Genomic DNA, 57671 nt, shown 5'->3' on the forward strand with positions numbered 1-57671 from the left:
AGAGGGTGCCATCATCGAGCCATTCTTGCCATTCAGTTTGGTATAAGAAATCAGTAGTGAAGTGTTGTTCACCAAAGAATAGCCATGTGTGACCTTCAAATCCTAGCTCTTCACGTTCTTGCATATACGATCTGAATGGCGCAACACCAGTTCCTGGACCTATCATAATCACTGGGGTCTCTTCGTTTTGAGGGAATTTAAAATTTGGATTACGTTTCAAGTAAATTGGAACCGTATCACCTTCTTGAATTCTCTCCGCAAACTGTACTGAGCATACACCTGTACGATCACGACCATGCGCGTTATATCTTACAGCGCCCACCGTAATATGCACCTCATCAGGCGTTGCTTTATAACTACTTGAAATTGAGTACTCTCTCGGTGGTAACTTTCTGAGTAATTGATACATATTTTCTGGCTGAAGTTCAGTTGTTGCAAAATCATTTAATAAATCAATGAGGTCGCGACCTTCAATATAATTTTGAATCCATTCCTTGTCTTGAACTTTCTCGCTAAGTTCATCATTGTTAAAGAACGTTGCCGCATTCTCAACTAAAGGTTTTGTTAACTTCGTTATTTCAAAATGAGAAGTTAATGCATCTTCAAGATTAAGTGTATCGCCATCTTCATTAATTAACACTTGCGTGTCCGGACTCCATCCTAATGTACTGACGAGCAAGTCGACGAGGGCTGGATCATTTTGAGGTAAGACAACAATACAATCGCCAGGTTCATATTCTTCACCGAAATTATCAAGTAATAATTCAATGTGTCTTGTTTCTTTATTTGAACCTCTACCATTTAAATTAATATTCGTTAAGACTTCGGCTTCATAAGGATTAGACTTTGAATATTTCTTCTCCTTTGCGGATTTAATAGACTCACTTACCACTTGTTCACTGTCAGTGCCTGCTGGTGTTGAATCTATCGCATTGATGACATTCGCCATCCACTTTTCAGCATCTTCATCATAATCAACATCGCAATCGACACGGTCATAAATTCTCTCAGCACCTAATTCTGCAAGGCGGTTATCAAAGTCTTTACCAGTTTGACAGAAGAATTCATAAGTTTGGTCTCCTAATGCTAAAACTGAGAATCTTACACCATCTAATTTAGGCGCTTTACGACCATGGATATATTCATGCAATTCTACAGCATTATCTGGAGGGTCACCTTCCCCATGCGTTGCAGTCACAATAAATAAATCTTCAACTTTCTTAAGATTTTTAGGCTTGAAGTCGTCCATAGATTTAAGTGTGACATCATTTCCAATGTTAGATAAACGTTCTTCAAAGATTTCTGCTAACCCTTGTGCATTACCTGTTTCAGAACCATAAAGAATAGTAATCGAGCGTTGTTCTGGCGTTACTTCAGGCTCTTTTCGATGTAACATGGCTTCAGTTTCTTGACTTACTGAAGACGTTGAAGATGATGCTATATTGTCAGAAGCTCCCTCACTCGTAGCATTCGATGATTGGTTTGCCATGAGGTAGCCACTTAACCAAGTTTGTTGTTCTGGTGTTAAAGTTTGGAGTAATTCATTAATCTGTGCTGCTTGCCCTTCAGTAAAGGGGCTATTAGTGACACTTAAGTTCAATCATATACACCTCTTATCTTAATTATCCCGATATTTGATTATATTTATTTCTGAAAATGTTTCCAATATCGTTTATTCTAGTATGTACTAAATATTCACGACAGTAAATGAAAGAGAGTGATGCACAATACATCTATCCCTATTCATTAACCGCCGAGAATCATTTTATGTTTCAACAATTTTTAAATGAGTTTTACTATAACAAAGTAAGTTTTTGGTTATATCTTATCGGAATACTATGTTTTAAAGTCAAAAAATTTTGATTACCTTATTATGGTTTGTCTGCAACATGTAAGCCACATTCAGTTTTTTCGAAATTAGACCATCTGCCAGCACGGGAATCATTTGAGTCAAATACTGGTGCAGTGCAAGGGATACAACCGATACTAGGATAATGTTGATCATGCAATTCATTGTAAGGTAAATCATTACTCTTGATATAGTCCCAAACCTCGTCTTCAGTCCAATAAATAAGCGGACATACTTTAACTGATTTAAATCGTTCATCTTTATTAATAAAGTCCGTGTTTGCACGTGTTGGTGATTGGGCACGTCTTAATCCTGAAACCCATGCTACCGCGCCAGATAAAACTTCCTCAAGTGGTTTAATCTTGCGAATATAACAACATTGATTAGGATTATTCTTCCATAGAGCGGGATTATATTTATCAGCCTGTTCTTCTAATGTAAGTTCTGGTTTTTTCATTTTAATTCGAAGTCGTGGATATTTCTCTTTCACTCTATCAATTAAATCGTAAGTTTCTTGGAAATGTAAGTCTGTATCTAAAAAGACGATCTGTGCATCTGGTTTAATTTGATAAATTAAATTGATAAGCACCATGCTTTCAGTCCCAAAACTACATGAATAGACGATATCGTCACCATAGATTTGGTAAGCCCATTCTAATATTTGGTAGGCACCTTTGGTTTGGTCGTCAGCATCGATAGTGTCGATAAAAGGATCACCCGTAAAACTATCATACGTAATCTTATCTACTGACATCAATTTATGATCCCCCCTCATTTCATAAATTCATTCAAACACTTAAATTCCTATCTGAATTGTCAGAATAATTATGTTTACTACTTTAACTACTTTTAATTTGAAAGTCAAGATACCAGTGTAAATATTCATCATTAATTTTAAAATTAAATACTAAAAACTCTCTTAAAAGTCACTTCGACTTAAAAGAGAGCTAACACATCATCATTTATTCATTTAATAATTCTTTAATGAATTCCTCCATCTCTTCTGGAGAGTCATAAGGAAGATACTTGCCTACTACTTTACCCTCTCTATCAATAACAAACTTTGTAAAGTTCCACTTAATTTGCGAACCAAATAATCCAGGTTTCTCGCGTTTTAAAAGCGTATATAAAGGATGTTCATTGTCACCATTTACAATTGTTTTCGAGTGGATAGGAAATGTAATACCAAACCGTCGACGGTAAGTATTGTAGATTTCATCCATCGACCCAGGTTCTTGATTGTCAAAGTTATTACAAGGAAAACTTAAAACAACTAATCCATCATTTTTATATTTTTGATATAACGTTTCCAATCCTTCAAATTGATCGTTTAATGCGCAATTAGTTGCTGTATTTACGATAATAAGAACCTTTCCTTTATATTCTTCTAAAAAGTAAGTAGAACCGCCACACCTTTCTACTTTTATATCATAAACACGCTTACTCATTGAGATACACCTCTACATCATTGCGAATTTTAATAAATCAATAACGCCACTAGATGCTCCAGGGAAAGCAAAAATATTTTGAATTAATTTTTGAGCTGTCATTTTGTTATTAATAATAAATTTACTAAACCACTTGCATTATTACTGTGAATTTCTACAATCATTGCTTGTGATTATCTAAGATAATAGATATTTCCGCTTCAGTTTTATTATTATACTCAGAAATCATTTGTTTACCGCGTGATACGGCAAATGATATCGACTTCGACTCCTTTTTAAACATGACAGATACGAATTCTATACATATGATACCCGCTACAATAAAAGTTATACTTTTATGACTTCGTTACCTCGTCTTAGCGAACAGTATTTCGGACTGTTTAACATTTAATTCTTAGTTTCTTTTCATTAAATAGGTCTAATTATTTATTCATGCCATTGTGAGTTTAAGTGTCCTTAACTCATAAAACAAGTCACACGAAATATTACGAATTGGTTAAACCAAACCATTTAAATTCTCTCTTTCATAATTGCGTCAATCATCGACTCACATGATAAGTTTAAAATATAACTAGTTTTCTAGTAACATGTGTTACTTATTCACACATTCACCTCTTTTCAATCGAGTACGATTGGTTGAATTCTATTACATTGTATTTCACAATTCAAAATATTTGCATAATTTTATATAAACAAATAGAGTTGCTTTCGCAACTCTCTATAATTGATCAACATTTTCGATAACAGATATTTTCCCATTTTTAACATTAACTAATACAGAGAAATCATTATCTTTATTGCTATCATAGATTAATTGATTTGGCTTTCTGTCATCAGGTTCGTTATATTTTTGGATAAATTGATCTTCTGAAATATCATTAGGGGCCACCCCTACATGAACAACTTCATCATTCTCATACGCAACTGCTAAGTTCCCATACTTTTCGTAAGTATAATTTGAACTATCAACATTTCCATCGGATTTACCAAATTTTTCTTCAACTTCTTTACGTGTCATACCTGTATATATACCTTGATAACCACTCGTTGACGCAGATTTCATATACCCTTTATCAAATGCTGTACTAAAGACATCAATATGCGGACCTTTAGAAGTTGAATCTTTCTCACTTTTTGAATCATTTGTATTAGATGGACTTGATTGAACAGATTCTGATGTCTTATCATCATCTTTGACATAATGTTCATAAGCATAATATGCTCCGTAAAGCATAGCAGCAATGAATCCTATAAAGATGAGTGATAATAAAATAATTAAACCTGTTGGCTTCTTACTACGAGATGCACGTTGTAAGTTGTAGTTAGAATGGTTTTGGTTATAATGAGGTGGGTGATTTTGATATGATTGCCTAATATGTGCTCCACATTGATTACAAAATGATTGGCCCTCTTTTAATTGATGTCCACAATTTGAACAGTACATAACTAACCCTACTTTCAATTTTTACTCAAATTAAGTTGTTAAACAATATTTTAAAATATTTTTTATAGAAAATCTATGCTCTTAATAGTTGAAAATACTGTTATTCATCTTGCTTCTAATTTTTAATATAAATTATGAAAAGAGTTAGTTATAAACAAAGCCACTCCCAAAATTATGGAGTGGCTTTATATACAATCATTCATATTATACATATAAATTTATGTCATATTCTTATTGAGTTTTATCATGGGTATCTTCGTAACGAATACGTTGTCGATAGCCATACGTACTTTCTTTAATTAACTGATCATTTAATAAACCTGCACCTATAGCACCTGCAACTGTAGAAACAGATGCTGCAAACCAAGGAATACTTAAATAAAGATCTGGACCTGCTGGACCTTTAAGACTTACTTGTTGTCCTAAAAAGTCTGCTGGTAGCAACACTAACTCTGCAATCAAGAACAGAGTATATAAAATAATATAGTAAATGATAATGGCAATAATTAACGTCATAATTGTCGTAGCATTATATAACCAAGTTATCCTTTTATTTTTACTTGATTTAACAGATTCCCAAAGATCGTGAGACATCATAATCCATATTAACATGCCAATAATCGCGATAATGGATATACCAAATAGACGCCACATTGAAAAGTTATTGGCCATTTTCCACATCGTTGTAAAGACAAGCCCGAAAGCGCCTGTCGTAAAGGCAATGGCAACTATATTACTTAAACTTGCCATCATATTTAATGGGTTATTAGCAAATGTCATACCACTGACAAGTCTAAACATACCTCTAGAACGAGAACTTGATAAATATCTTAAATGATATGACTCAGTTTCTTCTAAATACACTTGAGTTTTATCTATTTTAGAGAGAGGAAATTGTTTTTTAACGGATGTCTCTATATTGTTATTATCATCGTAATTACGACTTTCGTGTTCTGCTTCATGGAGTTCTTGAATGATACTAAGAATTGCTTGTTTAAATCTATTTTTTACTGGGCGCCAGCCAAATGCTGGATATGAGAAGATTGCTGCGCCGTTATACATGTTGATATCTAATGCCATCACTTGATGATCAGCAAACATCGGCAAGTCAGTAATTGAAATGACGTAATCCCATTGACGCTTATCATGATAATCTGCAACTTTCTTAAATATTTCATCTACAGATTCTGCGAAGCCAGTTAATGGATCTGTAACCAAATCAAATGTCCATTCTTTTTCGTTGTTGTATTGTTCAGACAACATATCTGGCAACTCTTCCATCAAACTTTCTGCTAGACGTTCTGTAACCCCTGGCGCTACAACTAGTCCAACCGTTCTTTTCTCCAAATCTGCCATTACTCATCCTCCTCTCTGTGACCTTGTTTTTTACCTTCATATTGTTCATCTTGCTGATCATTACTTGAAGCTTGTTGTTCAACTTTCTGATGTGATACGTCTTGAGATTGTTGTTGTTCTTTTTGTTCTTCTTCTGCCTCTTTATAGCGATGATATTGTCTATATGAATACGTAATGCGTCGTATTTTTTCTTCATCTTCAACTGTAGAACCCATAGCGCCTGCTAATAGACCTAATGACGCGACAAACCAAATCAATCTTAAATAATTAGTAAAGGTAAATTGAGCCTTTGCACTTGTCCAACTATTAAATAAATCAACTGGTACAAATAGCGTAATACTGATAATGAGTAAAATGTATAGAATAAAATAATTCATTAAAGTAATCACACTCAATGTAACTAGTGTCGTTGAGTTATAGATATAACGATAAACGCGTTGGGATTTCGCAGTCTTTCTTTCTAATAATTGATGTGCGTATAGTAACCAACCTGCCATACCTAATATCGCAATAATCATAAGCAGTATAAGTCTGAAAGGTGAATAAATGACACTGAGTTCCCAAGGCATAGAGAAAATTGAAATATACGTACCTGTAGCAAATGCAACGGAGATAATCTTTTTAAAATTAAAGATATTCTTCCATGGCTGATTGGCTCGTGTTAAACCACCAATAAGTTGAATCCAACTAATGATAAATAATGTATTAATGTAACGTCTTTTTTCAGATTCATCTTCATTAGGTTCAACTGATTTCATGCGTACAAATGGATGTGGCGCATTTTTACTTTTCGGATCTTCATAGTATAACTGTTCAATCAAAGATGTCACAGTCTTAACTAATTTACTGTTCAAACCCATAAAGCCAAGTGAAGGTAGAGATAACATAGCTACTTGCTTATCATTATTATAGTCACTAATCACGACTTTATTATCAGAAATACTCGGTAAATCAGTTAAACAGATGACATAATCCCAGTGATGGTCGTCCTTTAATTGAGCGGCCTTGTCCACACTTTCATGTACATCTTCAGCTGAACCTATCATTAAATCTACTTTAATATCGAAGTTCCAATGGCTATCACCTTCGATACGTTCAGTAAGCAATTTTTTTACTTTTGGTATGATTCTCTTCGCATGATGATGTGCAACACCTGGTGAAGGTATGATGCCGACTGTATGCATATGCGTTAGAACCTCCTTTCGTTTTTCATTTTCAGGAAAATTAAATTTAATATAGATAAAGTGTACGTTAACACTACCTCTAGCGTGCCAACGTACACTTCTATTCATTCATTTATCAAGTTCCAATTGTAACATTTATTTCGCAAGTACGAGTGGTGAAAAGATGATATAACTTATTACCACTAATGCCAAGATAATTATTCCAGCAACATAGCGATATTTCCATGGTGTCATATCGACCTGTGCTTGACGTGATTTTAAGTCATATTCACTAGAAGGTTTAATCTTATTGAAAATTAATACAATAATTAAATCTACAAAGAATAATACGCTGAATGTATATAGATAGTTAATTTCTGTAAATACGAGACTCACAATCGCATATATTATAATGTGTGTAGCAAGTGCAACTTTAGCACCTAACTTAGATGTCTTCTTAGAATAGAATGCGACAAACACAAGTACGAGTACTGGCATACTATAAACACCATTGAATTGTTGTACAACAGCGTATAAACCACTTGGGAATAATGAAATGACTGGCGCAAGCCCTACTACAATTGCGCCAATAACGATTGTCGCAATGTGACCTACACGTGCAATATGTTTATCAGATTTATTCTTTCCAAAGATGGGTTTATAAAAATCAAGCGTAAGTAATGTCGTTGTACTGTTTAATGAACCTACAAATGAGCTTAAGATTGCTCCGAAAATCACGGCACCAAATAAACCGAAAGCCCAATCAGGTAGTACTGAACTTACAAGCGCTGGATACGCATTGTCTGGAGTTTTAATACTGCCATTAAAGTAGTTGTATGCAACTACTCCTGGAAGCACTGTAAATAAAGGCCCGAACACCTTGAATAAACTTAAGTATATAGCACCTTTTTGTGATTCCTTTAAGTTCTTAGCAGCAAGCGCTTTTTGAACAATCATTTGGTTTGCGCACCAGAAGAATAAATTGTTGAAGAACATACCGAAGAATAACGTAGGCCATGGCACAATATCAGAATCGATTTTACCGAAGCCATTCAATTTCTCTGGCGTTTTTTGAACCATTTTATCGAAACCATGGATAAAATTACCGTCACCTAGATGTCCGAGACCTAGAATTGTAATCGCAAGTCCACCGATAATAAGCGCCATACCATAAATAGAGTCACTGAATGCGCTAAGAGATAAACCACCGACAAATAAATAGATGATTCCTACAACGCCTATGACCAAGGAAATAATGATAACGGCAGTTGTACTGCTTACTCCTAAATATTTATCAATGTTAAACATTTTGTTGAACACGAGTGAACCAGAGTAAAGTACAACGGGTAAGAATGAAACGACGTATGTGAAAATAAATAAGATAGATACAAATCGCTTAGTAAAAGTATCATATCTTAATTCTAAGAATTCAGATATAGTCGTAACACCATATTGTAAATATTTAGGTAAGAAGACCCAAGCTAATAGTACAACCGCTACAGCTGCAGTAACCTCCCATGCCATAACTTCCATACCTTGTGAATAACTTTGTCCATTCTGTCCCACGATTTGCTCCGTAGATAAATTAGTCATAATAATCGTCGAAGCAACTGTGAATCCTGTCAGACTGTTACCTCCCATAAAGTAACCATCTGAACTATCTGTTTTAACTTTTTTCGATTGTAGATAAGCGTATAATGAAATACCACCTACTACCAGAATGAATAAGAGTATCGATATCCAATTCATCCTCAATAATTCCTCCCTCAATCATTTTGAACATTAGCATGCAAAAATATATAGACTTAAATATAATCATTTAAACTTCGTTTTTAAATGTACATTGAATTGTGTGCATCGAAAAATTCTAGACTAATTCATTAACATTTTCAATAGTTGTATGTAAATTTCATTTTCGATAATAAATCTGTTCAAAGTTTTATATTATATAATAGGAAGAAACTCGTTCATCATATATTTATAGATATTGAAAAAACCGACCCACTCATTTTGGTGGATCGGTCTTTGTACTTAATAAACTTATACAGTTATTAATTTAATATTTAAATGGATTGTCTTCTTTTTCGTTTTTACGATGACGCTCTTCTTCTTTAATAAAATCATCACGTTTAGTGTCATTAGAATTAAAATCATGATGATTATCTTTTGAATGATTGTTTAAATCACGAGACTCTCTGTCACTATTGTGTGAATATTGATCTTTAATTTCTTGTTGTTCTTGCTTTTTGTCATCACCAGATAAAATAAATGAGTTATTCTTCTCATTAACTTGTCTGTTACCATTTTCATAGTGCTCATTATTTTGATAATTGTCATGAGAATGTGTATTATCATGAGCATTATGGTGATCATGATTATGATGATTGTCGTCGTGACTATGATTTCTATCATATTCATTATGATTGTTATTGTAATTATTGTTTCTGTCATATTCATTGTGGTTGTTATTTCTATGGTGCTCATTATTTGCATAGGCATTGTGATTATCATTGTATTGATGATTTGGATCATTTTTAGGTTTACGTGCTAATAGCATGATACCTGCAATTATCCATAAAATACCTGCTAAGAAACTTGAAGTAAGTAACGCAATAACACCTACGATTAATAAGATGATACCTGCAATTTTAGATTTTTTACTGATTAATAATGTAGCAATAATTGCAAGAATTAATAATACTATAAAACCAATGATGTACCATGTACCCATACTTGATAACATTCCATATGACTGATTAAGTTGGTCAGATGATACACCTTGATTTGAATCTTGAGTATTATGAATCATTTCATGTTTAAAATCTTTATTACCCATCATTGAAACCATTAAAGCAATAAAACCTAAGTATAAAAGATGGAGTATATTTCCTATCCAAGATAGAACTTTTTCAACAGTACGTTTTATCATGTTTATAATTCCTCCTTTGCAAGATATTTGTTTAATACCCTAAAAATTTAGATTTATTCTTAAAAATTAAAAAAAGAATTTAACATTTTATTTGAAGTTATTAATTTCATGAAAATATAAAGGTCATTTCAATTAAATTTAAAACAATATTAGCACTAGAAATACAAGTTTTATAGTGTATAAAAAAGACTAAGACACGATAAGCATGTCTTAGCCTTTGAAATATTAATGTTTATTATTAATGATCATATAGTAAATACGTGAAGTTACCCAGTACATAAGAGAATATATAGCGATAAATGCTAAAGTAACTCCTATAAAGCTTGTAGCAAATACTCCACTATTTTTAGGTGTTATAAATCCAAGAAGATTAAAAATAATTTTGGAAGCAACTAAGGTATGGATAATTGCTACAATAACAGGTATTGAAAATATCCATATAATTTGTTTATTGATAATTTTCTTAATTAAGTCTTGTTCAAGTCCAATTTTTCTCATTACTTCATATTCACGTCTATCATCATAACCTTCAGAAATTTGTTTGTAATACATCATTAGGAAGATAGCGATGAATAATACGAAGGATACCACAGTCCCGACAAATATCAATCCGCCATTAACGCCAGTCCACTCCTTTTCAAATCTGGGTCTATCCTCTACAAACGCTCCATTATTGCTATTTTTATTTATTTTATTTATTTGAGAAGCACTGAGTTTTTTATCCCCCATAACATTGAATTCTAAAAAAGATCGTGGATAGTAGTCATCATCTTTAGAAAAATTATTTAGGTAATTATATAACTTTTCTTTAATTTTATTATTTTTCGTTACTAAATAAGCACCGTCCATAAAATTTGATAGTGTATTTATATTCATTTTCTTAATATGCTTCAACCTATATTCAGTTCCATTGATTTTTATTTTATCTGTCTTATTTAAAACGGAATTATCTGTATTAATTGCTATCTCATTACTTTTAAGACTTAAGTTAGGGTGATATTTATTATAATCATTAAGTGTCATAAAATATGTCGTAATATAGTGAGGTACTTCTTTAGATAAATAGAATAATCGACCATCAAACTTTTTTGAGTTCGGCCTTAATATAGTGTTATTTTTATTATTTACAAATTCAGCCTTATTGCTTTTTAGACTATACATTTTAAAGGTATCGGTTTTAACGTGCCTTTGAATATCATTTTCTAATGAATCCATTATTTTTTTTACTTTTTTATCTTTATGAACGTCTCCACTCACGCTGATAAAATATTCATTTGGCCATATTTGATCTATTCGTTCATTGAAACCTCTATAAGTGTGAATTGTCATACCTAAAGTAACTATGAGGAATGTAGCTAATAATGATATAGTAGCTAAGCTTACTGCGTTAGATTTTAATCTACTTCTCAAATTAGATACAGTAAAAAAATTATTAGTCTTGTAATAAAAGTTAGGTATTCTTTTTAACCAATCTAATATTAATACGCTTAAAGATATAAAGAGGAAGTATGTTCCTATAAAAACACTAAGCATAGCTACAAATATACTTGCTAATGAACCAATCATAGTATTGTTCTGTAAGGCAATACTATACCCAAACCCAGTTAGAAGAATTCCTAATAACAATGAAATGTAAGTAAAAATTTTAGACGTTTTTCCAGTTTTTTTACTATTTTGGTTAACTAATTTAAGTGGACTTTGAAAGGTTACCTTTATAATATTTATAATATTAAGCACGATTAAAACTACCACTAGCATGATTAAAGTTATCCACATTGCTCTAATATCAAACGGGTAATCAACTAAACTTGCACTCTTCCCTATCCATATTTTACTTATAAGCATAAAAAATAAAGAACCGAACAAGTATCCCCCAATTAAACTTATACAACTAATAATTACGAAATTGATCAAAGATTCAATAACCAAAGAAACTTTTATATGTTTTTTCTCCATCCCTAAAATCATGTATACAGCAAACTCTCGTTGCCTTCTTTTAATTACAAAGTTATTAGCATATACAACAAATATTAACGTCAACATAGACATGAGTACATTACCTAAAACAGCAAATAGCGGAAGCGTGACGCTGTGTCGCTGAGTATACGTATTTTGAGTTATCGATATTAATATATACTCAATACCAAACATGATACTCACAGCAATAATAAACGGAATAATAATATGACGTTGTGTGACATACCCACGTTTTATCATTTTCCATATCATCTTGAATGTCACACTAATCACCTCTTCCATTTAGGATAGCTAAGCTATCTGCAATCCGTTTCTGATATTCATCTCGAGATTCTTCACCACGATAGATTTCATGATAAAGTTTCCCATCTTTAATAAAAATAACTCTTTCGGCATATGACGCATCGATATTAGAATGTGTCACCATTAAGATAGTTTGATTATTTTGGTTAATTTCTCGAAATAATTTCATAAGGTTTTTAGAAGTTTTGGAGTCTAGTGCTCCAGTAGGTTCATCGGCTAGTAATAATTTAGGCTGAGCGATGAGTGCGCGTGCTATAGCAATTCGCTGTTTTTGCCCGCCTGAGATTTCGTATGGATATTTGTCCAACAAATCATTAATACCTAATTGAGTGCTTATTGTTTCAAGTCGTTCATTCATTGTTTTAGGACGTTCATTAGAAAGGACAAGTGGCATTAGAATGTTGTCTTTATTGGTCATAGTGTTTAAGACATTAAAATCTTGAAAGACAAATCCTAAAGTTTCTCTATGAAAACGGGCAACTTCTTTATTTCGCAGTTTGTTGATTGCGGTTCCATTAAGCGAAATAAAACCTTCTGTTACCTTATCGAATGTCGCAATGAGATTGAGTAGCGTAGATTTTCCCGAGCCAGATTCACCCATGATAGCTACAAACTCGCCGTCATCAATTTCTAAATTCATATTATTTAATGCGGTAGTTGAGTTAAGTCCTCTTCCATATACTTTTTTTACATTTTTCACTTCTAATAACATCACGAATGCCCCTTTCTCATTTCACTTAATATCATAAAATAAAAAAGTGCCAACAACATTCATAATTTCTTACAAATATTGTTGGCAAACTTACAATTTTGAAAGTTAGCTAATCTTCGTTGGGAAAATGTATTTTAAATGTCGTACCTTCACCAAGTCCTGAATCTACATCGACCTCATGATTCAAATGATTAGAAATATGCTTAACAATGAACAATCCTATGCCGCTTGATTCTTCATTAAGTCTGCCGTTGTAACCAGAATAGCCTTTATCAAATATTTTAGGAATATCTGCTTTACTAATACCTACACCATTGTCTTTAATGATTAATGTTTGTTTAGCAGAATCAAATTCAATCCAAATGTCTTTTCCACGCGCGTACTTCAAAGCATTATTTAAAATTTGTTCTATCATAATAGACGCCCATTGTGCATCCGTTAAAACAGTTGCTTCACACTTTTCATAGTGTATTTTAGTATGTTGTTCGATAAATTGAATTCGATATTTCATGATTAACGGACGTATTAGTTCATTCACTGTCACTGATGAAATTGTCATATCAGATTCTTCGTTGAGTAATTTTAAATAACTCAATGCTAAGCTTGTATAGTTATCAATTTGAACAATTTCTTGTCTTACGCGATTGACAACATTTTCTTCATTACGTTCGAGTAATAGTTGTGACGCTGTGATAGGTGTCTTAATTTGGTGTACCCATGTTAAAAAGTAACTTTCCACATCATTACGATATTCTACTTGGCGATTTTTTACTTCAGTTAATTCATTTTCCAAATTATCTACCTTCTCTTTAAGATCCTCATTTCTCTTAAATCCAAGGTACTTTACCCACCAATGAATAACAATGATGAGTAATACGATTCCTAACGCAAGACCGAAGGCACTAAATGGTAATGAAAATAAGTAAAATATTAATGCAAATAATAAAAATATACAAAATATAATTGTAATCTCATTTCGAATCGATTTTATAAAAGATAGTAACATAATCATTAAACCCTATATCCGACATTTTTCTTAGTTTCAATAAAATCATCAACGCCTATAGATAATAACTTCTTGCGTAATCTAGTCATATTAACTGCTAAGGTATTGTCATCAATAAAGTTTTCAGATTCCCAACACTTTTCAATTAATGCTGTACGACTCACGTATTTTCCTTCATTTTGGAATAACATTTTCAAAATTTGAAGTTCTGTTAATGACAATTGAACAGCGTCATCATCCTTTACGAGTTTCGCCTCATCAAGAATCAACTTGCAACCTTTCACATCTAATTCATCATTTGATACGGATAAATCGTATGTACGGCGAAGTAACGCTTGTATCTTCGCTACTGTTAGCGATAAATTGAACGGTTTCTCAATAAAGTCATCGCCACCCATTTGAATAGCCATAATTTGATCCATATTATCGGTTCTTGAACTAATAAACATGATAGGAACATTAGATTCTTTGCGCATTTCTTGGCACCAATGAAATCCATTGAGTGTAGGTAAATTGATATCTAACAATACTAGTTGTGGTTCTGTTTCACGAAAATCTTCCATAATTTGATCAAAGTTTTCAACAACATTCACTTCATAATTCCATTTTGAAAGTTCATTAGCCAAGCTCTCAGCAATAACTAAATCATCTTCGACTATGAGAATCTTCATAACTGTTCACCTTTCAACGACATACTTTAACTATTTGTTCTCTTCTGAATCATAAACTTTATTTTTATCTTTTTCAATTTGGTCTTTTTGATCTTGAGCTTTTTTACTTCTTCTTCTTTCTTCAAAAATACCTAAAGCTATAAATCCAATAATCAATATTGGAGATAACATAACAAGTATCATTATTTCACCTTCTTTGAGGTTGTTTCGTCCTCATCGTTTTATAATAAAATTTCTATTTATCACTATTTTACATGTTTGTATCTAAAAAATACATTTTTAAATAAACACGATTCATACAATTTTTTGTCCTAAAATATTGAATGAAAAAAGGTAATCTCTGTATCTTTTAGTATAATAACTCAATTTAATTTTAAGCAATTAGAATTTAAATTCTTTTCAAATTTATATACATTTACAATTCATTTACTTAAAAATTACTTTTAATCAAAGTTCATACCCTATACTTAAAAATGCAATACATAACTTATTTAGGGGGCACATTAATTATGAGTTTCATTAATAAATTTGGTAAAACAACGATAGCAAGTTCTATTGTAGCTGCATCTGTAATAGGTGCTTCAAATGTATCACATGCTTCAGGAAGTGGTGCGGGTCCAGGTGAAAATGCTCAAGGACAGCAAGGACAAGATGATGCAGTAGCATTTGGTAATACTAAGAATCCTAAAAATGTTATTTTCATGGTTGGCGATGGCATGGGCCCATCTTTCAATACAGCATATCGTTATTATAAAAATCAACCTGGCGCTAAAAAAATGAATGCAACTGCATTTGATAAATACCTTAAAGGTACAAATCGTACATATCCTAATGATCCAAAAGAAAACGTAACAGATTCAGCTGCGGGCGGAACTGCTTTCGCGACTGGTCATAAAACATACAATGGCGCAATCAGCGTTGATAATAATAAAAAGGCATTAAAATCTGTTTTAGAACAAGCTAAAGAGCAAGGTAAATCAACTGGTTTAGTTACAACGGCTGAACTTACTGATGCAACTCCTGCTGTTTACGCATCACATGTTGACTCTCGTGATAAAAAAGATGAAATTGCTCAACAATTTTATAATGATAAAATTAACGGTCAACATAAAGTAGACGTTCTCCTAGGTGGCGGTTCTAAATACTTCGGTAAAGAAAATGGCAACCTTGATAAAAAATTCAAAAAAGACGGTTATGATTTAGTAAGTAATAAAACACAACTTCTTAATTCTCAAAGTGACAAAGTATTAGGAACTTTCTCTGAGAAAGATATGCCTCTTCAAATTGATGCACCATCTAAAAATCCTTTACTCGTAGATATGGAACAAAGTGCATTAAGTAAATTAGATAAGAACAATAAAGGCTTCTTCTTAATGGTTGAAGGTGCTTCTATAGATAAAGCTGCACATCCAAATGATGTTACTGGTGTAATGTCAGAAATGGGAGGCTTTGAAAAAGCATTCCAAAACTCTATCGACTATGCGAAAACACATAAAGATACTTTAGTTGTGGCAACAGCTGACCATTCAACTGGTGGTATGACGATTGCTAAAGGTAAAGATTACAAATGGAATCCAGAAGCTATTCATAAAATGAAACATTCTGGTATGTATATGACTAAAGAAATTGCTGCAGGAAAAGACCCTGAAAAAGTCATCAACGAAGGTTACGGCATTGACTTCCCTAGCAAACAAATGGATAAAGTGAAACAAGCTGCCAAAGATTTACGCAAACTTCAAAAAGAAGGTAAAGATGATAAAGATCCTAAAGTAGCAGAAGCTACTACAAAATTACAAAATGCCATCCAAGAACCAATTAATGATGCGTCCCACACTGGATGGACTACAAACGGTCATACTGGTGAAGATGTGAATACTTACGCTTACGGTCCAGGATCTAGCAAGTTTAAAGGCAACATGGAAAACACTAAGAGTGCTCAAAACATCTTCGACTTTTTCAAAAATGATGTAACATCTAATCAAAATCAACAATAATTCAGATATTTAATGATAAAGACGACTTGGTATATGCCAGGTCGTCTTTTTTAATGAAAAACCAGTTAGAACATCTTAGTGTCCTAACTGGTTGATATGCTTATTAATCTAAGTTTGCTTTATATTTTTTCATTACGCTATTTAGATCATTTTCATCTGGATAGAAGTACAATAAGTTGTCATTACCAACTATTTATAATTCTGCGTTTGACATACTTTCTTTTTTCATTTGATTGCGCTTAATTAAAGCAAACGCTCCTGCTCCTCCTGCCACTAATGCAACTGCTACTGAAACACCAATAATAATATTTCTTGTCATATCTTGCTCACCTAATCCTTTCTTTTGTTTTGATAATTTTGCCATTCTATTCTTAAATATGTTCATTACCGTTTTATGGGCTTTCGCTTGTGTTAATTTATAAACGACCCATGGTAATGTTGGTTCATATTCTTGAAGGGCAATAATCCCTTCATTTGTATTTCTCAATCTGCGAAATTCGAAACGTGCATTTCCTCCATTATCCGCATGTGCTAAATCGCCACCGACAATGCGATAAACTGCCATTTCTTCACTTGAGTCATGTTCATCTTTTTTCATTTTCAAAATAAATTTATTAATAAATGGTACATTCATATTGAATTCATGTTCATTAATCGTACCTTTCACTAAGTGCAATGTAATATTATTTATGAAACGAGCATATTCCGTTGTCACATCTTTAATACTATATCCATCAGGAATTTCAAATCGTGTGATGGCGCGCACATCTTTAATTTCTTCTTTCTTAGATTTAGAGTGACTAGAACTTTGTTTCGCCTTCTTCTTTTTCTCTTCTTTCTCTTCGTCTAAAGCACGTTTCACACTATCTTCAAATGTAATATTTCCTAATGACAATTTAGGTACGATGCGTTTATCATGCGGTACCATATCATGAATTAAACTATTCATTAACGGATAAACCATTTCTTTCGGTACACTTGAAATCAATTGAACCCAATAACGACTTACAATTATCGGTATAATGGGCAAGTCAAGCATAGGTAATGGTTTGTCTAATACTTTAGCTGTTCGCTGAATCAACTCTTTATAATTCATTGTCTCAGGCCCACTAATATCGATAGATTCATTTTCAGATGGAGAGCGTTCAACAAGTGCTGCTAACCCATCTATGACATCTTCTATCGCTACTGGTGCTATCATGTTATATGCCCAACTAGGTAATACCATAGCTGGTAAACGTTCAACTAAACGCTTAAGTATCGGATAAGAACTTCCCTTCGCACCAATAATTAATCCAGCGCGTAATGTACTAACCGGAATACCATAATCACCAAGAATCTTTTCACATTCAAGACGACTTCTTAAATGAGCTGATAAATGATTGTCATCTGGAATCAAACCACTCATAAAGACAATATGTTTAACACCCTGCTTTTTCGCTGCACGTGCGAAGTTATCTGCAAGCAGTGCATCCATATCTTCAAAGTTAGCTTGTGTTAACTTTGCTGATGGCATCATTGAATGGACGAGATAAATGGCTGTATCGATCCCTTCCATTACTTCAGTAATTTCATCTAAATCAAATAAATCTGCAGATTTCCAAGTAACATTCTCCTCATTCTGTTTGTTACTCGTATTTCTAGAAATCGCGATGATTTCATGTTGATCTTTTAATTTATCTTTAAGGTGACCACCGATATATCCCGAGGCCCCAGTTAATAAAATTTTAGACATCTTTCCACCCCTCTTAACTATTGTGGATTCTTGATGCTTTTGAAAATGAAAGCCCCCTACTTCAATAAGTTGATATTCATTTCCTATATCAATATATATACCCGAAATTTACAAAAAAAGACAAAATCCAAATGGATTTTGTCTTTTATCTTCAATATAATCACTTACTTTGATAAGTAAATTTTAGTATTCGATATTTGGTGCTTGGTTAACATGGTTTTGGTATTTTTTAAAACCATAATAAGCTGCGCCAGCTAATGCTAAAATAACTGCTAATTTTTTCATCTGTTACACTCCTTTCTAGGATGCTTAATATGAACATGTAAGCTGTTCAAATCTTTAATACTATTATACACTTTTTAAAGTTAATTTTAAAAACTTCAAATTCAGATAATATTAATTTCATGAAAATAAATTGTGTACTTGTAGAAATAGGCACATATAAAATTATTTTATAGTCCATTAGGATGATTTTTAATTTAACATATTGTGAAATCTCCCTGACTAAGTATAATTATTATATCAACTATACAACATTTTTAAGGAGAACTAAAAAATGGCAAAATTATTATACATTACAGCTCATCCACTCGATGAACTCGTTTCAAATTCTATGGCAGCTGGCAAAGCTTTCATCGACGCTTATCAAGATAATCACTCAGGAGATGAAGTTAAACACATCGACTTATTTACTGAAGATATTCCTCATATTGATAAAGATGTATTAATTGGTTGGGGAAAAGCTGCAAAAGGCGAAGAACTTACTTCTGAAGAAAGTAAAAAAGTTACTCGTTTAGGAGCCATTCTTGATGAATTTTTAGAAGCTGATAAATACGTATTTGTTAGCCCAATGTGGAACTTATCATTCCCACCTGTTTTAAAAGCTTATATCGATGCAATTACAGTAGCAGGTAAAACATTTAAATACACTTCAGAAGGACCTCAAGGTTTACTCACTGATAAAAAGGTACTTCACATTCGATCTAGAGGCGGATACTATAGCGAAGGACCGACTGCAGAAATTGAATCTGGAGACCGATATTTAAGAAACATTATGACATTCCTAGGTGTACCTTCATACGAAACTGTTATTATTGAAGGTCATAACGCTGAACCTGAAAAGGCTGAAGAAATCAAATTAGCCGGCGTTGAAGAAGCAAAAGAACTAGCTAAAACTTTCTAAAATATATTAGCGAAAAATCTCAGAAAAGCATTTGCGATTCTGAGATTTTTTATTTTCTACTATTTTAATTTTTGCATTTAATATTCTTTCATATAGCCACACTTTATCTATCTTTTCCTGATTCATCAACTTGTTGTACGGCTTTATCAATGGCATCTGAAAAACGATACATCGCCGGTGACCAATTACTTCTATTATTTCTAGATTTCGCAGATAGTTTTTCATTCACAAATAAAGATTTTCTTAAAGCTGTCGTTAATTCAAGTTGCACACCTTTCCCTTTGATATCTTCATTAATGAAATTTTCTTTTAAGTCTCCACCTAAATAAGTTGGTGCGATTTTAACAACAAAATGATGTTTAACTAATTGTTTTTTAATTGCTTCTTTTAAAGGTGTATCTAATCCTCCAAGATAAATGACAGGTTTATCCCCTTTAGCACCATGTATGGAAACTGCATAATCTTTAGATTTAACCATATTTAATAATGTAGGATCATTATAATGACTTGAAGTGACATGCAAATCTTCAGCATGTTTTTTTCTTAAAACGGTAAATGAAAAATAATCATAGTGATTATCGTTAGCTATTAATTTAGTTAACTCTGTGGTACCCGCTTCAATGTTTCCTCCGTGAGGCGCAATAATTAATACATGACTTCCTACTTTTTTAACTTCTTTCTTCCAATCCACATTCCGTTTTGTATGCTTAAATAAATCAGTCATAGATTTAAAACGGTCTTTATGATGTACATCTTCTTGTGCTGATTCTGAAGGCTCAAGATTGACAGTGGATGCCTGTCCCTTATCTTCTCCTTGACCTACAATCAGTGGTACATGATGCAACTTTGAGTGATGCGTTGCAGAATTCTTATGTTCATGTGTTATAGCACAGGCGCTAGTGATTCCTATAATTAAAATGACTAAGCAAATAAGTATTGATAATTTCATTTTACTTGAGGTACTTATTGATATTCTCTTTTTCAAAATCAAACATTTCCCTTCTTACCATTTATAAAAGAAGTATTTCAAATCAATTTATTAAATTTGAACAATTTCTATTAGTTATAAATATAAAAAATAATAGGGCTATCGAAATCATCCTTTAGCCCTATTATGACAATATTGTTATATAGTTTTTGAATTAATTTACTTCTACAAAATTAATGATTTGGATAAATATTGTTGATACTCGTATATAACGCATCAACAAATGTCTGCATCAGCGGCGTCCAATTACTTTCATTAGAACGATTCTTAGTACTTGTATCACCATTATTGAAGAAAGCTTTTCTGAGTGCAGTTGTTAGCTCAAGTTGAACGCCTGTATTGTTTTCTTCTCTGTTTATAAAGTTATTTTTCTTTACTCCTCCGATATAATCAAGTGGAGCCATCACTGTAAAACCACTACTTTTTAATTGTGTTTCCATTTCATCTCTTAAAGTGGAAGGTGGTCCTCCTAAATAAATAATTTGATCTGTACCAGCTGCACCATGAATAGAAATTGTAGCTGTGCGATTTTGAATCATTTGGTTAAGAGTAGGATCATCATAATGCGTTGAAGTAACGTGTAATTCAGTATTATTTTTAGGTCTTATAGCTTCAAAAGAGAAATAATCATAATTTCCTTTTTTCGCCAAAGCTTTCGTTGCTTCTGTCGTTCCTTGTTCAATGTTTCCTCCATGAGGTGCAACAATAAGTACTTTCGTACCATTATCTCTTGTATCTTTTTTCCAATCTACACCTTCCACCGTTTCACTCTCAAGTTGTGTCATCGATTGATACTTATCTTTTATATGTCCTTCTGGTGCAGTACCAATCATTTCTTGATTATTATCTGTTTGATTAGTGGTAGGCACGGTAGTTGCCGGTGTTGTTGTAGGCTGCTTAGTTGATGTTGATGGCTTTGTCGGTATCGTAGTTGATTTTGTTGCTGAAGTTGTAGACTTCGCTGTTGAAGTTGTAGGTTTAGTCGTTGTCGTAGTTGATTTTTTAGATGTTGATGATGTTCTTGAAGTTTTAGCTGTCGGCTTAGTAGATGTAGATTTTACTGCTGATGTAGATTTTGGTCGAGTAGTAACTGACTTAGTAGTTGTCGTTTTACCCGTAGAAGTTGTGGGTGCTTTGGATACAGTAACTGAAGTTTTACTACTCGTAGCTTGTTTAGTTGGTGCTTTCGTAACTACAGGTTTTATACTCTTAGTCGATTGTTTAGTAGGCACGACTTTCTTAGTAGTTTGAACTTTGCTTGTCTGATGAACTGGCTTAACTACCTTTGTAGATGTTACTATCGGTTTAACTGTAGTTGTTTTAACCCTCGATTGCGTTGATGTACTTTTACCATTAGTCGTTGTTCGATGAGATTGTGAATAACTCGAGTGCGTACTAGCTTGAGCTTGATTACCCATTGCGCCTATAGTGCCTAATCCAATTAAAGCAGTGACTGCTCCCAAAGTCACTTTTCTAAATGAAAATGCACGAGTATGTCCTAATATTTTCATACCATTTCCCCTTAAAAATGAATTAATATAAAACAATAATATACCATTTTCTGTTAAAAGCAATACTTTTTTATTTAGTTGTAGTAAACATTTAAAACATACTTACCTTTTTTATTTCTTACATTATTGAAAGTTAACCTACAAATCATTGAATAACACTTATTACCTAATTAACCTAGAATTAAGTAACTAAACCAAATGAGGAGGAATCGCAATGGTATTAGGTGCTTTAGGGTTAATTGCATTACTTATTTTATTAATCCCAGTAGGTTTTATTGCATTAGTTGTAAGTCTAATTAAAAAGAATAGCCAATAATCATCATTATATATATTTTGAAAACAAAGAAAGCTGAGACCGTCATTCATACAGTCTCAGCTTTTATCAGTTTCCTTTAAATGTTCTACTGTTTTAAATCCTTCACGATAATTCGCTAATTCTTCCATTATGGCATACCAGTCATTACCAACATTTTGCTTGGTCTGATGAAATAAATCATCTTGTGCTTTATTCAACTTATGAATTAACGCATCGCCTTTTTGTGTAGAATATAATTTTTTTACACGACGATCCACTTCAGACGTTTCTTCATAAATCAAACCTTCTTCTTTCAATTTACGTAACGTTCCATGAGAGCCTTGTTTAGATATTTCTAGAGTTAACAATAATTCTTTAATAGTAATGCCTGGTAATTTATTGATGAAAAATAAAAAGCGATGATGTTGACGACTCATACCATATTCTTCAATAATTTCATCTGCCGTTGTAATAAAAGTTTTGTACGCGAAATAAAATAACATGTGTTCATAATCATTTTTATTCATCGACATTTGTGTACTTTCCCTTCTCTTCAATATCGTCATTATAATAAAAATAATTCTATTCGTCATCAATTTCAGATTTTTTCAACTTTTCAATAAAGGTCAAGTTTATTGACTTTAATTATTATAACAGATAATATTTTAGATGTAATATAAATACAATACAAAGGTGGAGTTGAATATGAAACAACGCGTAGGACAATATTTAATGGACGCAGTTTATGCAGCCGGAGTAGATAAAGTCTTTGGTGTTCCCGGGGATTTTAACCTAGCCTTTTTAGACGATATTATTTCACATGAACATATAGAATGGATTGGCAATACGAATGAATTAAACGCGAGTTATGCCACAGATGGTTATGCACGTATCAATGGTTTAGGTGCTATGGTCACTACATTTGGTGTTGGTGAACTTAGTGCAGTAAATGGCATTGCAGGTTCTTATGCCGAACGTGTACCAGTAATAGCTATCACAGGCGCACCAACTCGTGCAGTAGAAGAAGCTGGAAAGTTTGTACACCATTCACTTGGTGAAGGTACATTTGATGATTACAGAAAGATGTTCGAACCTATTACAACTGCTCAAGGTTACATTACTCCTGAAAATGCAACAACTGAAATTCCTAGATTGATCAATGCAGCAATTCAAGAGCGTCGACCAGTTCACTTACACTTACCAATTGATGTTGCATTAGCTGAAATCGAAGTTTCAGAAACATTCCAACCTGAAGACGTGCCTCATCAAGATGTTAAAAAATATATTGATATGATTGAAGATAAATTGAAATCAGCGAACCAACCACTTATTATTGCAGGACATGAAATTAATAGTTTCAACTTGCATAAAGAGTTAGAAGAGATTGTTAATCAAACAAATATTCCAGTCGCTCAATTATCACTAGGTAAAGGTGCCTTTAATGAAGAAAACCCTCATTATATTGGAGTATTTGATGGTGAAATTGCTGAAGATAAGATTAAAGATTATGTGAATAACAGTGACGCGATTTTAAATATCGGTGCGAAATTAACTGACTCAGCAACAGCTGGCTTCTCTTACGAATTCCACATTGATGATGTCGTGATGATTAATCATAAGAACTTCAAGATGAATGATACAGTTGCGAATGACGTTACATTACCTAGCTTAGTACATGGTTTGAAGGATCTTCATTTTGAAAATAAAAACGACTACCCTCAATATGAAAGACCACAAAAGAATAATTATGAACTAAGTGATCAGCCATTAACTCAAGAAACATATTTCAACATGATTCAAGATTTCTTACAATTAGACGATATCTTAATCGCAGAGCAAGGGACATCTTTCTTCGGTGCATATGACTTAGCAATGCATAAAGATAATACATTTATAGGTCAACCACTTTGGGGTTCAATTGGTTATACGTTACCAGCCACATTAGGTACTCAAATTGCTGACCCTCAACGTAGAAATGTCTTACTCATTGGCGATGGTTCATTACAATTAACGGTACAATCATTATCTACAATGATACGTCAAAACTTGAAACCTGTTATCTTTGTTATCAATAATGATGGCTACACTGTTGAGAGAATGATTCATGGTATGAAAGAACCATATAATGATATACGCATGTGGGATTATAAAGCTTTACCTGCAGTATTTGGCGGAGACAATGTCGAAGTACACGATGTTAACACGTCAGAGGAATTAAAGCGTGCATTTGAAAAAATTAATTCAAATAGCGATCGTATGCACTATGTAGAAGTAAAAATGGCAGTGGAAGATGCACCAGTAAAATTAAGTGAAATTGCCAAAGCATTTGCTTCTCAAAATAAATAAATTTCATACTCATTGTAATTGAATGAGACATAACAATGCCCTCCTATCAATGTATTGATAAGAGGGCATTTTCTTTAAGCTTTATTGTTTTGAGCAATTAAACGTTTTATTACTCAGTAAATTGTGTAATGTCTTCTAAAATTTGTTCTGCTGCTACTAAACCACGATGTTTAGCCCATGTTTCACGATTAACTTCATGAACACGATTGTTTTTAACAGCATCTAATTGATTCCATACATCTGACTCTTTAAAGTTATTGAAATCTTTTTGGTTATCTTCATCTACCATAACAATTAAGCGTTCTGGATTAACTTCAGCAACTTTGCTAATAGGTAATTTATGATAATCAGCACCCATATATCCAGGTAAATCATTTTCATTTTCTTTAGAAATACCAGCTTTAAAACCTACATCTTCTAATAATTGACCAACATAAGATTTAGAAGCATGAATGATTAAATCTTGATCAGTAACAACGCCAGCGATTGTAGCAACATCTTTATCTATACGTACTTTAGAACTTAAATCTTTAATTTCTTTTTCATGATTATCTAAAATTGTTTTACCTTCATCTTGTTTAGAAACAACTTTCGCAATATAATCGAATGATTCTTTGTTTTGTTTATAGTCTGCATCAAAACTTTTAACTAATACTGTAGGTGCAATTGAATTTAAATCTTCAAAGATAGATTTATGTCTATCCTCATCTGCGAAAATCACTTGTGGCTCAGCATTTTTAATGTCATCAACACTAGGTGTTTGACGATGGCCAACTGATTGATAACTACCTACATTTTTACGAGTTTCACTGTCTAAATTGTCTACATTGTTATCATCTGCAATACCAGTTACATTTACGTCTAATTTCACTAATGCTTCTACAAATGAATACTCTAAAGCAACTGCAGATTCAACTGTATCAGGAACTTCAACTGTGCCAACATTTTGTTTAATTTCTTTAGTCATGCGAAACATTCCTCCAAAAATTAATGATTAGTTCTATTAAGTGCTTTTGTAAATGGTTACATATGATGTATGTCCGAATTTATCATTTTTAAACATCAATATGATTTATAGACAAAAAATATTGATGACAACAGAGCGGACGCATTGTACAATAAATTGTACAATGTTTAAAGGAGCTGTTAATATGCCTTCAGTTAATTATTCAAACGCTAGACAGAATTTCAAAGAACTTATTACTAAAGTGAACGAGGATAGTGTGGCTTACACTATTACGACAAAGGAAAATGAAAATGCAGTGATTTTAGCTGAAAAGGATTATAATGCGATGTTGGAAACGATGTACCTTCAATCCAATCTCGCTAATGTGTCTCACTTAAATCAATCAATTATGGAATTGAATCATAACCAAACAATTACAATAGAGATTGATGATAATGAGTAAGTTTAGTGTAACTTTTACAGCTCAAGCATTTAAAGATTATCAATATTGGCAACAACACAATCAAAATTATTTTAAAAAAGTGAATGCTTTACTTAAAAGTATTGCAAGAGATGGTTGTGTCGATGGTATTGGAAAACCAGAAGCATTAAAAGGAAACTACGAAGGCTATTTCAGTAGAAGAGTTTCAATAGAACACCGATTAATATACAAAATTAAGGATGATTCAATATTCGTAGTGTCTTGCAGATTTCATTATCAATAAAGTAACCGTTTCGCGTGAAACAGTTACATAATTAAAATTACTTTGAACAATATAACCCTTAGTTACTATTATTTAGTCATTTACTTTAATAATTAAAATGTATATATTTAAAGTAAATCATACAAAAAGGGGCTAAATGATATATGAAATTGGTGAATCAATCTAAAAATCCTCATGCATTTAAAGATGTTTCTGATAATGAAACTACGATTGCTATGGTCATTTGGTTATTATCATTTTTCACAACTTTCTTAGGGCCACTCATTATTTGGGTATTAAAAAGAGATGATTCTGCTTTTATCGATCAACAAGGTAAAAATTATCTTAATTACTTAATTAGTTATCTTATTTATACAATTATTGCATCCGTTTTAGTCTTTGTACTTATAGGCGTCGTCTTATTGTTCATCCTTGGTATAGCAATGATCATTTATTCAATCGTCGCAATCATATTTGTACTCAAAGGTGAAGACTATGTCGTGCCTTTTACAATAGAATTCATTAAATAATTTAAGTTACTATATAAAAACGGCGCTTAAACGTTTTGACGTTTAAGCGCACTTCTATATCTTCTATAAACTTTCATCATCTAAGAATTCTTTATCAATAACTTCTTTAGTAATGTCTTGCAATCTTTCTTTTGTCATATTTGCTCCATTAACATAATGTAAACCATGTTTCTCTGCTAATTTGTCAGTATAGTCATGTAAAGGATATATTTTAAAATCTTTTTTAGAATTCTTATCATATACATTGGCTAATTCGTAATGATTAACCATACTTCTCCACTTCACGTTTTCCACTTTAACGCCTTTTGGATTTTTAACTAATTTAAAATTAAGACGCCCTAATAAATCATTGCTTTCATTACCTGTAGCTTGGCCGTTTAAAAAGTTACCAAGTGAATATGCAACAAGTGTTTTATTGCCATCTTTCCCTTTCACCCATTTCACCGGCTCGATAACGTGAGGATGCATTCCTAACACTACATCAACTCCTGCATCTGCAAAGACTTTTGCGTATCTTTCTTGAGTTTTATTTTCCATATGATGACCTTCGTTGCCCCAGTGAGCTGATACAATCACTGCATCACTTTGCTTTTTAGCCTCTTTAACATCCTTTTTAATTTGTGTTTCATCAAATGTATTAATTGTGTATGGATGGGAAGGTTTAATACCATTAGTGCCAAATGTATAACTTAACATTGATACTTTTATACCATTAACTGTTTTTGTTGGAATCTCATCTCGAGCTTCTTGAGAGTTAAAAACACCTGTAAATAAAACTTTGTCTTTAAATTTATCCCATGTATGTATACTGTTGTTTATACCAGATTCACCTTGATCCATTGCGTGATTATTAGAGCCATTTACAAAGTTAAAGCCTGTATCTACTAAGTCCTGAGCCACACTACTTGGTGTATTAAAACGCTTAAATCCATGATAAGGTCTATCATCGCCACCAAGTGGAGATTCTTGGTTAACATATGCAATATCGGCATTTTGAATATCTTTTTTAACAGGCTCATACATAGGTTTGAAATCAAAACTATTTTTACCTGTTTTCGCATCATTATAGACTTCAGGGTGGATCAAGTTATCACCTACAGCTACAACAGATGCTTCTGACTCTAGATTAGTAGCTAATGTTAATCCACTTACACATAAAAAAGCAATAAAGAATATAACTGTAGAAATATAGTATTTCAACAATGGCGTCACTCCTAGTTAAAGAATCCAATCTTCAAAACATCTAATATATATTACTCTTATTTTAAACTTAGCAAGATTTTAAAACAATATAATGTAAATTATTTTAAGTTTTCTATAAAATTTTACATTTTCTTTACATTTTAAAAGTTAGGTTTAGTCGTTTGGTTTTGAATTTTCCAAGGTAAAAATCTTATATACAAATACCCCGCGTCAAATTAATCATGACACGGGGTAAATAAATTATTTTCTAGGAAATAAGATTACTACGGTTATAAACTAAATATCTTTGCGTAATCATATAATCTTTTATATCAATTTCAAGAAAATAAGAGTAGCGACTGACAAAATCTTTAGAGTCATACTTAATACGATATGTGTTTCTAAAGTTATACCTAAGTCATTCATTGTCTTAATACAATAAGACAATATCTTATTATGACTAGGATATTGTGTGTCTACCACAGAGTAGAATTTTCAAACTGAAAGCGCTTTGAGTTCATATAAATTTCAATATATTTAGATAATCGTTAAATTTTAATATTCAACTTTAATTATTCTACAAACCATTCAATGGCCCTTTTAATCGCCTTATCCAAAAATGCATAATTATGCTCACCCGGGCTATCCTCGAATGTATAACCAATACCCTTTTCATCAAGCGTGCGAATAAATTCTAAATTATCTTCATATAAGAAATCCTCAGTTCCACACATAATAAGAAGTTCTGGTAATTGCGCATTTGAAACAATTGCTTGTTCTAAAAGATGATACGTATCTAGATTTGTACCTTTAATATCAGTATTCTCTCCAGTGATAGCTTTAGCAGAAAAATCTATCCACTCCAAATCTATGAGAGTTTGCGCTTGGAATACAGCAGACAATGGTGCTGCTTTGGAAAATTTATCTGGTTGGGTAAGCGCAAATTTAATCGTTCCATAACCACCCATTGAATGTCCCGCGATAAAATTATCTTCACGTTTTTTAGAGAGTGGCAAAATTTGATGTACATACTCATATATTTCTAAAATATAGTCATAATAACTATGACCATAGGCCATATTAGCGTAACCACTATGATCTACATTAGGCATAATAATTGCGAGCTGATGTTCATTAGCATATCGCTCAATACTTGTGTATCTCACATAAGTGGTTTCATCACTCGACAAACCATGTAAAAGTAATAATGATTTAAGTTGTTTAGGTGAAGTGGAGTTATCAAAGTAAGTTGAGTCCTCCGGTAAGATGACTGTAAGATTTTGATGCATACCTATTGTCGGTGAACTATAATTCAATGTCATTAAAGCCATGTGCTTCACTCCTTCATTCGTGTTCAATTCTATTTTACATTTACTTTGTTTTATTTCATAGAAAAACCCGAGCAACAAAGCTCGGGTTTAAAAATTAAATAGTAAATGATGGTTTAGTATTTCTTACTTCTACGTTTGCTTCCTACTAAAAGTAATGATCCTAATGCTGCAAGAATACCTCCAAATAACGTACCATTATTTGCCACATCATAACCAGTATCTGGTAGTTCTTGCTTATGATGCTGCTCCATCACTAGATTATTATAATGATGGTTTGAGTCATGATGAGATGTCATTTCATGATACTGTGTTGGTACTACTGGTACTTTATGTTCTGAACCAGAATCACAATTTGAGCCGCTGTCTGAATCTGAGTCACTATCTGAGTCTGAGTCGCTATCTGAATCTGAGTCGCTGTCTGAGTCTGAATCGCTATCTGAGTCTGAGTCACAGTCTGAATCCGAACCACAGTCTGAGTCTGAATCGCTGTCTGAGTCTGAATCGCTGTCTGAGTCTGAATCACAGTCTGAATCCGAACCACAGTCTGAGTCTGAATCGCTATCTGAATCTGAGTCACTATCTGAGTATGAATCGCTGTCTGAATCTGAGTCACTATCTGAGTCTGAATCACTGTCTGAGTCTGAGTCACAGTCTGAATCCGAACCACAGTCTGAATCTGAGTCGCTATCTGAATCTAAATCACTATCTGAATCTGAATCATAGTCCGAATCTGAATCATAACTTGAGTCTGAATCACAGTCTGAGTTGTAATCACTATCTGTGTTGTAATCACAATCAGTATTATATTCACTGTTTGTGTCGTAACCACTATCTGTGTTGTAATCATAACTTGTTGAATCAGTATCATAGTCTAAGCTACGATCCGAGCCGTAGTCACAATCTGTATTGTAATCACTATCTGTGTTGTAATCATTGCTTGTTGAGTCAGTGTCATAGTCTAAGCTACGATCCGCGTATAAATCGCAATCTGAGTTGCTATCTAAAGCTGAAACATTTTCAGCAACGTCTCCATTAGCTGAGACATCAGATGAATTATCTAAATCATCATTATTATTTTCGGAAACACCACTTATTGCTTCTATATCGTAATTGTTAGAACCTGCTTGAATACCATTTTCACAGTCTGCTGATTCTGACAATGATTGATTAGCATCATTATTTTCTTCTTGAGTTTCATATTCTTGGGCTTTTTGTAATTCATCTATATTATTGTCGTTGTTCACTTGGTTATCTGTTTGTTCTTGCACTGATTCGTTGTCAAAAGTTTGTTCATTTGCAATGCAGTTATCAGTTGATTGGGCGTCAACTGATTCATTCTCCGTATTACGTGTGTTAATATCTGTTGAAACATTTTCTAATGATGTAGCATCTTCTTCTTGGGCTTTGGATGATGCATCATCACTATATTCAACTTCGTTCATAGGAACTTCATCAATAATACAATCGTTGTCTATTTGCTGAGTTGGTTGTTGCTCGTTATAGTCGTTTTGTGTGTTTTGAGTTTCTGTTAACATTTCTTCTTGCTGGCCTTGATCAGTAATACCCGAACAATCTTCATCCACTTGTGCCTGAGTTAATTCAGTTGAAGTCTCAGCCGCTTTAGCTTCATGATTCACTCCGAATATTAATGTTGCACCAACTAATATTGATGCCGTTCCTACTGTAAATCTTCTAATGGCATACTTATTGTGCCTGTTAGGCACGAAATCCATTCTTTTTCTCAAATTACTTCTCTCCCTAAAAAAATTTTGTGATTTATATAATCACACAGAATATAATACTACAATTTCTTTTTATATAAAAGAGTTAATTAAAATGTTATTAATAATTCACAAAATATATGAAATTTGTTTTTGGTGTTATTTTTTGAATTTCAATTTTATTTCAGAATATTTAGCGTTTCAACGTATTATTTTTATATTAGTAAATTTTTTAAGAAAACAAAAAGCGTTAGTTAAATAATTCATATGAATATCATTTAACTAACGCTCTAAAGTAATTATGAAATATTAAATTTTTTAAGTGTCATTATAAATCTTTGCTGATTAACCAGTTTTTATTACTTTTGAATAGAACTTTATCCTCTCGAAGTTCATTAATGATATGACCTGTGGTTTCTCTAGATATACCGGCCATATCGCTCAACAGTTGTATCGTCATGAATTGCTTAATTTCATAAAATTCATCATTATCATAACCAACTGTTTGGCAAAGATAGCGTAATATCTTTGTTACGCGTTCTTTCGCAAGCTTGCTGGTTAACGCCATATTATATTCAATGTGTTGGCATTGTGTTGCACTCAATAATTCAAATAACCTTACAAAGATATCCTCATGATTTTTACAAAGATATTCAATTAAATCTTTAGGTATGCCAATCACTTCGCAATTCGTCAATGCGGTGCACATTTCATTTGGCGCCTTATCTTGAAATAAATTGTTTAAGGGAAATAACACTTTTTCTCTATTTAAATAACGATACACATCACCATTAAGATTAAAGTTTTCTCTCATTATATTCCCTTCTATTAATAAATAGATATGCGTCGTTTCATCTGACGAAAAGTAAATTACCTGACCCTTACTATAATGTCTCACAAAGCATTGGCTTTTAAATGGAAGTAAGACACCTACAGGTATATGAATATATGACGCTAATTGTTTAAAACTTTCATCAAGTTCATTTTCTCTACAAAACATTTGATTTCCAGCCATAACATAAACTCCTTACTACCTAAGCTATTGGATAGAGGAACAACCAAACATCTTTTACAAGTTGTTAACGGGGTAAGTGTCAAAGAAGAACCGCTTCAAAGATGTTATATTTTTTGATTAGGGGGCCATCGTTCTTAAATCTCCAATAGCATAATCATTCATTATTTATGAATATGTGTACCTGCTTGCTTGTCGAACGCTTGATAAGCATTTTCCAAATTAGTGATGATCGCTTCTTTATGCTCCCCACTTTCAACGAAATCAATCGCCGCTTCTATCTTAGGTAGCATTGATCCTTCAGCGAATTTACCCTCTTTCGCGTAACGTTTCAAAGTTTCAACATCAATATCTGTTAACTTTTCTTCATTAGGTTCTTTAAAATTAATATACACGTGCTCTACATTGGTTAAAATCATTAGCGTATCCGCATCAATTAAGGCAGCTAACTTCTCGCTAGCGAAGTCTTTATCAATGACGGCGTCAACACCTTCATAAGTATTATCTTTCTTAATAACAGGTACACCGCCACCACCACATGCAATGATGATATTTTTTTGTTCAACAAGTGTACTTATCAATTTATGTTCAAGTATTGAAATTGGTAAAGGTGATGCGACAACCTTTCTATAACCACGACCAGCTGAGTCTGCTTTATAGATAGCCTCAGGTTGCGCTTCTTTCAATTCTTGCATCTCTTCTTCAGTATAAAATGGACCAATCGGTTTAGTTGGTCGATCAAATCTCGGATCATCTTTATCGACTTCTACACGAGTAATAATAGTACCGACAGCTCTGTCACTGCCAATCTCAGATAGTACACGGTTAATTTCTGTTTCTAACCAGTAGCCTATCATACCTTGTGTCATAGACCCACATACATCAAGTGGCATAGCGGGCGTTTGTTCACTATCAGATTGAGATTGTTGAATCAATAAATTACCTATTTGAGGACCATTACCATGCGAAATGACAATATCATTATCGGATTGAAATAGTGGTTTAAGTGTTTGCATGGTCATGCGAATAGCCCGTCGTTGTGCTTCTGCTGAACCTTCAGACGTCTGAATCGCATTACCACCTAATGCGATGACAATTTTTTTATCCATAACAGTTCGCTCCTTTTTCTAGAACACGTTAATCGCGCCACTACATAGTCGTATAAGTCCGACAATAGATAGAATGATAATGATAGCGAAGAAGATATAGTCAATGCGTGTTAAGCGTGTTTGGTTATTTTTTTGAACGATTGAATAAACGATAAGACCAGGAATGTAAAGCAACATTGTTAATAATAAATAATCAAATCCTGCAGCATAGACTAGCCATACTGCGTATAATGAGGCGAGTATACCTATTGTCCATTGTTTAGGTGTCGCGTGTTGTTTATGTTCAATAGTGTACTTAACTTGGTAAAAGGCACTGAACATATATGGGTATAAAATGGCACTAGATGCTAATGAAAATGCAAATTGGTACGCGCTGTCAGTGAACAACATACTAATCAAGAAAATTTGAACTAATATGTTAGTGATTAATAATGCATTGACTGGTGCGCCGTTTTCATTTTCCTTAGCAAACCATTTCGGGAATAATCCATCTTTCGCAACGATAAAAGGCAACTCTCCGGCAAGTAGTGTCCAACCTAACCATGCACCTAAAACTGAGATAATTAGTCCGATGTTTACAAGTGTTGAACCCCAATCACCTACGATGTAAGCAAGGACATGTGCCATAGATGGTGCGTTTAATTGAGAGATATGGTTTTGAATGATAACACCTTGTGCTAATACAGTTAATAAGAAATAGATGAGTAACACTGAAATTAATCCTATTACTGTTGCAGTACCTACATCTTTCTTACGTTTGGCACGACTTGAAAAGACGACAGCACCTTCTATACCGATAAATACCCATACAGTGACGAGCATTGTACTTTTCACTTGAGACATTGTGTCTCCAAAGTTAAATGGTAGTGCACCATGTGCATTCATTCCGAAGAATCCTTCTTTAAAAGTTTCAAAATTAAAGGCAACTAACATGCATATAATGACTAATAATATAGGTATTAACTTGGCAACCGTAACAATACTATTAATAAACGCCGCAGTTTCTACCCCTTTAAGTATTAAAAAGTGAACACCCCATAATAAAATTGAAGCAACGAGTATACTTGGGAATGTGTTACCACCTTTAAAAATTGGGAAAAAGTTACCGACGGAAGACATTAGTAATGTTGCGTACGCGACGTTCCCTAAAAATGCAGAGAACCAATATCCCCATGCACTTGCAAAGCCGATAAAATCGCCAAAACCAGCTTGGGCATAACTGTATATACCGCCATCAAGATCCGGTCGTTCATTTGTAAGGTTTTGGAAAACGAATGCTAATGAAATCATGCCTATGGCTGTGATAACCCATCCTATAATAATGGCTAAACCACCAGCTTGTCCTCCCGTATCAGACATGAGATTGAATGCACCGCCACCTATCATTGATCCTATTACAAGACCTATCAATGATGATCGACTTAACTTATTTTCTCCTTGTTCGCTCATATTCATTTCTCCTTTAGAAGTAGGAATCTATAGACTTACTTTTCCCTTTAATTGTTATCATTGTGCTGAAACTAATAGTGTATTTTCTTTCATTCATATCCTGTCATTAAGTCAGTATGCGAGAGTGGGTGTTGTGGAAAGGTGTGAAAGATAGTTACGACCGTTACATTAAACGGGTTAGTAAACATGTGACTACGGACGGATTGATAACGGTCAATTCGTAACGACTTAATGATGATGAACGTTTAATCTTGATTCATCACTGCTCGAATATGATAAACACAATCACTCATTTGACTTCATACACTTGGAGTGGCTCAATTTGTTTTGTATGTTGTAAGTCTATAGTTCCTCATGATGTTGTGTAGATTTAATCTAGCCTAGTGTAGCAGCCATAACAGCTTTAATTGTGTGCATGCGATTTTCGGCTTGATCAAATACTTTAGAGTGCTCACTTCTAAAGATTTCATCAGTAACTTCCATTTCACTGAGGCCATATTTATCATATATATCTTGACCGTATTCTGTTTGTGTATCGTGAAATGCTGGTAAACAATGTAAGAAGATTGTACTGTCTTTACCAGTTAATTCGAACATCGCTTTATTGACCTGATAGTCCTTCAATAAATTAATGCGTTCTTCAAACTCACTTTCTTCGCCCATAGATACCCATACATCTGTATAAATAACATCGGCATCTTTAACTGCTTCTTCGATCTTATCAGTGACTAACACGGAACCACCATATTTAGAGCCACAATCTCTAGCAATTTCTACATAAGCATCTTTAGGACTTAGTGCTTGTGGTGTACAAATTCTAATATTTACACCAAGCATCGCACCAGCTACCATTAATGAATGTGCCATGTTATTACGTCCATCACCGACATAAGTCAAATTAATGCCTTCAAGATGTCCGAAGTTTTCTTTTACTGTCATAAAGTCTGCCAACATTTGTGTTGGATGCCAATCATCTGTTAATCCGTTCCAAACTGGTACACCAGAGAATTCTGCAAGTTGTTCTACTTTCTCTTGTGAGAAACCTCTAAACTCTATACCATCAAACATTCTGCCTAATACTTTCGCAGTGTCTTCAACAGATTCTTTTTTTCCTAATTGTATATCATTTTTTCCTAAAAATTCAGGATGTGCACCTAAATCAATAGATGCGACTGTGAATGCAGCACGCGTACGTGTAGACGTTTTTTCAAAAAGTAATGCAATGTTTTTACCTTCTAAATAACGATGCGGTGTGCCTTGTTGTTTATACGTTTTTAACGTCATGGCAAAATCTATTAAACCTTCAAATTCTTCTTTGGTAAAATCACATTCTTTAAGTAGTGATCTTCCTTTTAAGTCAAATGGTTTCCGGATTTTTTCCATAATATACGCCCCTTTCATCTAATTAGTCGCAGTGTAAATCATCAGCGCCTTCAAAACTTAATATGATTAGTCTTAAAATTGAAAGCGATTTCAACTACACTATAACAGGTGTTTGAATACTATTCTATAAATCTTCTCTGAATAATGGTTGACTCATACATCTTGGGCCACCACGTCCGCGAACTAGTTCGCTTCCAGGAATTTCAATTACTTTAATACCGCGTTTTCTTAACAAATCATTTGATACATAGTTACGATCATATGTGACTACTACACCTGGACGGATACATAATGTGTTTGAACCATCATTCCATTGTTCACGTGCACCATCAATCACATCACCATTACCAGTTGGGATTAACTCGATATTATCAACACCAAGTACTTCCTCCAATGTTCGTTTAAGGTGACTTGAATGAGTGATTTTAATGTCATCACTAGCTTCATCATTTTCAATAATGAAAATGTTCATATTACCTTCAGCTTTAAGGATTGCAGAGTGCGTTGTGAACTTATCATAATCAATCATTGTACAAACTGTATCTAAGTGCATAAATGTACGGCTAGTTGGAATCTCAATTGCTACTACCTTTTTAAAAGTGGATAACGGATCTTTAAATATACGTCGTGCTAAGCGTTCGATAGCTTGAGCTGACGTACGTTCTGATATTCCAATTGCTAGTACTTCTTTAGAAAGTACAAGTTCGTCCCCACCTTCAATGTTGAAAGGACAATCACGGTCTAACCATACCGGAACATCCGCATCTTTGAAGCGAGGATGATGTTTTAAAATGTATGAAATGAAGATTGATTCTCTACGTCTAGCTCTCCAAAACATACGATTCACTGTAATACCTCGACCTATTGATGCTTGTGGGTCACGAGTGAAGTATAAGTTAGGCATTGGGTCTAAATAGAATGGATACTTGTCATCCATATACTCAACTAAATGCGTAGATTCTAATTTTATCTCTTCTTTACGCACACCAGCCATAACTTTATCAATCAACTCTTGATTAGATAATGTTGAGAATAATTTTTTTATTTCTTTCTCATGACCAAGAATTGTTTTACGAGATTCTGCTAACACATCATTGATGAATTGTTCTCTAATATCTGAATCTTCAATGCTTTCTGCAGCAAGTTTCTCTAAGTATAGTACTTCTACTCCTTCATCTTGTAACACTTTGGCGAACCGATCGTGCTCTTGTTGAGCAACCTCCAAATAAGGAATATCGTCAAATAGTAAACCACCTAAATAATCTGGAACTAAATTTTCTAACTCTTTACCTGGACGTTTAAGTAAAACGGTTTTAAGTTTACCAATTTCACTGTTTACTTGAATGGGTCCATCTGCCATATTCATTTCCTCCTTTTCTGTAACTTCAACATGAGTATATAGTGATTTCACATATATTTATGTGATTATATTCACAAGTTCAATGTAGAAAGTTTTGTACAATTTGGTTATTCAATACATTTATATGATTGTTTATACATTTTTGTATTGTTATTTCGTATGGAAAATGAATATTCAGCTAATATGAAATAATGAATGTTTCGATAAAAAGTTTTTTATTCACTTAAATGAATAGTTAGTCAATATGTGAATTAATAACTTTAGTAATATAAAAGACCTAGCAAACGCATGCAATACGTTTACCAGGCCTTTCGATTCATTATTCAGATATGAGAGATTATGAATAATTATGATTGAATATTTTGTAATACACATATTCAGCCATTGCTTTAGAATGAGTAAGTATCATAATAGTGTCGTTGCCACTTATAGTACCAACAATCTCTTTAAGTTGTAATTGGTCAATATAATAATTGATACTTTGCGCAAATCCTGGTGACGTCTTTATAAGTATATATGATTCTTTAATCACGGTACTAATGATTTCTGTTTCTAGATAATCATCTAGCTTAATTTTAGCGTCGATTTGCGATTGATTATTTAAAATTTTGTATTCAAATTGTTTGCTCTCAGCTGGCAGACGAAAAATATTAAGTTCTCTCAAGTCTCTCGCAATGGTTGTCATACTATAACGAATGCCAAAGTGATCATCAATATAATCAATGATATCTGCTTTTTTATAGATGTGATTTTGTTTAACAATCATGGTTACTAAATCCTGACGTTTACTCTTTTTCATTAAATGATAAACTCCTCACTAAATCTAATTTAAATTCATTTAAACTTTAATAATTCTTTTTATTTAATAATAATTTATCATTCTAATGTTAAAAATATATGAGAAAGTATGTAAAATTTTGTGACAAATATTGAGTAACACAGGTAGTACTATACATCACTTTAATGTATAACTGACATTGAACAATCATTTGTACAATGTCTAAGATGTCTTATCTTTATAAATCATTCTAATCCATCCAATCATTAATAAAGCCGAATTAATGATTGATAATAAGTTAGAATAAAATGCAGATACGTGAATCAAATGAGTGAATATTAAAATATTAATGAAGAAAAGAATGATTAGTGGTGTAAATAAAATGAAATCTATAATATTCAGACCTTGCTCAGATTTATTCAACCCCAATCAACTCCTAAACCTTTCTATCATTGATCGTGTTTATCTTTCTTATTTATTCGAATCAAACTAATAAAAACGATAATGGTATAAATAGTGGCAACATAATTAGATTGGCTTTCTGACAACTTTACTATGTCAAAGGTATTTAAGAAGCACATCACTGCAACTATAAATAAAATGACAATCAATACGAAATCTTTTTTAGTTAACTTCTTTAATAATTTACGCACTTCTTATCTCCTAACACTTTATTTTCTATTTGGAATGTTTATGTTCATCCAATGACTTAAACAGATTAAGGACGACAATGATTATAAGAAGTATTAACGTAATGATTGGCGATACGTGTATTAAATTAAATATCTGCAAAACTCCAATTAAAACGGCTAATAAACTAATAATGATTAACAGAATATCAATAACTTCAAGTTGTTTTATCTTTTTCATCCTCTTCTCTCCTAGTAATATTGCTTTTAGAGCATAATTTTTCATTTATAAAAGATGTCACAATAATCATAAGCAATGCTAATAATACGACATTTAGTAAAGGCAACTTAAAAAAACTAACGAATCCCATAATCAATATTCCTATAACGTCTCTTAAATTAAAATCTTTCATTGGATCATTCGTGTTTATAACCCCTCATTTGTATTGTCTCTTTCACTCTTTATAACATTTATAAGATAGAATAAAAAGGTTAGGTAGAGTTAAGAATATCTATTAATAGTTTCAATCAATAGACTGCCGTCTCACTTCAGCTAGACAACCCGCAGTCTCCTCCCTAAGAATATTTTAAAGCCCCTACTCTACTGTTAGAGTAAGGGCCACATGAAGCCAAACATTGTTTGATCATCATTTATTAAGGCGTTTAATATTTGTAAGTGTTTAACATTAATTCTTGTTTATTAAGGCGTTGATTATGTTCGTTGATAGATTGTTTATGGCTGATTTAAACGATTTAAAGTTTCAATTATTTATACACCAACGTCGTCCCATGCATCTGCTACTTGGTTAGCTGTGTTTTTATCATATAAATCTAAAGCTGATTGATACAGCGCTTCTTTAGCATCACTAAAGTTTGAATTTGAACTTAAATATTCTGTGAGCGCTCTGTAGTAAATTTGTTGTGCTTTACCCTTTCCAATACTACGTATTGTATTGTAAGCTGCTTTATTAGGAATTCCAGAGTTAGTGTGTACACCACCATTATCTGATTGTGTATTTACATAATCATCCATGTGAGATGGTTGTCCAAATCGTTCGGGATTGGACATACTTCTTAGTGCATCTCCATTTTGTCCTGGTGTATACACATCCTCACCCATTAAGAAATCTTCATCATCGACAAAGTAACCGAAGGCATCCGAGAAACTTTCATTTAAAGCACCTGATTGATTACGATAATTAAGATTCGCTGTTTCTTGGGTTACACCATGTGTGATTTCATGAGCTACAACGTCATTTGCACCAGATAGTGCTGTAAATGTTCGTCCGTCTCCATCCCCATATATCATCTTATCGCCAATCCATGCGGCATTATTTCTATTATCAGAACCTTGGAATTTGTTTACGTGGGCTAGAGAGATAATTGAACTTCCTCTATCATCATATGATTCACGACCGAAAGTATCTTTATAGTAGTCATACACTTGTTTAGCGTAGTAATTAGCGTCAACACCAGCACGTTGATTATCATCTGTGAAGTTTTTATCGTTATCTTTGATGAGCGAATGTTGGCCAGTGTTATCACTATAATTGTAAGCTGCTAATTGTCCTTGATGCGTTAAATCTTGTAACGCATATCCTCCATTTACACTATTGATATTAATTTGTTTCGTATCACCAAGCACACCTTTACCGGTACCTGTCGTCGCTGCTTCTTTGATGAGATTTAGTTTATCGACAACTTGGCCTGTTTCTGCATCAACTTTGATATTCCAATGTGAAATTTTAGGTATTGTGGTAATCAATTCTACATTGTAAACATACTTATTTGTTTTACCATCGATTTCTACTTTATTTGTTTTGACGGCGTCTTCTTTCATATTTTTCGCTTTTTTAGGATTAAGGTTAACCGCTTCAAACGCTTTTTTAGATGCTTGTTCTTTGTTGATCGACACCTCATTAGTTGGTTTCACCTTCTTCGCATCAGTGTCACCGTTAATTAATACAACTTTGCCTTCAGTATTCACATGTACTTTAACCTCCTCATCAGGAGCAAAGACGTTACCTACCTTAGGTTGTAAAGTGTAGTGCGTAAATCCTTTGTTGTCTTTTTTTACATCAGTGACAACATAGTCTTTATAATGGTTCTTAACGTTTTCTGAACCAGGCAATGCTTTAAGTGCTTTTGGTGCGTCAGTCTGTTGAGTAACCTTCGCATCAATGTCTTGTTTTACTGACTTGTCTTTAGCATGGCCATCCATAGTGACAAAGGGGCTTGCGACCGTAAGTGCTGCGATACTTGTAAGTGCATATTTTGAAAAATTTTTCATCTCGTAACCTCCTATAAATTTTTGAAAAAGCAACTTACGGTGCCATCGTAATTTTAATTTTCTGTTAAGTAAATGGAAACTGCATTTTATTCACATACTTTTCATTTATAAATTATTTGTATAAATAATATGTTCATTATGTCAAAAACTTATGTTAGTATTTAAACTTTGATAAACTGTATTTATTTATTTTTATTAATTAAACTGCAATAAAATTAATAATTATATTATGCATAATGAAATTAAGCGAAAGTGTATTGTGCGTAATACCTTTGATATCAAGGGTTTTGAAACATAAAAAAATTACTCGACATTCAATCGAGTAATTTCCATCAATCATTTTTTAATATTTCACCTTTAATAGGATTATTATAATCTTTAAATTGAATCTTCAATGATTGACCATTTTCCAAATCAGGGGCATTCATAACTTGAAAGTGTAAATGAGGTTCGGTAGAGTTTCCTGAATTGCCACACTGGCCAATCACTTCTTGCGCATAAATTAAATCCCCTTCATGTACAGTAATCGAATGCTTCTTTAAATGGGCAAGAACACTATACTCATGATCGCCATGCTTCATCATTACATAATTTCCATATGGCTCACTCTCATTTGTGTTTCCAGGCGTATTATCATTAATATGGTTCACAACTTTGACAACCTCTCCATAAATCGGTGCAACCACATTCGCCCCAAAACTATAATAATTTGAACAAAATTGACCACCATCATACATCGTTTTACCATTGACTAGTTTCACTAAATCATATGCATAGCGTTGCGTTTCATAGTTATAGTGGTAATTAAATAATTCGTTATCTCCACCCCAATATATTAGCCATTCATCTTTAATAGGAAGATCATAAGTCTGTTTCGTCCATTTATCTTTAAAATAATAGAGGGGTTTCAGTATTAAACTATAAATAACATCATTTTCCAATAACACGAAAATACCATAATTTTGGTATTCATCTAGCCAGATTTTTTCGCCACTCTTTTCATTACCTATATCAACATACAAAGTATGTTTCTTCGCATATTTCATATATAGATCTAATGTTTCCTTTAACATGCGTTTACTAATAGAGCGCTTAAAACTTTTAGAAAACATCCTATATAACTCATTGTGCTTTTTATTTTCGATTAGAGTAATTAATTTATTTAAGTCCATTTTCATCCCCCCAGATGTCCTATACATTAATATATATTCCCTAATTTATATATAATTATCATATTTCATCTTTATATATAAAAATTAGACCCTTACAAATAAAAGCCTATGAATTCACTAAAAATATCCATTCAATCAAAAATGCACAAAAAAGCCCACCTCACTTTTTCTAGCGAGATGGGCTTTCACCTTATCAATTAATACTTAAAATTCATCAGTAAATGACGTTAAGAAATCGATATAATAATCAACAAAATCAAGATAATTTTGTTTTTCAACACATTCGTCAACTTGATGAGGTCTAATACCAGGGCCGAACATTAAGAATGGGAAGTGCTCATCCTTACCACGAAGTAAGTTAGACGCATCTGTAACCGCAACAGTCGGCGTAATAATTAAACCTTCCTCATTAGGGAAATGTGCTTGTGCTTTCTCATGGCCAAGTTCTACCAATCTATTTTTACCAGTTGTTACAACAGGCGCTAAATCAAGATAGATTTCTTGAGATAAACTTGAACCATTTTCGTTAGCTTGTTTTAAATATTTATTAAATAATTCTTTAACTTTGTCATTATTATATTCTGGTATAGTACGCACGTTAAATTCAGCAGTCGCACTATCCGGTACAGAATTGACTTGTGAACCACCGTTAAAGATACTATTTGTCATGACTAAACCTTCAATTAAATCTTTAGCCTGTTCTTTAGTGACATTTTCAGGTAATTGACCTGCTAACTTATTCACCATATTACTGTAGTCTAAAGACTCACCTTTAACAGTTTGCGTAAGTTCTTCATATTCTTTATCAATATTTTGAATAAATTCGAGTAGTGGTTTAATCGCATTTTCACCTAAGAATGGCATTGAACTATGTGAAGATCTACCTTTAGAAGTGATTCGGAAATCCATAGAACCTTTATGCGCATAGACTAAACTTGGATAAGACGGTTCAGCGATAAGTAACGCGTCTAAATCGTCTGCATAGCCTTTTTCATATAATTGTGAAGAACCTGCTTGTTCCATTTCTTCACCAACAGTCGCCATAAATTTAATTGTACCTTTATTTAACTGGTTACTTTCTTTAATTTCGATTAACGCAATGGCTAATGCTGCTAAACCTGATTTCATATCAGCAGCACCGCGTCCATACAAGTAACCATTATCTTCAGTCAATTCAAATGGATCGTAAGTCCAGTCATCATGATTTCCTTCAGCGACCACGTCCATGTGACCTGAAATACCGATGACAGGTTGACCTGAACCAACAGTGGCAATTAAATTGGCACGTCCTTCTGAAACTTCATCTAATTCTGATTCAATTCCATACTTGTCGAACCACTTTTGTAAGTATTTCGCTACTTCCAATTCATTGTCGTTCACTGTTTTGATTGCGACGATATCCGATAGAATTTTGACTCTCTCTTCATTTGTTAATACACTCATGAATGATTACCACCTTTCCATGACTTCTATACCCACTCACTTTGAAAATTAATTTTCCGACAGAAAGTGAACTTTATCAAATTTTAATATTTCATTGATACAACTTAAATTACGTATAAGGAAAATTAAAATTCTTAAGCGCTGGTGCACTTTAATAAGGGGGAGGATATCATCATCATTGACCTTTATCAGTGTCTCTCTATTCATCATATCAGTTTTCCCTACTCTAATTTTATAGATTTGAATAAATATTTCTCCACTAAATAAAAAAGAGTGGCACAGAAATATAATTTGTCAAAATTAATTTCTTTGTACCACTCCGGCAAGGATGACTAAGATTGAAAGAAGCTTAGCATAAGTGCACTTTCAATTCAGATATCTACTGCCAATATGTTAATTAAGGTTGAGACAATTATCTATGTTACAGCCTCCACCTATAAATCTTATTTACTTGGTGTAGAAAGTGAGTAGCCAATCGTCACTGCTACGACACGACTATTATCTACTACAAACAATACACCTAAACCTTTACCTGAAGGTGTATAACAAAAAATACCGCCATCCTTGTTTTTATTATGACTTTTCTTAATTAAATCTTTGCCATAAGCTTTTTTCAGCTGATTTAAGGTTAAATCTTTAGTCACAGTAAATTGGACTTGTTTAGCCTTAATCCCATCATTTGCGACACCTTCGAAATGTTGATCATACTTATCGACCATTTTAGTACCAGTCGAATGTGTCAATTTAATTCCATTAAATGTCACATTATTACTCTTAACGGCTTTAATAAATTGCTCTTTAATTAAGAATGATCCATTTCCTTTAACGTAACCTTGATACGTATAGTAATGTGAGTTTGTAGCTTGAGCAATGCCATTAACTGGTGAAGCCGTAGAAACACCCACTCCTACTAATGTTCCCATTGCGATAGTTGATGCTACAAATACTTTAGTTAGTTTTCTCATGATAAGCTATCTCTTTTCTAAATTTAATGTTGCTTGTTCATTACGTATTAATAAATGATTAGCTAGAATTTTTCTCCAGTCACACCTAGTGTTCCGATTGTAATTTTAGTTACTTTATTATTCTTAGTAGTAAATGATATACCATAGTGTTTATTTCCTGGGCTATAAGCATACGTTTTAGTGCCTTTGTGCTTGTTAGGTAAAGCTCTCAAACCTTTACCATAAGCTTCTTTAAGTTGTTTCACAGATAGATGACTTGTAACTTTAAACTCTACGCTACCTGCTCTCGTTTTCTTAGTATTAACTCCACTAAAGCTTTGGTCATATTTCTTAACCGTGCCTTTATATTTGTTCACATGATTTTTACCAGTTGTGTAAGGAATTTTAATTCCATTCATTCTAAAAGTGTCATACTTTAACGAATTAATAAATAGTTGGTTTAAAACAAATGAGGCATGATTACCAGCATATCCTGTAAATGAGTAGTAAGGTGCTGTTGCTGCATGGGCTTGATTCACTGGTGGCGTATCTGTTGAAAGGCCAACTCCAAATACTGTTCCGGCTGCTAACATTGACGATAAGATTACTTTTGTAGTTCTGTTCATAAATGGATCTCTCCTCTGTTTTTATTGGAATCGCTATTTATGTACAACAAAGATGGGATATTACGATTCAATTACAATATTACAATGCGATTACATAAAGTGCAAATTTTTCTTTAATGTTTTTTATTACATTCTTGTGATTTTTTATATTTTCAAAAATAATTGGTATGATATATGTAACTTATTATTTCAAAATAGTTCTACTTATGACCCGAAAACGATTATAATAGAATACAGAAAAATTTAATAAGGACGGAGGACAACCATTTGAAAAAGATATTAGCAAGCATCGTAGTGATCCTTCTTGTCGCTGCATTAAGCTTCTCAATTTATGCAGCAATGACGCATGAAAGCAAATCTTCTAATACAGACTCAAATAAAGACAATCAAAAAACTGAAGAGAAACATAAGAAGAAAAATAAATCTAATCAAGACAGCGATCAATATAATGGAAATAATAACGCTAACCAAAGCCAAGAAAATGCGCAATCAGAACCAGCATCTGGCACATATAACGGAAACTCTAATATCAATCATTCCAACAACACAACTAAGCAACCTAGCAATAATCAGTATCAAAACGATAAACAACAAACCAAAACAAACGAAACTAAAGATAAACCATCTAAGAACAACTACAAACCAAGCACGCAAAATAACACGAGCAATAATAACTACAATAACCATTCACAACAAAATAGTCAGAACTCTACACAACCATCAACATCAGAGAAACCTAACAACCAGCAATCTAGCTCACAAAACTCTGAAAACAAACCAAGTAACCAACAAAACAATAACAACAGCACACAAAATAAACCAAGTAACCAACAAAACAATAACAACAGCACACAAAATAAACACGAGTAATAAAAAAACGTTTATGCAAACAGATGTATGCATAAACGTTTTTATTTTTTATTAATGGAATCTCATACCACCATCAACAATGATAGTTTGTCCTGTAATATAGTCTGAATCACTACTTGCTAAGAAGCTGACAACGTTAACCACATCTTCCGGTTTTGAAAGACGTTTTAAAGTGATTTGATCAGTGAACTGTTTCCAACCCCACTCTTCGGGTTGATTGTTCTCTTTAGCTAATTTTATTGCAATACCTTCCATCATTGGTGTTTCAACAATACCAGGTGCATACGCATTAACTGTAATACCTTTATCAGCTAAATCACGAGCAGCAACTTGTGTTAAACCTCTAACAGCAAATTTAGTACTACTATATAAAGATAATCCCGCATTACCCTCTACACCAGCTTGAGAAGTAGCATTAATAATTTTACCGCCATGACCTAACTTATTAAATTGTTCTAATGCAGCTTGTATTCCCCAGAATACGCCACCTAGATTGACTCCAATAACTTGATCAAATTGTTCAGGTGTCACTGTATCAATTGGCGTCATTGGACCTAAACCTGCATTGTTAACTAATACATTAAACTCTCCAAAGTGCTCGACCACTTTTCTTAATACTGAAAAGACTTCATCACGATTTGAGACATCAGCTTTAAAGGCAATTGCCTCTTGTTCATTTGTAGTTAAAGATGACGCAGCATTTTTAGCACCTTCTTCATTGTAATCAACTATGGCTAAATTAAATCCATCTTTAAATAAACGTTCAGCAATTTTCAAACCAATACCTTGAGCCGCTCCAGTAACAACAGCTACTTTTTTAGAATTACTCATCCAAATCACTTCTATAGATAATATATTCAATTATTATATTATCACTAAGATATAAGAATGATTTGTAGAGATTGTGAATACTTATTTAAATTTTATATCTTATTTGGCAATTACATATACTTATGAGTTATCATAAATTATAAATAATTTTAAAAAGGTGTTTAACGTTGAAAAAGTTAATTTATATCGCTCTTGTAATTATAGTAGTAGCCATTTGTTATATGATTCTAAATTTCTTATTTTTTGATAAATGGGTTATGTATTCCAGTGAAAAACAATTAAATACCTCTATTAAAAATAAAGATACTAAAAACTTAAAAGAAATTGCTAAAGATAATAAAACTTATCAATTTCTAAAAAGCCAAGATAAAGTTTCTATTAATGGACAATCAGATAATCAAGGTAGCGGTCATATAGGTTATTATCAAGTGAATATTAATGACAAACTAGCTACTCTAACTGTTAAAATTAAGTATGCATTACTACCAGAAAAACCAAAAATAAAATCAGTAGAATTAAATGACTAACTAACAAAAAGACTCTAATACATATCAAATTGTACTAGAGTCTTTTTAGTTAACATAAATGACTTATCGGAAGTTAACTCTCATCGTATATTCGGGGATGATATAATATATAGGTCGCCTATCCCTCAGGCGTCAATTTGACGTAGAGAGGAGGTGTATAGAGTGATGCTTATTTTCGTTCACATCATAGCACCAGTCATCAGTGGCTGTGCCATTGCGTTTTTTACTCATTGGCTAAGTAAACGCAATAAAAATAGGTGACATATAGCCACACCAACAAAAATCCCCTCACTACTCGCAATAGTGGGGGATTGGTGTATAAGTGAATACTTATTTTCGTTACCTAAATTATAACACTGGTGAGTGAAGAAATGCAAAAAGTGTGTATAAAGGACGTCCTATATTATACTCACCTAATGCGAAAAATCCTCAAAAACGTATTGTCTATCATAGAGTTGTAGAGAAGACTATTTTTTAATTCCCATACTACAAACAAACTAAATAGTATGATAAAAGTTATTAAATTCCCATAAACGAGTAAACTTTTAATAGAATTATGAGACCATGCAGTTAGACTGATTAATAAACAAAATATAGATAGAAATAACAATATATTTCCTCGCAAATCTAGGTGAATAGATGTACTTCTATTTTCTTTAATATTTCTCTTCAATATTAAACAGCCAACTAACCCTACTACGATAAAGGGAATATTCATCCAAAATATCCATCTCCAACTTCCTAAAGAGAGTAAACTCCCTCCTACACTAGGTCCTAAAACTGGTCCTATTCCTAAAAGTATACTTAGCGTTCCTAGGGCCGATCCTTGTCTATCTTCAGGAATACTAGTTGTAATAATAGCAGTGGCAGTGCCTTGCAACATTGCTGCTCCGATGCCTTGCAAACCTCGAAATGTGATCAATTGGATAATATTACTTGAAAAACCACATAAAATTGAAGCTATTAAAAACACAATAAGCCCGATACTATAGATATTTATTCGACTAAATTTGTCACTCAATCTTCCAAATATGATAATCGTTCCCGTCAATAATAAAGTATATAAAGTGACACTCCATGTTATCAATGATGTATCAACATTAAATGATTTCGATAAAGTAGGTAATGCAACGTTAATAATCCCACTATCTAAGGTAGATAAAAACATTCCTATGCCTGCGGTAAAAACAACTAAATAATCAAAATATTTAGAAGAAATGTTCAACTATAATACCTCCTCATCTAACTAATTTACTCATACCCATATAACATTTTGCTTAACAATATAATGAAGAAACTGTTATTTGAGCAAGTCAATTAAAATTAATGTTTGATGGGAGTAGTTGTTGAGTCAATTGTTCTAATGTAATGATTTAAATTTGGAAGTTCGTTGTCTTGAATATCGGAGACTTGAAGTCTATTAATTGTTTGATTACAATGATCGATAATTTCGTACTTAATTCTTCAAAGTTGATTATCATACCTACTTGCCTATCTCCTCGCTAACAAGTAAACTTTGATTGTGGAGTAAGCGTTTTCCTAATCAAACTTTGTGGGAGAAGTGAGATGGACTATGATAAACAGACAGATTAAACTCATTCAACTCTTAATCAATAACGCTCAAACGTACATTAGCGGGAATGAAGTTTCGGCTTATTTAAATGTGTCTAATCGCACAGTTAGGAATGATATTAAAGTTATTAATTCTACATTCATTGATAATCTTATAGTGAGTGTTAAATCTAGAGGCTATCAATTAAATTTAGATGCATATTCTATTAGTTTTATTGAGGGACAATTAAATGACAGTATTCTTAAAGAGAGAAAGTTATTAATTACGATTGCTTATAAATTATTGATGGATCATCATACATATACTTTGAGTGAGCTTGCATCACATTTTCATCTATCAAAGGCAGATGTACTCGATTGTGTCACACGTATCCAAACTTGGTGTGAAAAATTTGATGTCACCATCACTTTGAAAAGGAAACAAGGCATCATTATCGATGCTAGTGGTTCGGATTTAAGTAATGCGGTTCTTCATCTGAATCAACTCTCTTCGAATGAAATTAAAGTGGAAGATTTGATTCTGCAAGAATTACCACAGGGACATATTCAGCGTATTCATCATATTATTAAGAAACATATTCAAGCTTCCGAGCTTCAAACGTCAGATAATCAAGTGCGACAATTACTTGTGCATTTAATCTTAATTATTAAGCGCTCTAACTCTGAGGAGTTAGATTGGGAGTCGAATCCAACTTCTCTAGCCATAGCACGACAGTGTATTAAAGATATTAATCAACAACTAGGTTACCAGCTAACTGATGAAACGAGTCAATTGTTTTCATTCTTCATTAGTTATCATTTCAATCAATTTGATTTAAGCTTCCAACAACTCTTTATTCAAAGTTATATTCAACGGTTAATACAATTGATGGAAACGAATGTAGATATTCCTTTTTCTAAAGATTCAATTCTAAAAGAAAATATTTATACGCACTTTAGTCGTACCTACTTACGATTAATGCGCAATGTTTACCTCAACAATCCGCTGACATCTGAAATCAAACAACTCTATCCTTTTATCTTTAACACGCTTTACGATGTAATTCATCAGTTATCTAAAGACACTGACATACAACTTAGCGAAGATGAAATTGCCTTTTTGACGATTCATTTTCAATCATCAATTGAACGACAAATGCACTCGACCATTAACGTCGTCATTGTGTGCTATTACGGCTTAGGGGTTTCAACTTTATTAGCTGAAAGAATTAAGAAATTAAGTCCTTCAATATCAATTGTTGATACATTGAAACTTGAAGATGTTGAGACATATGACTTTGCGCAAGTGGATTTACTCATCACAACGCATGATATCGACTTAAGTCACAAACGTTCATCACACCTTCCGAAAGTGATTCAGGTGTCGCCATTATTTTCGAAAGATGATGAACGCCAAGTTGAACATGTAATTAAAACGTTTAAAAACCCAACGTTACAAAGAGATGCCCTGTCACCAATAGAATTTGTGGTTGAGTCCGACATCGAACAAGATGAACCTTCCATTGCACTCTCAATCTTTAAGAGAACTCAAGAGATTCTAGAAGAACATCAAACGACTTTAGACGGTTACATTGAATCTGCGATGGAACGCGAACGTCAGTCTTCAACTTTCATAGGCAATGGTATGGCGATTCCTCACGGTAATCCTGAGAAGGTGCTGAAATCTCATGTGATTGTCTATAAATTCAAGCACCCCATTCCTTGGAAACAACATGATGTGAAGTTAGTATTCTTCCTAGCGATTGCGAAGAAGGATGCGCAAATGATGAAAAATATGATTCAGTCACTAGCCCAACTTGATGAACATACGGTTGATCAGTGGTGTATGATGGAGAACCATGACTTTAAAAATAAGTTAATCGCTCAAATTCGAGAATAATTGCCACTAATAACGGCAATTATTCTTTTTTATATAGCATTGAATACGCTTACACTTTAAATAAAGGAGAGTGAAAGCGATGAAAATACTTGCTATAACATCATGTCCGAACGGTATCGCTCATACATATATGGCTCAAGAAAAGTTAGAACAAGCTGCTAAAGAAATGGGCGTAAATATCAAAGTAGAAACACAAGGCGGTGTAGGTGCTGAAAACATTTTAACTGCCAAAGAAATTAAAGAAGCAGACGGCATCATTATCGCTGCTGATAGACAAGTTGATCTTTCACGTTTTAATGGTAAACGCCTCATTAATGAGAACGTGCGTGAAGGTATCCATCATCCAAAACAATTAATTCAACGTATCATTGATCAAGACGCCCGTATCTATCATGGAAATGATTCAGAAACTCACAGCCACAATTCTGAAGAAGATAATGAACATAAAAGTGGCATGCAAATGGTCTATCAACACTTAATGAATGGTGTCTCTTTCATGGTGCCATTCATCGTTGTAGGTGGATTGCTGATGGCCATTGCTTTAACTATAGGTGGCGAAGCGACTTCTAAAGGCCTCGTCATTCCAGAGCATTCATTCTGGAAATCAATTGAAAATATTGGAAGCTTATCTTTTAAATTTATGGTTCCAATTCTAGCCGGTTATATTGCCGTAAGTATTGCTGATAAACCCGGACTTGTTCCAGGTATGATTGGTGGAGCTATCGCTGCTGACGGAAGTCTCTATGGCAGTACTGCAGGTGCTGGTTTCTTAGGTGGTATTGTTGCCGGTTTCTTAGCTGGTTATATCGCTAAATGGATTAAGCAAATTAAAGTTCCTAAAGCGATGGCACCGATTATGCCAATTATTATCATACCTATTATTTCTTCACTTATCGTAGGACTGATATTTATCTTTGTCATCGGTGCTCCGATTTCAAGTATCTTTGCTGCATTGACGACATGGTTAAAAGGTATGCAAGGCGCAAACATTATTATTCTAGCGTTGATTATCGGCGCTATGATTGCCTTCGATATGGGTGGTCCGATTAACAAAGTTGCCTTTCTCTTCGGTTCTGCATTAATTGCTGAAGGTAACTATGCAGTGATGGGAATGGTTGCTGTAGCAGTATGTACGCCTCCAATCGGTTTAGGCTTAGCCACATTTATTCAAAAACGTAAGTTTAATAAAGCTGAACAAGAAATGGGTAAAGCCTCATTTACAATGGGTCTCTTCGGTATCACTGAAGGTGCGATACCTTTCGCTGCCCAAGACCCACTTAGAACGATTCCAGCTAATATGATTGGTGCTATGGTAGCATCTGTCATCGCCGCGCTGGGAGGTGTTGGAGATAGAGTTGCCCACGGTGGTCCAGTTGTAGCAGTACTTGGCGGTATTGATAAGGTCCTTTGGTTCTTTATCGCTGTCATTATCGGTAGTTTAGTCACAATGATGACGGTTTTAATTTTCAAGAGACATACACCTGTGAATGAAGTGAATTCACACGAGACTGACCCTACCCTTGAAAATGATTCTACATCAGCAAACGATACAACAACACAAAGTAATGTAGCAACGACTGCTCCACAAAGTGAGCCTACAAATGAAAGTAAAGAACATGAAGTATTTGCCGAGAATATTATTGAAATATCAAATACTGAACTTACGCGTGACAATGCGATTGATACGCTTATTTCTAAATTAAATGAACATCACTATATCTCTAATGTTGAAGAAGTTAAAGAAGCTATTCTTAAGCGAGAAGCAGAGTCAACTACTGCCATTGGTATGAATGTGGCGATTCCTCATGCGAAATCAAGTGCAGTCAATCAACCTGCCGTAGCTGTTATGCAAAATAGAAAAGGCATTCAGTGGGAAAGCCTTGATGGTTCATTACCGCAATTGGTCTTCCTTATCGCTGTGCCAAATGACAGTAATGATACGCATTTAAGATTATTGCAACGCTTATCAAAAGCTTTAATGCATGATGATACAAGAGACAACCTCGTGCATGCTCAAGATAAAAATGAAATCTACAACATTTTAAAAGAGATATAAAGGAGTGTAAGATATGGTATTGTTTCTTAAGCCTGTATTTCAAGAGCGCATTTGGGGTGGCAATGCTTTAACTCAGTTTGGTTACGATATTCCAAGTGATCAAACTGGCGAATGTTGGGCTATTTCAGCACATCAGAACGGACCTAATGTCATTGAAAATGGCAAACATCAAGGTAAGACGTTAGATGAGGTATGGGAAGAAGATCGTGCGTTATTCGATAACGATTCTAGAACACACTTCCCGCTTCTAACTAAAATTCTAGACGCTCATGATCAACTTTCAGTACAGGTTCATCCTAATGATGACTATGCACTTAAACATGAAGGTGAATATGGTAAGACAGAGTGTTGGTATATTCTTGATGCAGAACCTGGCTCAGAAATCATCTATGGTGTAGAAGCACAAACAAAAGAAGAATTAGAACAACTCATTGATAATAAAGACTTCGACCATTTATTTACTCATGTTCCAGTTCAACCTGGCGACTTCTATTATGTTCCTGCTGGTACAGTACATGCGATAGGTTCAGGCATCCTCATCTTAGAGACACAGCAATCTTCTGATACCACATATCGTATTTATGATTACGATAGAAAAGATAAAAATGGCAACACACGTGAATTACATTTAGAACAAAGTAAAGAGGTTATCGATATTTCTAATCGACAGCCGAATACTTCTCCACATACTAAAGAGATTGATGGTAACACTTATACGCAATTTGTGTCGAATACGTTCTTCACAGTAGAGAAATGGGATGTTTCTGAACATCTAACTTTAACGAAACCTCATCCGTATTGCTTAGTATCAGTCATTGAAGGTGATGGTCAATTAACAGTTGATGACGAAACATTCACTGTTCAAAAAGGTACGCATTTTATTTTAACAACAGAAGATAAAGCAATTCAGTTTAATGGACACATGGATCTAATTATAAGCCATCCTTAAATAAGCATTGCTTATAACTAAAATAATCCCTCGAATTGAATCTTACAATTCGAGGGATTTTAGTATATTATTCAGTTACTTTACTTTCTGCTGCACGTTTAGCAATTTTACGCATAATTGGATCCATCACAGGTTTCATACATATACCGAATATAATAAATCCGAGGCCGAACAATGTGAGTACGACAACTTTAGTAATTAATATTTCAGGTACAATACCACCTACAGTTTCACGTAAGGCGTCAATGGCATAAGTGAAAGGCAGATATGGTGAAATGGTTTGGAAGAACTGTGGTGTCGTTTGAATTGGGAATGTTCCTCCACCCCCTGCGATTTGTAATACGAGCAAGATAATCGCTACAGCTTTACCTGGATTACCTAACATGGACACGCATGTATAGATGATTGAGTTAAATACGAGTGAACTAAATACAGCGATGGTTACGAATAAGACTGGTGATTCCACCGCCGCTTTAAGTATCACTAGGTCACCTATCGACACGATAAGTGCTTGAATGATACCTAAGAGGAAGAAGAAACCAGCTTTACCCATATAGATTTGTCGTGCTGTTAATATAGGTCGCAAATGTTCATGTTTGTTATCTACTGAAAGTAAACTTACCATTAATAAGCCACCTACCCATATTGATAACGCTGTATAGAATGGTGTCATTCCTGAACCATAATCTTTCACTGGGAAGACATCCGTAGTCTTTTTATTAATTGGATTTGCAATTGTGTCTGCTTGCTTTTTCAAATCATTCTTTAATGTGTCTATAAGTTTATCGATAGCATCATCTTTGTCTAGTTTCTTGAAGACTTTATCTGCTTTTTTAAGATCCTTCTCAACGTCTGGCAATTTATTCTGTGCGAAGTCAGCTAGTGAAGCTAAACCTTCTTTCGCGCGTGGTTGATTCTCATTTAATAAATTAACAGCGTTGTCATATCGATTAAATAATGCCGGTAAATTTTGGTTTACTGATTGAGTGACATTGGCTAATTCTTGTTCCAATTGTGGTAAGTCATTGCGCACGAAACTAGCGGCTTGTGCAACATCTTTCTTCACAGTTGGGAAGTAAGCTTGAGCAGTTTTCATGGCATTGATGTAAGTTTGTTCAATACCAGGTAAAGTGCTTTGTATTGTATCAATACGTTCTTTACCATCACTTAAGATATCTTGACCTGCATTAATCACTTGGTTGATTGAGTTCAATTTCGATTGAATTGTAGATAAAGTATTCTGACCTTTATTTAATTGATCTGTAATTTCGTTTGAAACAGCTAATAAATTTTTGTTTAGTTCATTTTTAATATATGAACGGAAGTTATCAAGATTATCACTCAATTTTGGCAGTCCACGAAGTACTTTTACTGCTTCAGACTGGCCTGAACTACCATTTGATAAAGCATCAATTAATTGATTAGTTGTTCGTAAACTATCATTAATTTGGTTATTCGCCTTTTTAATATGTTTAATTTCTGATGATAAATCTACATCTTCACTTTTCTCTAGTTCTGAAAGAATATCGATCATTTGTTGATTATATTTAGTAGCATTTTCCAATCGAGATTTAATATTCTCAAGTGGTTCTTTAAATTGTGTAGGTTTATCTGATGCGATAATACCATATGCCATGTTCTTCAACGCTTTAATATCTTGTTGAGTGGCTTGAGCTTGTTTGTCTGTCTGATTTGATAATGATAATAACGATTCTGCTAAGGCGGTGTTCATTGATTTAATGTCGTTTTGTGTTAAATCTGAATCATTGTTAGATGAATCACCCATCGTACTCATTTGACTGGTCTTTATATTAGAGTAACTATGCCCTAAATCTTTATGGCTTTGGGTAGCACTTTGTTGCTGTGTCGTTGTCTGATTGTTTAAATCTTTATTCACAGCACCATTCACTTCTTGTGCTCTACCGGCAGCTTCTTGATAGTCTTTCACACGCTGCTTCGCTTGAGTTAAATATCCTTGTGCGTCGTTTAATTGACTACTTGCTGCATCAATGCCTTCACTAGCAATGTCTACACCTTTATTAATCTTAGGAAATTGTGCTGGCACATCATTCGAAGCTACATTGAGTAGTCGTTCGATATTCGGCATATAATCATTAAGTGCTAGGATGAGTTTCGCCTTCTCATTTAAAGCGGGAACAGCGGAATTGACTGCATTGAGTTTATCTTGAGCATCAGTAATATTAGCCTTATATTTACCTAAATCTCTAAATTTATTCGCATATTGATCTAACTCGTCTTGATGATTGTTAAGATAAATAACTTTGTCAGCGAAGTCGTTTATCTTAGGTAATGCATCATTCGCTTGATATACCGCATTTTTAATCTTATTGATTGTCGGCACATTGTCTTCTAATGTTAGACCGACTTTATTTGCTTCAGTTAACAATGCTTTCGTAACTGTTTTATTAAATTGCTCATTGGCTTTCTCTACAACGAGCGATGAACCTGTATCTGTCAGTTTCGCTGCTACGGCATTAATTTTTTGGTTCACTTTGAAATTAACGTCTGCTTTTTGCGGATGCTTTCTTAAGGTGCCAGTAACTTGATGTGTAAACTTACTTGGTATGTATATACCGGCATAGTACTTACCCATCTTAATTTCATGGTCTGCTTTTTCTCTGCTAACAAATTGCCAATCGAAACTGTCATTGTTCTTTAACGATTTGACCATTGTATCGCCGACGTTAATTTTTTTACCTCGAACTTTGTCACCACTGTCTTCATTTACTACTGCTACTTTAATATGGCCTGTATTACCATACGGATCCCACATCGCCCATAAATTGAACCATGCATAGAACGAAGGTAGAATAGCTAGACCTGCTAAGATCACCCAAACACCCGGCGTTTTCGCTACCCTCTTCAAATCCGTGATAAAGAGTTTTAGTGCGTTCTTCATATTCACACTCCTATTGAGAAGGTCTTTAATATTCATTCTTTATAATAACTCTATTTTTATTTTTGAAAATGACTCCCCCATCATTACTTGATCATTGAGGAGATACTTCTATTATTTTATAAAATTTCTAGGAAAGTAATTTATTTTTACAAGTAAGATTTGTATAATAAATGTATTAAGGCGCATTACGTTTCGTTGATAGATATCAACAATATAAGTTATAAGTTAAATTATACCAAATTCTCAATTATTATCACACCAAAATTAAACTTTTCGAGGGAGAAAAAATGTGATGTCGAAAAACAAATTGTTAATTTATTTACTATCAACTACGTTGGTATTTCCAACATTCACTACCCCTACGGCCGTTGCGAAAGATAATACAGATGACATGAATCAACAAACAAAGGTAACTCATAAAAGTTCACAGTCGAAAGAAGATAAACAAGAGCAAACTGATAGCAATCAACGTGCGCACCAAGCTGAAAAAGCTTCTTCTGAGAAATCTCCTTCTAAAGAGAACGGTAAATCTTCTAAAACGCATAAAA

General features: G+C 33.4%; 50 protein-coding genes and 3 pseudogenes (2 of these 53 cut by a window edge). 14 read left to right on the forward strand and 39 right to left on the reverse strand.

Going from position 1 to position 57671, the window contains the following annotated elements:
• From AC3WQX_RS08570 to AC3WQX_RS08635, 14 genes and pseudogenes are all read right to left on the reverse strand, one after another.
• Positions 1–1600, reverse strand: partial view of an assimilatory sulfite reductase (NADPH) flavoprotein subunit gene (locus AC3WQX_RS08570; protein ID WP_037550636.1) — the 5' portion only. Its footprint begins 266 nt before the window's first position; 1600 of the gene's 1866 nt are visible here — the first part of the coding sequence; the start codon lies at positions 1598–1600; the stop codon falls past the left edge of the window.
• A gap of 271 nt (positions 1601–1871) precedes the next feature.
• A complete protein-coding gene (locus tag AC3WQX_RS08575; RefSeq protein WP_037550639.1) occupies positions 1872–2603 on the reverse strand; it encodes a phosphoadenylyl-sulfate reductase in 732 nt (243 codons plus the stop codon).
• A gap of 208 nt (positions 2604–2811) precedes the next feature.
• Positions 2812–3297, reverse strand: a complete 486-nt coding sequence (locus AC3WQX_RS08580) for a glutathione peroxidase (RefSeq protein WP_037550641.1) — start codon at positions 3295–3297, stop codon at positions 2812–2814.
• 12 nt (positions 3298–3309) lie between these two features.
• A pseudogene (locus tag AC3WQX_RS08585) lies at positions 3310–3574 on the reverse strand (NAD(P)/FAD-dependent oxidoreductase); the annotation flags it as partial.
• 441 nt (positions 3575–4015) lie between these two features.
• The gene (locus AC3WQX_RS08590) at positions 4016–4741 is read right to left on the reverse strand and encodes a zinc ribbon domain-containing protein (protein ID WP_030059196.1); all 726 of its coding nucleotides are present in this window, start codon (positions 4739–4741) and stop codon (positions 4016–4018) included.
• Between the two features lie 231 nt (positions 4742–4972).
• On the reverse strand, positions 4973–6097 hold the full coding sequence (locus AC3WQX_RS08595; protein ID WP_037550643.1) for a hypothetical protein: 1125 nt from the start codon (positions 6095–6097) through the stop codon (positions 4973–4975).
• Positions 6097–7281 carry a hypothetical protein gene (locus tag AC3WQX_RS08600; protein WP_030059198.1) on the reverse strand — a complete coding sequence of 395 codons (1185 nt, stop codon included), beginning with the start codon at positions 7279–7281 and terminating at the stop codon, positions 6097–6099. The genes AC3WQX_RS08595 and AC3WQX_RS08600 overlap by 1 nt, the downstream gene beginning before the upstream one ends.
• 135 nt (positions 7282–7416) lie before the next feature.
• On the reverse strand, positions 7417–9009 hold the full coding sequence (locus AC3WQX_RS08605; protein ID WP_030059200.1) for a solute:sodium symporter family transporter: 1593 nt from the start codon (positions 9007–9009) through the stop codon (positions 7417–7419).
• Positions 9010–9316: 307 nt separating this feature from the next.
• Positions 9317–10189, reverse strand: coding sequence for a DUF4064 domain-containing protein (locus AC3WQX_RS08610; protein ID WP_037550647.1), 873 nt, complete (start codon positions 10187–10189; stop codon positions 9317–9319).
• A gap of 225 nt (positions 10190–10414) precedes the next feature.
• Entirely contained in the window at positions 10415–12430 is a 2016-nt protein-coding gene (locus AC3WQX_RS08615; RefSeq protein ID WP_037550649.1) for an FtsX-like permease family protein, read from the reverse strand.
• A gap of 1 nt (position 12431) precedes the next feature.
• The gene (locus AC3WQX_RS08620; protein WP_030059205.1) at positions 12432–13181 is read right to left on the reverse strand and encodes an ABC transporter ATP-binding protein; all 750 of its coding nucleotides are present in this window, start codon (positions 13179–13181) and stop codon (positions 12432–12434) included.
• A 109-nt stretch (positions 13182–13290) separates the two neighbouring features.
• Positions 13291–14187, reverse strand: a complete 897-nt coding sequence (locus tag AC3WQX_RS08625) for a sensor histidine kinase (RefSeq protein ID WP_037550651.1) — start codon at positions 14185–14187, stop codon at positions 13291–13293.
• Between the two features lie 5 nt (positions 14188–14192).
• Entirely contained in the window at positions 14193–14858 is a 666-nt protein-coding gene (locus tag AC3WQX_RS08630; protein WP_002436233.1) for a response regulator transcription factor, read from the reverse strand.
• A gap of 30 nt (positions 14859–14888) precedes the next feature.
• Positions 14889–15041 carry a hypothetical protein gene (locus AC3WQX_RS08635; RefSeq protein ID WP_002436229.1) on the reverse strand — a complete coding sequence of 51 codons (153 nt, stop codon included), beginning with the start codon at positions 15039–15041 and terminating at the stop codon, positions 14889–14891.
• 326 nt (positions 15042–15367) lie between these two features.
• On the opposite strand from AC3WQX_RS08635, the gene AC3WQX_RS08640 reads away from it, so the two are divergent.
• The gene (locus AC3WQX_RS08640; protein WP_030059210.1) at positions 15368–16852 is read left to right on the forward strand and encodes an alkaline phosphatase; all 1485 of its coding nucleotides are present in this window, start codon (positions 15368–15370) and stop codon (positions 16850–16852) included.
• A 193-nt stretch (positions 16853–17045) separates the two neighbouring features.
• Here AC3WQX_RS08640 and AC3WQX_RS08645 read toward each other — a convergent pair whose 3' ends face one another.
• The gene (locus AC3WQX_RS08645; protein WP_023351027.1) at positions 17046–18587 is read right to left on the reverse strand and encodes an NAD(P)H-binding protein; all 1542 of its coding nucleotides are present in this window, start codon (positions 18585–18587) and stop codon (positions 17046–17048) included.
• A gap of 183 nt (positions 18588–18770) precedes the next feature.
• Entirely contained in the window at positions 18771–18872 is a 102-nt protein-coding gene (locus tag AC3WQX_RS08650; RefSeq protein ID WP_016898541.1) for an SE2200 family small protein, read from the reverse strand.
• Positions 18873–19143: 271 nt separating this feature from the next.
• Here AC3WQX_RS08650 and AC3WQX_RS08655 point away from each other — a divergent pair, with 271 nt between their 5' ends.
• Positions 19144–19770, forward strand: a complete 627-nt coding sequence (locus tag AC3WQX_RS08655; protein WP_037550654.1) for an FMN-dependent NADH-azoreductase — start codon at positions 19144–19146, stop codon at positions 19768–19770.
• 103 nt (positions 19771–19873) lie between these two features.
• Here AC3WQX_RS08655 and AC3WQX_RS08660 read toward each other — a convergent pair whose 3' ends face one another.
• The 3 genes from AC3WQX_RS08660 to AC3WQX_RS08670 form a co-directional block, all read right to left on the reverse strand.
• Entirely contained in the window at positions 19874–20719 is an 846-nt protein-coding gene (locus AC3WQX_RS08660; RefSeq protein WP_049427929.1) for a poly-gamma-glutamate hydrolase family protein, read from the reverse strand.
• 212 nt (positions 20720–20931) lie between these two features.
• Positions 20932–22269: a poly-gamma-glutamate hydrolase family protein gene (locus AC3WQX_RS08665; protein WP_492740061.1), complete on the reverse strand. Its 1338-nt coding sequence runs from the start codon at positions 22267–22269 to the stop codon at positions 20932–20934.
• Between the two features lie 372 nt (positions 22270–22641).
• Positions 22642–23097: a MarR family winged helix-turn-helix transcriptional regulator gene (locus AC3WQX_RS08670; RefSeq protein ID WP_002436214.1), complete on the reverse strand. Its 456-nt coding sequence runs from the start codon at positions 23095–23097 to the stop codon at positions 22642–22644.
• A gap of 172 nt (positions 23098–23269) precedes the next feature.
• On the opposite strand from AC3WQX_RS08670, the gene AC3WQX_RS08675 reads away from it, so the two are divergent.
• The gene (locus AC3WQX_RS08675) at positions 23270–24910 is read left to right on the forward strand and encodes an alpha-keto acid decarboxylase family protein (protein ID WP_492740062.1); all 1641 of its coding nucleotides are present in this window, start codon (positions 23270–23272) and stop codon (positions 24908–24910) included.
• 109 nt (positions 24911–25019) lie between these two features.
• Here the strand turns inward: AC3WQX_RS08675 and AC3WQX_RS08680 are convergent, their stop codons facing one another.
• Positions 25020–25877: an ABC transporter substrate-binding protein gene (locus AC3WQX_RS08680; RefSeq protein ID WP_002454139.1), complete on the reverse strand. Its 858-nt coding sequence runs from the start codon at positions 25875–25877 to the stop codon at positions 25020–25022.
• Positions 25878–26061: 184 nt separating this feature from the next.
• Here AC3WQX_RS08680 and AC3WQX_RS08685 point away from each other — a divergent pair, with 184 nt between their 5' ends.
• From AC3WQX_RS08685 to AC3WQX_RS08695, 3 genes are all read left to right on the forward strand, one after another.
• Positions 26062–26319 carry a type II toxin-antitoxin system Phd/YefM family antitoxin gene (locus AC3WQX_RS08685; protein WP_002436168.1) on the forward strand — a complete coding sequence of 86 codons (258 nt, stop codon included), beginning with the start codon at positions 26062–26064 and terminating at the stop codon, positions 26317–26319.
• On the forward strand, positions 26312–26581 hold the full coding sequence (locus AC3WQX_RS08690; RefSeq protein ID WP_002436254.1) for a Txe/YoeB family addiction module toxin: 270 nt from the start codon (positions 26312–26314) through the stop codon (positions 26579–26581). Before AC3WQX_RS08685 ends, AC3WQX_RS08690 begins: the two co-directional genes overlap by 8 nt.
• A gap of 143 nt (positions 26582–26724) precedes the next feature.
• A complete protein-coding gene (locus AC3WQX_RS08695; protein ID WP_002436243.1) occupies positions 26725–27090 on the forward strand; it encodes a DUF4870 domain-containing protein in 366 nt (121 codons plus the stop codon).
• Between the two features lie 63 nt (positions 27091–27153).
• On the opposite strand, the gene AC3WQX_RS08700 is transcribed toward AC3WQX_RS08695, so the two are convergent.
• From AC3WQX_RS08700 to isaB (AC3WQX_RS08775), 16 genes are all read right to left on the reverse strand, one after another.
• On the reverse strand, positions 27154–28302 hold the full coding sequence (locus AC3WQX_RS08700; RefSeq protein WP_172969460.1) for a CapA family protein: 1149 nt from the start codon (positions 28300–28302) through the stop codon (positions 27154–27156).
• 542 nt (positions 28303–28844) lie between these two features.
• Entirely contained in the window at positions 28845–29603 is a 759-nt protein-coding gene (locus AC3WQX_RS08705) for an alpha/beta hydrolase (RefSeq protein WP_037550659.1), read from the reverse strand.
• Positions 29604–29716: 113 nt separating this feature from the next.
• The gene (locus AC3WQX_RS08710) at positions 29717–31336 is read right to left on the reverse strand and encodes a YSIRK-type signal peptide-containing protein (RefSeq protein ID WP_492740081.1); all 1620 of its coding nucleotides are present in this window, start codon (positions 31334–31336) and stop codon (positions 29717–29719) included.
• A 316-nt stretch (positions 31337–31652) separates the two neighbouring features.
• Complete coding sequence (locus AC3WQX_RS08715; RefSeq protein ID WP_023351014.1) at positions 31653–32339, reverse strand: Crp/Fnr family transcriptional regulator; 687 nt, start codon at positions 32337–32339, stop codon at positions 31653–31655.
• Positions 32340–32500: 161 nt separating this feature from the next.
• Positions 32501–33445, reverse strand: coding sequence for a carbamate kinase (arcC, locus tag AC3WQX_RS08720; RefSeq protein WP_037550664.1), 945 nt, complete (start codon positions 33443–33445; stop codon positions 32501–32503).
• 18 nt (positions 33446–33463) lie between these two features.
• Entirely contained in the window at positions 33464–34894 is a 1431-nt protein-coding gene (gene arcD, locus AC3WQX_RS08725; protein WP_213667904.1) for an arginine-ornithine antiporter, read from the reverse strand.
• 375 nt (positions 34895–35269) lie between these two features.
• A complete protein-coding gene (gene argF, locus AC3WQX_RS08730) occupies positions 35270–36277 on the reverse strand; it encodes an ornithine carbamoyltransferase (RefSeq protein WP_030059225.1) in 1008 nt (335 codons plus the stop codon).
• 124 nt (positions 36278–36401) lie between these two features.
• On the reverse strand, positions 36402–37637 hold the full coding sequence (arcA, locus tag AC3WQX_RS08735) for an arginine deiminase (protein WP_037550668.1): 1236 nt from the start codon (positions 37635–37637) through the stop codon (positions 36402–36404).
• A 337-nt stretch (positions 37638–37974) separates the two neighbouring features.
• Positions 37975–38436, reverse strand: a complete 462-nt coding sequence (locus tag AC3WQX_RS08740; protein WP_002436164.1) for an arginine repressor — start codon at positions 38434–38436, stop codon at positions 37975–37977.
• Between the two features lie 201 nt (positions 38437–38637).
• Positions 38638–38838, reverse strand: a complete 201-nt coding sequence (locus tag AC3WQX_RS08745; RefSeq protein ID WP_037550670.1) for a hypothetical protein — start codon at positions 38836–38838, stop codon at positions 38638–38640.
• A 26-nt stretch (positions 38839–38864) separates the two neighbouring features.
• Positions 38865–39068, reverse strand: coding sequence for a hypothetical protein (locus AC3WQX_RS08750; protein WP_030062669.1), 204 nt, complete (start codon positions 39066–39068; stop codon positions 38865–38867).
• A 745-nt stretch (positions 39069–39813) separates the two neighbouring features.
• Positions 39814–41334 carry a M4 family metallopeptidase gene (locus AC3WQX_RS08755; protein ID WP_492740063.1) on the reverse strand — a complete coding sequence of 507 codons (1521 nt, stop codon included), beginning with the start codon at positions 41332–41334 and terminating at the stop codon, positions 39814–39816.
• 332 nt (positions 41335–41666) lie between these two features.
• Positions 41667–42506 (reverse strand): M23 family metallopeptidase, encoded by an 840-nt coding sequence (locus AC3WQX_RS08760; protein WP_037550672.1) that lies wholly within the window; start codon positions 42504–42506, stop codon positions 41667–41669.
• 204 nt (positions 42507–42710) lie between these two features.
• Positions 42711–43949, reverse strand: coding sequence for an ArgE/DapE family deacylase (locus AC3WQX_RS08765; RefSeq protein WP_030062674.1), 1239 nt, complete (start codon positions 43947–43949; stop codon positions 42711–42713).
• Positions 43950–44392: 443 nt separating this feature from the next.
• Positions 44393–44914, reverse strand: a complete 522-nt coding sequence (isaB, locus tag AC3WQX_RS08770) for an immunodominant staphylococcal antigen IsaB family protein (protein ID WP_002436274.1) — start codon at positions 44912–44914, stop codon at positions 44393–44395.
• 62 nt (positions 44915–44976) lie between these two features.
• On the reverse strand, positions 44977–45519 hold the full coding sequence (isaB, locus tag AC3WQX_RS08775) for an immunodominant staphylococcal antigen IsaB family protein (protein WP_023351002.1): 543 nt from the start codon (positions 45517–45519) through the stop codon (positions 44977–44979).
• Positions 45520–45786: 267 nt separating this feature from the next.
• Between isaB (AC3WQX_RS08775) and AC3WQX_RS08780 the strand changes: the two genes are divergently transcribed.
• Positions 45787–46389: a hypothetical protein gene (locus AC3WQX_RS08780; protein WP_492740066.1), complete on the forward strand. Its 603-nt coding sequence runs from the start codon at positions 45787–45789 to the stop codon at positions 46387–46389.
• Positions 46390–46440: 51 nt separating this feature from the next.
• Here the strand turns inward: AC3WQX_RS08780 and AC3WQX_RS08785 are convergent, their stop codons facing one another.
• Positions 46441–47220, reverse strand: a complete 780-nt coding sequence (locus AC3WQX_RS08785) for a (S)-acetoin forming diacetyl reductase (protein ID WP_213667905.1) — start codon at positions 47218–47220, stop codon at positions 46441–46443.
• 167 nt (positions 47221–47387) lie between these two features.
• Between AC3WQX_RS08785 and AC3WQX_RS08790 the strand changes: the two genes are divergently transcribed.
• The 3 genes and pseudogenes from AC3WQX_RS08790 to AC3WQX_RS08800 form a co-directional block, all read left to right on the forward strand.
• Entirely contained in the window at positions 47388–47747 is a 360-nt protein-coding gene (locus AC3WQX_RS08790) for a hypothetical protein (protein WP_030062677.1), read from the forward strand.
• A gap of 162 nt (positions 47748–47909) precedes the next feature.
• Positions 47910–48008 (forward strand): type I toxin-antitoxin system Fst family toxin, encoded by a 99-nt coding sequence (locus tag AC3WQX_RS08795; RefSeq protein ID WP_121909925.1) that lies wholly within the window; start codon positions 47910–47912, stop codon positions 48006–48008.
• 115 nt (positions 48009–48123) lie between these two features.
• A pseudogene (locus AC3WQX_RS08800) lies at positions 48124–48210 on the forward strand (recombinase family protein); the annotation flags it as partial.
• Positions 48211–48252: 42 nt separating this feature from the next.
• Here the strand turns inward: AC3WQX_RS08800 and AC3WQX_RS08805 are convergent.
• Positions 48253–48972: pseudogene (locus AC3WQX_RS08805) on the reverse strand (MFS transporter); the annotation flags it as partial.
• A gap of 348 nt (positions 48973–49320) precedes the next feature.
• On the opposite strand from AC3WQX_RS08805, the gene AC3WQX_RS08810 reads away from it, so the two are divergent.
• From AC3WQX_RS08810 to manA, 3 genes are all read left to right on the forward strand, one after another.
• Positions 49321–51198 carry a BglG family transcription antiterminator gene (locus tag AC3WQX_RS08810; RefSeq protein WP_030062679.1) on the forward strand — a complete coding sequence of 626 codons (1878 nt, stop codon included), beginning with the start codon at positions 49321–49323 and terminating at the stop codon, positions 51196–51198.
• A 79-nt stretch (positions 51199–51277) separates the two neighbouring features.
• Positions 51278–53254, forward strand: a complete 1977-nt coding sequence (locus tag AC3WQX_RS08815) for a fructose-specific PTS transporter subunit EIIC (protein WP_492740067.1) — start codon at positions 51278–51280, stop codon at positions 53252–53254.
• A 13-nt stretch (positions 53255–53267) separates the two neighbouring features.
• Positions 53268–54203 (forward strand): mannose-6-phosphate isomerase, class I, encoded by a 936-nt coding sequence (gene manA, locus AC3WQX_RS08820; RefSeq protein ID WP_030062681.1) that lies wholly within the window; start codon positions 53268–53270, stop codon positions 54201–54203.
• A 67-nt stretch (positions 54204–54270) separates the two neighbouring features.
• Here the strand turns inward: manA and AC3WQX_RS08825 are convergent, their stop codons facing one another.
• Positions 54271–57123 carry a YhgE/Pip domain-containing protein gene (locus AC3WQX_RS08825; protein WP_049427766.1) on the reverse strand — a complete coding sequence of 951 codons (2853 nt, stop codon included), beginning with the start codon at positions 57121–57123 and terminating at the stop codon, positions 54271–54273.
• A gap of 292 nt (positions 57124–57415) precedes the next feature.
• On the opposite strand from AC3WQX_RS08825, the gene AC3WQX_RS08830 reads away from it, so the two are divergent.
• Positions 57416–57671, forward strand: the beginning of a protein-coding gene (locus AC3WQX_RS08830; protein WP_030062683.1) for an amidase domain-containing protein. 1841 nt of this gene lie beyond the right edge of the window; only the first 256 of its 2097 coding nucleotides appear in the window; it begins with the start codon at positions 57416–57418; the stop codon falls past the right edge of the window.

This window comes from Staphylococcus sp. FW104-15G4D, assembly GCF_058790135.1.

Excerpts from the sequence above, each read along its gene's own strand:
- AC3WQX_RS08810 (WP_030062679.1), top strand. The coding sequence starts at position 49,321 with ATGATAAACAGACAGATTAAACTCATTCAACTCTTAATCAATAACGCT.
- AC3WQX_RS08600 (WP_030059198.1), bottom strand. The coding sequence starts at position 7,281 with ATGCATACAGTCGGCATCATACCTTCACCAGGTGTTGCACATCATCAT.
- AC3WQX_RS08645 (WP_023351027.1), bottom strand. The coding sequence starts at position 18,587 with ATGTCTAAAATTTTATTAACTGGGGCCTCGGGATATATCGGTGGTCAC.
- AC3WQX_RS08685 (WP_002436168.1), top strand. The coding sequence starts at position 26,062 with ATGCCTTCAGTTAATTATTCAAACGCTAGACAGAATTTCAAAGAACTT.
- AC3WQX_RS08605 (WP_030059200.1), bottom strand. The coding sequence starts at position 9,009 with ATGAATTGGATATCGATACTCTTATTCATTCTGGTAGTAGGTGGTATT.
- AC3WQX_RS08785 (WP_213667905.1), bottom strand. The coding sequence starts at position 47,220 with ATGAGTAATTCTAAAAAAGTAGCTGTTGTTACTGGAGCGGCTCAAGGT.
- AC3WQX_RS08625 (WP_037550651.1), bottom strand. The coding sequence starts at position 14,187 with ATGTTACTATCTTTTATAAAATCGATTCGAAATGAGATTACAATTATA.
- isaB (WP_002436274.1), bottom strand. The coding sequence starts at position 44,914 with ATGAGAAAACTAACTAAAGTATTTGTAGCATCAACTATCGCAATGGGA.
- AC3WQX_RS08575 (WP_037550639.1), bottom strand. The coding sequence starts at position 2,603 with ATGTCAGTAGATAAGATTACGTATGATAGTTTTACGGGTGATCCTTTT.
- AC3WQX_RS08710 (WP_492740081.1), bottom strand. The coding sequence starts at position 31,336 with ATGGATTTCGTGCCTAACAGGCACAATAAGTATGCCATTAGAAGATTT.
- AC3WQX_RS08610 (WP_037550647.1), bottom strand. The coding sequence starts at position 10,189 with ATGATAAAACGTACTGTTGAAAAAGTTCTATCTTGGATAGGAAATATA.
- AC3WQX_RS08695 (WP_002436243.1), top strand. The coding sequence starts at position 26,725 with ATGAAATTGGTGAATCAATCTAAAAATCCTCATGCATTTAAAGATGTT.
- AC3WQX_RS08760 (WP_037550672.1), bottom strand. The coding sequence starts at position 42,506 with ATGGACTTAAATAAATTAATTACTCTAATCGAAAATAAAAAGCACAAT.
- AC3WQX_RS08705 (WP_037550659.1), bottom strand. The coding sequence starts at position 29,603 with ATGGCTTTAATGACATTGAATTATAGTTCACCGACAATAGGTATGCAT.
- AC3WQX_RS08680 (WP_002454139.1), bottom strand. The coding sequence starts at position 25,877 with ATGACTAAAGAAATTAAACAAAATGTTGGCACAGTTGAAGTTCCTGAT.
- AC3WQX_RS08755 (WP_492740063.1), bottom strand. The coding sequence starts at position 41,334 with ATGAAAAATTTTTCAAAATATGCACTTACAAGTATCGCAGCACTTACG.
- AC3WQX_RS08715 (WP_023351014.1), bottom strand. The coding sequence starts at position 32,339 with ATGGCTGGAAATCAAATGTTTTGTAGAGAAAATGAACTTGATGAAAGT.
- AC3WQX_RS08690 (WP_002436254.1), top strand. The coding sequence starts at position 26,312 with ATGAGTAAGTTTAGTGTAACTTTTACAGCTCAAGCATTTAAAGATTAT.
- AC3WQX_RS08650 (WP_016898541.1), bottom strand. The coding sequence starts at position 18,872 with ATGAAAAAATTAGCAGTTATTTTAGCATTAGCTGGCGCAGCTTATTAT.
- AC3WQX_RS08580 (WP_037550641.1), bottom strand. The coding sequence starts at position 3,297 with ATGAGTAAGCGTGTTTATGATATAAAAGTAGAAAGGTGTGGCGGTTCT.
- AC3WQX_RS08665 (WP_492740061.1), bottom strand. The coding sequence starts at position 22,269 with ATGAAAATATTAGGACATACTCGTGCATTTTCATTTAGAAAAGTGACT.
- manA (WP_030062681.1), top strand. The coding sequence starts at position 53,268 with ATGGTATTGTTTCTTAAGCCTGTATTTCAAGAGCGCATTTGGGGTGGC.
- isaB (WP_023351002.1), bottom strand. The coding sequence starts at position 45,519 with ATGAACAGAACTACAAAAGTAATCTTATCGTCAATGTTAGCAGCCGGA.
- AC3WQX_RS08620 (WP_030059205.1), bottom strand. The coding sequence starts at position 13,181 with ATGTTATTAGAAGTGAAAAATGTAAAAAAAGTATATGGAAGAGGACTT.
- argF (WP_030059225.1), bottom strand. The coding sequence starts at position 36,277 with ATGGAAAAAATCCGGAAACCATTTGACTTAAAAGGAAGATCACTACTT.
- AC3WQX_RS08670 (WP_002436214.1), bottom strand. The coding sequence starts at position 23,097 with ATGTCGATGAATAAAAATGATTATGAACACATGTTATTTTATTTCGCG.
- AC3WQX_RS08635 (WP_002436229.1), bottom strand. The coding sequence starts at position 15,041 with ATGATACTTGTTATGTTATCTCCAATATTGATTATTGGATTTATAGCT.
- AC3WQX_RS08825 (WP_049427766.1), bottom strand. The coding sequence starts at position 57,123 with ATGAAGAACGCACTAAAACTCTTTATCACGGATTTGAAGAGGGTAGCG.
- AC3WQX_RS08740 (WP_002436164.1), bottom strand. The coding sequence starts at position 38,436 with ATGAAAAAGAGTAAACGTCAGGATTTAGTAACCATGATTGTTAAACAA.
- AC3WQX_RS08765 (WP_030062674.1), bottom strand. The coding sequence starts at position 43,949 with ATGAGTGTATTAACAAATGAAGAGAGAGTCAAAATTCTATCGGATATC.
- AC3WQX_RS08675 (WP_492740062.1), top strand. The coding sequence starts at position 23,270 with ATGAAACAACGCGTAGGACAATATTTAATGGACGCAGTTTATGCAGCC.
- AC3WQX_RS08640 (WP_030059210.1), top strand. The coding sequence starts at position 15,368 with ATGAGTTTCATTAATAAATTTGGTAAAACAACGATAGCAAGTTCTATT.
- arcC (WP_037550664.1), bottom strand. The coding sequence starts at position 33,445 with ATGGATAAAAAAATTGTCATCGCATTAGGTGGTAATGCGATTCAGACG.
- AC3WQX_RS08655 (WP_037550654.1), top strand. The coding sequence starts at position 19,144 with ATGGCAAAATTATTATACATTACAGCTCATCCACTCGATGAACTCGTT.
- AC3WQX_RS08660 (WP_049427929.1), bottom strand. The coding sequence starts at position 20,719 with ATGAAATTATCAATACTTATTTGCTTAGTCATTTTAATTATAGGAATC.
- AC3WQX_RS08815 (WP_492740067.1), top strand. The coding sequence starts at position 51,278 with ATGAAAATACTTGCTATAACATCATGTCCGAACGGTATCGCTCATACA.
- arcA (WP_037550668.1), bottom strand. The coding sequence starts at position 37,637 with ATGGCAGATGGACCCATTCAAGTAAACAGTGAAATTGGTAAACTTAAA.
- AC3WQX_RS08630 (WP_002436233.1), bottom strand. The coding sequence starts at position 14,858 with ATGAAGATTCTCATAGTCGAAGATGATTTAGTTATTGCTGAGAGCTTG.
- arcD (WP_213667904.1), bottom strand. The coding sequence starts at position 34,894 with ATGAGCGAACAAGGAGAAAATAAGTTAAGTCGATCATCATTGATAGGT.
- AC3WQX_RS08590 (WP_030059196.1), bottom strand. The coding sequence starts at position 4,741 with ATGTACTGTTCAAATTGTGGACATCAATTAAAAGAGGGCCAATCATTT.
- AC3WQX_RS08595 (WP_037550643.1), bottom strand. The coding sequence starts at position 6,097 with ATGGCAGATTTGGAGAAAAGAACGGTTGGACTAGTTGTAGCGCCAGGG.